At 68.8% G+C, this 56,210-nt stretch carries 54 protein-coding genes (2 of these 54 only partly in view); 25 read left to right on the forward strand and 29 right to left on the reverse strand.

From position 1 onward, the window contains the following. The 3 genes from BLW76_RS06355 to BLW76_RS06365 all read left to right on the forward strand — a co-directional run. Positions 1 to 648, forward strand: partial view of a response regulator transcription factor gene (locus BLW76_RS06355; RefSeq protein WP_091304918.1) — the 3' portion only. Its footprint begins 138 nt before the window's first position; the window shows 648 of its 786 coding nt (coding positions 139–786); its start codon lies off the left edge, out of view; its stop codon occupies positions 646 to 648. 159 nt (positions 649 to 807) lie between these two features. After that, positions 808 to 2,643: an acyl-CoA dehydrogenase gene (locus BLW76_RS06360; protein ID WP_091304919.1), complete on the forward strand. Its 1,836-nt coding sequence runs from the start codon at positions 808 to 810 to the stop codon at positions 2,641 to 2,643. A 139-nt stretch (positions 2,644 to 2,782) separates the two neighbouring features. Then, a complete protein-coding gene (locus tag BLW76_RS06365; RefSeq protein WP_091304920.1) occupies positions 2,783 to 3,058 on the forward strand; it encodes a GlsB/YeaQ/YmgE family stress response membrane protein in 276 nt (91 codons plus the stop codon). A 75-nt stretch (positions 3,059 to 3,133) separates the two neighbouring features. Here BLW76_RS06365 and BLW76_RS06370 read toward each other — a convergent pair whose 3' ends face one another. Next, positions 3,134 to 4,543, reverse strand: coding sequence for an MFS transporter (locus BLW76_RS06370; protein WP_091304921.1), 1,410 nt, complete (start codon positions 4,541 to 4,543; stop codon positions 3,134 to 3,136). Positions 4,544 to 4,654: 111 nt separating this feature from the next. Between BLW76_RS06370 and BLW76_RS06375 the strand changes: the two genes are divergently transcribed. Further along, entirely contained in the window at positions 4,655 to 5,494 is an 840-nt protein-coding gene (locus BLW76_RS06375) for a helix-turn-helix transcriptional regulator (RefSeq protein WP_091305800.1), read from the forward strand. Then, positions 5,491 to 6,198, forward strand: a complete 708-nt coding sequence (locus tag BLW76_RS06380; protein ID WP_091305797.1) for a leucine-rich repeat domain-containing protein — start codon at positions 5,491 to 5,493, stop codon at positions 6,196 to 6,198. The genes BLW76_RS06375 and BLW76_RS06380 overlap by 4 nt, the downstream gene beginning before the upstream one ends. A 4-nt stretch (positions 6,199 to 6,202) precedes the next feature. On the opposite strand, the gene BLW76_RS06385 is transcribed toward BLW76_RS06380, so the two are convergent. The 3 genes from BLW76_RS06385 to BLW76_RS06395 all read right to left on the reverse strand — a co-directional run bounded on the left by BLW76_RS06385 (position 6,203) and on the right by BLW76_RS06395 (position 10,734). Further along, positions 6,203 to 8,362 carry a VanW family protein gene (locus BLW76_RS06385; protein WP_091305802.1) on the reverse strand — a complete coding sequence of 720 codons (2,160 nt, stop codon included), beginning with the start codon at positions 8,360 to 8,362 and terminating at the stop codon, positions 6,203 to 6,205. Between the two features lie 217 nt (positions 8,363 to 8,579). Further along, positions 8,580 to 8,912, reverse strand: coding sequence for a GroES family chaperonin (locus BLW76_RS06390; RefSeq protein ID WP_013230909.1), 333 nt, complete (start codon positions 8,910 to 8,912; stop codon positions 8,580 to 8,582). A gap of 1 nt (position 8,913) precedes the next feature. Beyond that, positions 8,914 to 10,734, reverse strand: a complete 1,821-nt coding sequence (locus tag BLW76_RS06395) for an NHL domain-containing thioredoxin family protein (RefSeq protein WP_091304922.1) — start codon at positions 10,732 to 10,734, stop codon at positions 8,914 to 8,916. A gap of 165 nt (positions 10,735 to 10,899) precedes the next feature. On the opposite strand from BLW76_RS06395, the gene BLW76_RS06400 reads away from it, so the two are divergent. After that, positions 10,900 to 11,475, forward strand: a complete 576-nt coding sequence (locus BLW76_RS06400; protein WP_043787221.1) for a hypothetical protein — start codon at positions 10,900 to 10,902, stop codon at positions 11,473 to 11,475. A gap of 87 nt (positions 11,476 to 11,562) precedes the next feature. Here the strand turns inward: BLW76_RS06400 and BLW76_RS06405 are convergent, their stop codons facing one another. The 4 genes from BLW76_RS06405 to BLW76_RS06420 are packed head-to-tail and all read right to left on the reverse strand — an operon-like array spanning position 11,563 to position 16,579. Further along, positions 11,563 to 13,866 carry an oxidoreductase gene (locus tag BLW76_RS06405; protein ID WP_091304923.1) on the reverse strand — a complete coding sequence of 768 codons (2,304 nt, stop codon included), beginning with the start codon at positions 13,864 to 13,866 and terminating at the stop codon, positions 11,563 to 11,565. Between the two features lie 56 nt (positions 13,867 to 13,922). After that, complete coding sequence (locus tag BLW76_RS06410; RefSeq protein ID WP_091304924.1) at positions 13,923 to 14,696, reverse strand: amino acid ABC transporter ATP-binding protein; 774 nt, start codon at positions 14,694 to 14,696, stop codon at positions 13,923 to 13,925. Next, on the reverse strand, positions 14,693 to 15,625 hold the full coding sequence (locus BLW76_RS06415) for an amino acid ABC transporter permease (protein WP_091304925.1): 933 nt from the start codon (positions 15,623 to 15,625) through the stop codon (positions 14,693 to 14,695). Before BLW76_RS06415 ends, BLW76_RS06410 begins: the two co-directional genes overlap by 4 nt. Before the next feature lie 15 nt (positions 15,626 to 15,640). Continuing rightward, on the reverse strand, positions 15,641 to 16,579 hold the full coding sequence (locus BLW76_RS06420; protein WP_208613229.1) for an ABC transporter substrate-binding protein: 939 nt from the start codon (positions 16,577 to 16,579) through the stop codon (positions 15,641 to 15,643). A 138-nt stretch (positions 16,580 to 16,717) separates the two neighbouring features. Between BLW76_RS06420 and BLW76_RS06425 the strand changes: the two genes are divergently transcribed. From BLW76_RS06425 to BLW76_RS06435, 3 genes are read left to right on the forward strand one after another with little or no spacing between them, the layout of a single operon-like run. Then, on the forward strand, positions 16,718 to 18,376 hold the full coding sequence (locus BLW76_RS06425; RefSeq protein ID WP_091304926.1) for a circularly permuted type 2 ATP-grasp protein: 1,659 nt from the start codon (positions 16,718 to 16,720) through the stop codon (positions 18,374 to 18,376). An 11-nt stretch (positions 18,377 to 18,387) separates the two neighbouring features. Then, on the forward strand, positions 18,388 to 19,335 hold the full coding sequence (locus tag BLW76_RS06430; protein ID WP_091304927.1) for an alpha-E domain-containing protein: 948 nt from the start codon (positions 18,388 to 18,390) through the stop codon (positions 19,333 to 19,335). Further along, positions 19,332 to 20,174: a transglutaminase family protein gene (locus BLW76_RS06435; RefSeq protein WP_091304928.1), complete on the forward strand. Its 843-nt coding sequence runs from the start codon at positions 19,332 to 19,334 to the stop codon at positions 20,172 to 20,174. The genes BLW76_RS06430 and BLW76_RS06435 overlap by 4 nt, the downstream gene beginning before the upstream one ends. Here the strand turns inward: BLW76_RS06435 and BLW76_RS06440 are convergent. The 3 genes from BLW76_RS06440 to BLW76_RS06450 all read right to left on the reverse strand — a co-directional run bounded on the left by BLW76_RS06440 (position 20,171) and on the right by BLW76_RS06450 (position 22,381). Next, a complete protein-coding gene (locus tag BLW76_RS06440) occupies positions 20,171 to 20,470 on the reverse strand; it encodes a hypothetical protein (RefSeq protein ID WP_143060543.1) in 300 nt (99 codons plus the stop codon). The two genes, BLW76_RS06435 and BLW76_RS06440, sit on opposite strands and share 4 nt — an antisense overlap. 26 nt (positions 20,471 to 20,496) lie before the next feature. Next, positions 20,497 to 20,853, reverse strand: coding sequence for a hypothetical protein (locus BLW76_RS06445; protein WP_091304930.1), 357 nt, complete (start codon positions 20,851 to 20,853; stop codon positions 20,497 to 20,499). A gap of 97 nt (positions 20,854 to 20,950) precedes the next feature. After that, complete coding sequence (locus BLW76_RS06450; RefSeq protein ID WP_091304931.1) at positions 20,951 to 22,381, reverse strand: M20/M25/M40 family metallo-hydrolase; 1,431 nt, start codon at positions 22,379 to 22,381, stop codon at positions 20,951 to 20,953. Between the two features lie 351 nt (positions 22,382 to 22,732). On the opposite strand from BLW76_RS06450, the gene pdhA reads away from it, so the two are divergent. The 3 genes from pdhA to BLW76_RS06465 are packed head-to-tail and all read left to right on the forward strand — an operon-like array spanning position 22,733 to position 26,302. After that, on the forward strand, positions 22,733 to 23,938 hold the full coding sequence (gene pdhA, locus BLW76_RS06455) for a pyruvate dehydrogenase (acetyl-transferring) E1 component subunit alpha (protein ID WP_091304932.1): 1,206 nt from the start codon (positions 22,733 to 22,735) through the stop codon (positions 23,936 to 23,938). After that, positions 23,938 to 24,930 (forward strand): alpha-ketoacid dehydrogenase subunit beta, encoded by a 993-nt coding sequence (locus tag BLW76_RS06460; protein ID WP_091304933.1) that lies wholly within the window; start codon positions 23,938 to 23,940, stop codon positions 24,928 to 24,930. Before pdhA ends, BLW76_RS06460 begins: the two co-directional genes overlap by 1 nt. Before the next feature lie 16 nt (positions 24,931 to 24,946). Next, on the forward strand, positions 24,947 to 26,302 hold the full coding sequence (locus tag BLW76_RS06465; RefSeq protein ID WP_091304934.1) for a dihydrolipoamide acetyltransferase family protein: 1,356 nt from the start codon (positions 24,947 to 24,949) through the stop codon (positions 26,300 to 26,302). A 34-nt stretch (positions 26,303 to 26,336) separates the two neighbouring features. On the opposite strand, the gene BLW76_RS06470 is transcribed toward BLW76_RS06465, so the two are convergent. The 5 genes from BLW76_RS06470 to BLW76_RS06490 all read right to left on the reverse strand — a co-directional run bounded on the left by BLW76_RS06470 (position 26,337) and on the right by BLW76_RS06490 (position 28,778). Further along, complete coding sequence (locus tag BLW76_RS06470) at positions 26,337 to 26,723, reverse strand: hypothetical protein (RefSeq protein WP_091304935.1); 387 nt, start codon at positions 26,721 to 26,723, stop codon at positions 26,337 to 26,339. Then, positions 26,720 to 26,920 carry a hypothetical protein gene (locus BLW76_RS06475; protein WP_091304936.1) on the reverse strand — a complete coding sequence of 67 codons (201 nt, stop codon included), beginning with the start codon at positions 26,918 to 26,920 and terminating at the stop codon, positions 26,720 to 26,722. Before BLW76_RS06475 ends, BLW76_RS06470 begins: the two co-directional genes overlap by 4 nt. A gap of 14 nt (positions 26,921 to 26,934) precedes the next feature. After that, a complete protein-coding gene (locus BLW76_RS06480) occupies positions 26,935 to 27,321 on the reverse strand; it encodes a hypothetical protein (protein WP_091304937.1) in 387 nt (128 codons plus the stop codon). A gap of 12 nt (positions 27,322 to 27,333) precedes the next feature. Further along, complete coding sequence (locus BLW76_RS06485) at positions 27,334 to 27,696, reverse strand: hypothetical protein (RefSeq protein WP_091304938.1); 363 nt, start codon at positions 27,694 to 27,696, stop codon at positions 27,334 to 27,336. A 107-nt stretch (positions 27,697 to 27,803) separates the two neighbouring features. Beyond that, positions 27,804 to 28,778 carry a LuxR C-terminal-related transcriptional regulator gene (locus BLW76_RS06490; RefSeq protein ID WP_091304939.1) on the reverse strand — a complete coding sequence of 325 codons (975 nt, stop codon included), beginning with the start codon at positions 28,776 to 28,778 and terminating at the stop codon, positions 27,804 to 27,806. 167 nt (positions 28,779 to 28,945) lie between these two features. Here BLW76_RS06490 and BLW76_RS06495 point away from each other — a divergent pair, with 167 nt between their 5' ends. Genes BLW76_RS06495 through BLW76_RS06505 form a run of 3 tightly spaced genes read left to right on the forward strand, consistent with a single transcriptional unit; the run spans position 28,946 to position 32,124 of the window. Next, positions 28,946 to 29,536: a TetR/AcrR family transcriptional regulator gene (locus BLW76_RS06495; protein ID WP_091304940.1), complete on the forward strand. Its 591-nt coding sequence runs from the start codon at positions 28,946 to 28,948 to the stop codon at positions 29,534 to 29,536. A gap of 20 nt (positions 29,537 to 29,556) precedes the next feature. Beyond that, positions 29,557 to 31,503, forward strand: coding sequence for an ABC transporter ATP-binding protein (locus BLW76_RS06500; protein ID WP_091304941.1), 1,947 nt, complete (start codon positions 29,557 to 29,559; stop codon positions 31,501 to 31,503). A 45-nt stretch (positions 31,504 to 31,548) separates the two neighbouring features. Then, the gene (locus tag BLW76_RS06505) at positions 31,549 to 32,124 is read left to right on the forward strand and encodes a hypothetical protein (RefSeq protein ID WP_091304942.1); all 576 of its coding nucleotides are present in this window, start codon (positions 31,549 to 31,551) and stop codon (positions 32,122 to 32,124) included. Here BLW76_RS06505 and BLW76_RS06510 read toward each other — a convergent pair. Continuing rightward, positions 32,121 to 33,458: a hypothetical protein gene (locus BLW76_RS06510; protein ID WP_091304943.1), complete on the reverse strand. Its 1,338-nt coding sequence runs from the start codon at positions 33,456 to 33,458 to the stop codon at positions 32,121 to 32,123. The two genes, BLW76_RS06505 and BLW76_RS06510, sit on opposite strands and share 4 nt — an antisense overlap. Positions 33,459 to 33,526: 68 nt before the next feature. Between BLW76_RS06510 and BLW76_RS06515 the strand changes: the two genes are divergently transcribed. Beyond that, a complete protein-coding gene (locus tag BLW76_RS06515; RefSeq protein WP_091304944.1) occupies positions 33,527 to 34,003 on the forward strand; it encodes an FxsA family protein in 477 nt (158 codons plus the stop codon). A 79-nt stretch (positions 34,004 to 34,082) separates the two neighbouring features. Here BLW76_RS06515 and BLW76_RS06520 read toward each other — a convergent pair whose 3' ends face one another. Further along, the gene (locus BLW76_RS06520) at positions 34,083 to 34,541 is read right to left on the reverse strand and encodes a very short patch repair endonuclease (protein ID WP_091304945.1); all 459 of its coding nucleotides are present in this window, start codon (positions 34,539 to 34,541) and stop codon (positions 34,083 to 34,085) included. Positions 34,542 to 34,707: 166 nt separating this feature from the next. Between BLW76_RS06520 and BLW76_RS06525 the strand changes: the two genes are divergently transcribed. Next, entirely contained in the window at positions 34,708 to 35,901 is a 1,194-nt protein-coding gene (locus BLW76_RS06525) for a DNA cytosine methyltransferase (protein ID WP_244170121.1), read from the forward strand. Here BLW76_RS06525 and BLW76_RS06530 read toward each other — a convergent pair. From BLW76_RS06530 to BLW76_RS06550, 5 genes are all read right to left on the reverse strand, one after another. Then, the gene (locus BLW76_RS06530) at positions 35,894 to 37,720 is read right to left on the reverse strand and encodes a DEAD/DEAH box helicase (protein WP_091304946.1); all 1,827 of its coding nucleotides are present in this window, start codon (positions 37,718 to 37,720) and stop codon (positions 35,894 to 35,896) included. The two genes, BLW76_RS06525 and BLW76_RS06530, sit on opposite strands and share 8 nt — an antisense overlap. After that, positions 37,721 to 39,130 (reverse strand): transcriptional regulator, encoded by a 1,410-nt coding sequence (locus BLW76_RS06535; RefSeq protein ID WP_091304947.1) that lies wholly within the window; start codon positions 39,128 to 39,130, stop codon positions 37,721 to 37,723. A 62-nt stretch (positions 39,131 to 39,192) separates the two neighbouring features. Further along, a complete protein-coding gene (locus tag BLW76_RS06540; RefSeq protein WP_091305806.1) occupies positions 39,193 to 39,837 on the reverse strand; it encodes a hypothetical protein in 645 nt (214 codons plus the stop codon). Between the two features lie 2,012 nt (positions 39,838 to 41,849). After that, a complete protein-coding gene (locus BLW76_RS06545; protein ID WP_091304948.1) occupies positions 41,850 to 42,404 on the reverse strand; it encodes an SCP2 sterol-binding domain-containing protein in 555 nt (184 codons plus the stop codon). Between the two features lie 61 nt (positions 42,405 to 42,465). After that, a complete protein-coding gene (locus tag BLW76_RS06550) occupies positions 42,466 to 43,122 on the reverse strand; it encodes an SCP2 sterol-binding domain-containing protein (protein WP_208613230.1) in 657 nt (218 codons plus the stop codon). A 127-nt stretch (positions 43,123 to 43,249) separates the two neighbouring features. Here BLW76_RS06550 and BLW76_RS06555 point away from each other — a divergent pair, with 127 nt between their 5' ends. Beyond that, positions 43,250 to 43,906 carry a TetR/AcrR family transcriptional regulator gene (locus BLW76_RS06555; RefSeq protein WP_043787198.1) on the forward strand — a complete coding sequence of 219 codons (657 nt, stop codon included), beginning with the start codon at positions 43,250 to 43,252 and terminating at the stop codon, positions 43,904 to 43,906. Here the strand turns inward: BLW76_RS06555 and BLW76_RS06560 are convergent. Both BLW76_RS06560 and BLW76_RS06565 read right to left on the reverse strand, forming a co-directional pair. Next, positions 43,898 to 44,740 (reverse strand): MaoC/PaaZ C-terminal domain-containing protein, encoded by an 843-nt coding sequence (locus BLW76_RS06560; protein WP_091304950.1) that lies wholly within the window; start codon positions 44,738 to 44,740, stop codon positions 43,898 to 43,900. The genes BLW76_RS06555 and BLW76_RS06560 overlap by 9 nt on opposite strands. A 1-nt stretch (position 44,741) precedes the next feature. Then, positions 44,742 to 46,076 carry a 3-oxoacyl-ACP reductase gene (locus BLW76_RS06565; RefSeq protein ID WP_091304951.1) on the reverse strand — a complete coding sequence of 445 codons (1,335 nt, stop codon included), beginning with the start codon at positions 46,074 to 46,076 and terminating at the stop codon, positions 44,742 to 44,744. A gap of 93 nt (positions 46,077 to 46,169) precedes the next feature. Here BLW76_RS06565 and BLW76_RS06570 point away from each other — a divergent pair, with 93 nt between their 5' ends. Further along, positions 46,170 to 47,459 carry an acetyl-CoA C-acetyltransferase gene (locus BLW76_RS06570; RefSeq protein ID WP_091305808.1) on the forward strand — a complete coding sequence of 430 codons (1,290 nt, stop codon included), beginning with the start codon at positions 46,170 to 46,172 and terminating at the stop codon, positions 47,457 to 47,459. A 53-nt stretch (positions 47,460 to 47,512) separates the two neighbouring features. On the opposite strand, the gene BLW76_RS06575 is transcribed toward BLW76_RS06570, so the two are convergent. Continuing rightward, on the reverse strand, positions 47,513 to 48,058 hold the full coding sequence (locus BLW76_RS06575; protein ID WP_091304952.1) for a DoxX family protein: 546 nt from the start codon (positions 48,056 to 48,058) through the stop codon (positions 47,513 to 47,515). Positions 48,059 to 48,229: 171 nt separating this feature from the next. On the opposite strand from BLW76_RS06575, the gene BLW76_RS06580 reads away from it, so the two are divergent. From BLW76_RS06580 to BLW76_RS06590, 4 genes are all read left to right on the forward strand, one after another. Then, the gene (locus tag BLW76_RS06580; protein ID WP_091304953.1) at positions 48,230 to 48,964 is read left to right on the forward strand and encodes a MerR family transcriptional regulator; all 735 of its coding nucleotides are present in this window, start codon (positions 48,230 to 48,232) and stop codon (positions 48,962 to 48,964) included. Between the two features lie 156 nt (positions 48,965 to 49,120). After that, entirely contained in the window at positions 49,121 to 50,311 is a 1,191-nt protein-coding gene (locus BLW76_RS06585) for an ATP-binding protein (protein ID WP_003058004.1), read from the forward strand. A gap of 260 nt (positions 50,312 to 50,571) precedes the next feature. After that, a complete protein-coding gene (locus tag BLW76_RS48310; protein WP_167344411.1) occupies positions 50,572 to 50,721 on the forward strand; it encodes a hypothetical protein in 150 nt (49 codons plus the stop codon). 224 nt (positions 50,722 to 50,945) lie between these two features. Next, positions 50,946 to 51,863, forward strand: a complete 918-nt coding sequence (locus tag BLW76_RS06590; protein ID WP_091304954.1) for a bifunctional helix-turn-helix transcriptional regulator/GNAT family N-acetyltransferase — start codon at positions 50,946 to 50,948, stop codon at positions 51,861 to 51,863. Here BLW76_RS06590 and BLW76_RS06595 read toward each other — a convergent pair. Further along, on the reverse strand, positions 51,860 to 52,435 hold the full coding sequence (locus BLW76_RS06595) for a peroxidase-related enzyme (RefSeq protein ID WP_091304955.1): 576 nt from the start codon (positions 52,433 to 52,435) through the stop codon (positions 51,860 to 51,862). The genes BLW76_RS06590 and BLW76_RS06595 overlap by 4 nt on opposite strands. Before the next feature lie 32 nt (positions 52,436 to 52,467). Between BLW76_RS06595 and BLW76_RS06600 the strand changes: the two genes are divergently transcribed. Beyond that, positions 52,468 to 53,049 carry a hypothetical protein gene (locus BLW76_RS06600; RefSeq protein WP_091304956.1) on the forward strand — a complete coding sequence of 194 codons (582 nt, stop codon included), beginning with the start codon at positions 52,468 to 52,470 and terminating at the stop codon, positions 53,047 to 53,049. Here the strand turns inward: BLW76_RS06600 and mctP are convergent. Continuing rightward, complete coding sequence (gene mctP, locus BLW76_RS06605) at positions 53,046 to 54,689, reverse strand: monocarboxylate uptake permease MctP (protein WP_091304957.1); 1,644 nt, start codon at positions 54,687 to 54,689, stop codon at positions 53,046 to 53,048. The two genes, BLW76_RS06600 and mctP, sit on opposite strands and share 4 nt — an antisense overlap. After that, complete coding sequence (locus BLW76_RS06610) at positions 54,686 to 54,964, reverse strand: DUF3311 domain-containing protein (protein WP_091304958.1); 279 nt, start codon at positions 54,962 to 54,964, stop codon at positions 54,686 to 54,688. The genes mctP and BLW76_RS06610 overlap by 4 nt, the downstream gene beginning before the upstream one ends. 190 nt (positions 54,965 to 55,154) lie before the next feature. On the opposite strand from BLW76_RS06610, the gene BLW76_RS06615 reads away from it, so the two are divergent. Next, positions 55,155 to 56,210: the 5' portion of an alpha/beta hydrolase gene (locus tag BLW76_RS06615; protein WP_091304959.1), read on the forward strand. The gene runs 564 nt beyond the window's last position; the window shows 1,056 of its 1,620 coding nt (coding positions 1–1,056); it begins with the start codon at positions 55,155 to 55,157; its stop codon lies off the right edge, out of view.

Here is a 56,210-nt window from a genome sequence, read left to right on the forward strand (position 1 = left end):
CACTGGGCCGGGCAGGCCGCCAGCCACCACGCGGCCCTGCAGCTGTGCGAGCAGGTCAAGCCGGACGTCGTCGTGCTCGACTCCGCCCTCGACCCGAACTGCCACCTGACCAAGCTGCTGAACGCCGGCGACCCGGCGCTCGTCCTGGTCACCCTGATCCGTGACGCGAATCGCACGCAGCAGTACCTCGCGGCCGCGATCGCCGCCGGCGCGCACGCGATCGTGCCGCGGTCGATCGATTCACGACGGCTCGCCGAAGCGATCCGGCGGGCGCACAGCGAACGCCGCTACATCGACCCGGCGCTGGCCGCCCTCACCGCGCGGCCGAAGCGGGCGAGCGCGCCGAAGGGCGACCCGGCCCACGACAGCCCGCCGTCGCCACGCGGCGGTATGCCGCTGTCCAGGCGCGAGTACCAGGTGCTGCAGCTGGTCGCCGAAGGCCTCGAGAACTCGGCGATCGCGAAGCTGCTGTTCCTGTCCGTCGAGACCGTCCGGACGCACGTGAAGAGCATCCTGCGCAAGCTTTCCGCCCGGGACCGGACACACGCGGTGACCATCGCCTTCCGCGGCGGGATCCTCATCGCCCGGCCCGAGGACGGCTACACCCCGGTGACGGCCGACACAACGGCGATCCCGGGCAGCCGCTGACCCTCGTTCCCCAGGAAGAACCCCACAATCGCGTGGATTTCCGATACTCGGAAGTGCGGATCTGCTTGCCCTGGTTACCCACAGGTAATATCCTGAAGTTACCGGCGAGTAAGGCGAACATGTGCCCGGCCGGGGAGCCGAACACATTGGAGTGACGACATGGGCCACTACAAGAGCAACGTCCGAGACCTGGAGTTCAACCTCTTCGAGGTACTCGGCGTGCAGGAGCGCCTGGGCAAGGGTGTGCTCGCCGAGTCCGACGAAGAAACCGCCCGCGGCGTGCTGTCCGAGCTGAACAAGCTCGCGACCGGCCCGCTCGCCGAGTCCTTCGCCGACGCCGACCGCAACCCGCCCGTGTACGACCCGAAGACGTTCAGCGTCAAGATCCCCGAGTCCTTCAAGAAGAGCTACAAGCAGCTCCTCGACGGCGAGTGGTGGCGCCTCGGCCTCACCAACGACCTCGGCGGCTTCGGTCTTCCCCCGACCGTGCAGTGGGCGGCCTCCGAGCTCATCCTCGGCGCCAACGCCCCGCTGTTCATGTACATGGCGGGCCCGAACTTCGCCATGATCGTGGACAAGAACGGCACCGAAGAGCAGAAGCACTGGGCCCAGCTCATGATCGACCGGCAGTGGGGCGCCACCATGGTGCTGACCGAGCCGGACGCCGGTTCCGACGTCGGCGCGGGCCGCACCAAGGCCACCCAGCAGGAGGACGGCTCCTGGCACATCGACGGCGTGAAGCGGTTCATCACGTCCGGTGAGCACGACATGAGCGAAAACATCATGCACCTGGTGCTCGCTCGCCCCGAGGGCCCCGGCATCGAGACCAAGCCGGGCACCAAGGGCCTGTCGCTGTTCCTCGTGCCGAAGTTCCACTTCGACACCAAGACCGGTGAGCTGGGCGAGCGCAACGGCGCCTTCGTCACCGGCGTCGAGCACAAGATGGGCATCAAGGCCTCGACGACGTGTGAGCTGACCTTCGGCCAGCACGGCACCCCGGCCAAGGGCTGGCTGCTCGGCGAGGTGCACGACGGCATCGCGCAGATGTTCCAGGTCATCGAGTACGCCCGGATGATGGTCGGCACGAAGGCCATCGCCACGCTGTCGACGGGTTACCTCAACGCGCTCGAGTACGCCAAGGAGCGCGTCCAGGGCGCCGACCTGCCGAACATGCTGAACAAGGCCGCCCCGCGCGTCACCATCACGCACCACCCGGACGTCCGCCGCTCGCTGATGCTGCAGAAGGCGTACGCCGAGGGTCTCCGCGCGGTGTACCTCTACACGGCGTCCTTCCAGGACCAGCTGTGGACCGGCGAGGGCGACCAGAAGCTCGCGCACGGCGTCAACGACCTGCTGCTGCCGATCGTCAAGGGCGTCGGCTCCGAGCGCGCCACCGAGCAGCTCGTGCAGTCGCTGCAGACCCTGGGCGGGTCCGGCTTCCTGCAGGACTACCCGATCGAGCAGTACATCCGCGACGCCAAGATCGACTCGCTGTACGAGGGCACCACGGCGATCCAGTCGCTCGACTTCTTCTTCCGGAAGATCGTCCGCGACAAGGGTGCTTCGCTGGCCTTCGTCGCCGGGGAAATCACCAAGTTCATCGAGTCCGAGGCGGGCAACGGCCGGCTCAAGAACGAGCGTGCGCTGCTCAAGCAGGCCCTCGAGGACACCCAGGGCATGCTCGGCTCGCTGATCGGCTACCTGACCGCGTCCCAGGAGGACCCGCAGAGCATCAACAAGGTCGGCCAGCACACGGTCCGCCTGCTGATGTCGGTCGGCGACCTGCTCATCGGCTGGCAGCTGCTCAAGCACGCCGAGGTCGCCATCGGCAAGCTCGACGCGGGCGCGTCCGCCAAGGACGTCCCGTTCTACGAGGGCAAGATCGCCGTCGCGTCGTTCTTCGCGAAGCAGGTGCTGCCGGAGCTGACCGCCCGCCGCGCCATCGTGGAGGCCGCCGACAACGCCCTCATGGAGGTCGACGAGGCCGCATTCTGATCAATGCGTTCCACCGAAGGGCCCCTTTCCTGACCGGGAAGGGGCCCTTCGGCGTTTCGAGCCGGGATTGCGGGGGAATTCCGTCCTCGAGTTCGCGGGACCGAGTGGCCGGACCCGCGATCATGGAGAGGAGAAATTGATGACTGTCGCCGGCATCATCAGCGCCCTCATCGTGGGGCTGATCATCGGCGTTCTGGGCCGGCTGGTCGCTCCCGGCAAGCAGAACGTTCCGATTTGGCTGACCATCGTGATCGGTATCATCGCCGCCTTCATCGGCACCGCGATCGCGCGTGGCCTCGGCTACGCCGACACGAACGGAATCGACTGGCTGGAAATCCTCACCCAGGTCGTCCTGGCCGCCATCGGAGTCAGCATCGCCGCGGGCGCCTACGGTCGCCGTGGTGTAACCCGGTAACTCTCACGGATTCCCGGCCCGGCCGGTCCACCTTCGGGTGAACCGGCTGGGCTTTTCCGTGCCTGGATTCGGTGCCTACCGCGAGGCCCTCGCGAGCACGACGGCGAACCCGGTGCCGACCAGCATCAGGACCGCGGCCCACGTCATGGTGGTGGCGACGGCGTGCGCGGACGTACCGGCGGCGAGCGTCAGGAACAGGCTCCCGAACGTCGCCACGCCGATGACCTGGCCCAGCTGCAACGTCGTCGTGAGCAGGCCGCTGGCGTCCGCCGCGCGTTCGAGCGGGACGTGGGACAGCGTGTGCGCCGTCAGGGACCCGAACGCCAGGCCCATGGAGAGGCCGAAGAGCACGAGCGCGGCGAAGAAGAGCGCGCCGCCGGTGCCGCCGTCCTTCAGGCTGATGCCCAGCAACGCGTAGGCGATCGCCGACCCCGCGTAGCCGCCCGGCGTCAGTGCCGCGTGGAGGCGTTCGGGCAGTTTGTGCCAGAAGAACCCGCACAGGCCGAAGACGACGCCACCGGGCGCCATGGTGAGCCCGGCCGCGAGCGCCGTCTGCCCGAGACCCGCCTGCAGGTGCAGGGCCACGCAGAACAGGAACCCGCCGTAGGCGGCCACGCCGGTGGCCAGCGCGGCCAGTCCCGGCGCGACGCCGCGGATCTTCAGGACGCCGAGGTCGACCAGCGGGTCGCGCACCCGGCGTTCCACGACCACGAACAGCACGGCCAGCAGGACGCCCGCCGCGAGCGAGCCGAACGTCCACCCCGGCCAGCCGGTTTCGCGGCCGAGGACGAGCGGCAGCACGACGAGCACCACCGCGGGCACGGCGATCGCGAGGCCGGCGAGGTCGAGGCGGCGGCCCGCCTTCGCCGCGCCGCCGGGCACCAGGCGCAGGGCGAGCGCGGCCACGAGCACCCCGATCGGCACGTTCACCAGGAAGACGGGCCGCCAGCCGGCACCGAAGAGGTCGGCGCCGACGAGCACGCCGCCGAGGACCTGGCCGGACACGAACGCGACCGAGATCGTCGCGGTGTACGCGCTGAGCGCCCTGGCCCGCGCGGGGCCGCTGAACTGCGCCTGGATGACGCTGATGACCTGCGGCATCATCAGCGCCGAGCCGGCGCCCTGGGCGATCCGCGCGACGATCAGCGTCGTGGGGTCCGGCGCGAACCCGCAGAGCAGCGAGCAGCCGGTGAAGACGAGGACGCCGGTGACGAACAGCCGTCGCCGCCCGAACAGCTCGCCGAGGCGGGCGCCGGTGATCAGCAGCATCGCGTAGCCCACCGTGTAGCCGGAGACGACGAGCTGCAGCGCGGCGCCGGACGCGTGCAGGTCGGTGCGGATGTCGGTCATGGCGACGTTCACGACGGTGACGTCGAGCAGCGCCATGAACTGGCCGAGCAGCAGGACGGCCAGCATGAACCACGGCCGCCTGCCCGGCCGCGCCGCCCGGTCCGGGTTGGCCGGGCTTTCGGTGGTCAGAGTCATGGCTCCGACCTTGGGGTTCTTTGGCCGGCGTCGGAGAGAGCCTGGCGATGCTGGTACTGGCAGCACCCGGCTCGGCGAAAATTGTCGTACCCCTCGGGCACCATGTTCCGCATGACGTCAACGCAGGTCCACACCAGCCGCCGGGAGGAGCTCGGCCAGTTCCTCAAGGCGTGCCGTGCGCGGATCGGCCCGGAGGAGGTCGGGCTGCCGCCCGGCGTTCGCCGTCGCACGAGCGGGTTGCGGCGGGAGGAGGTCGCGCTGCTCGCCGGCGTCGGCGTCACCTGGTACACGTGGCTCGAACAGGGGCGGCCGATCAACGCGAGCGCGCACGTGCTCGACGCCGTGGCGCGCACGCTGCGGATGGACCACCCGGAGCGGGAGCACCTGTACCGGCTGGCGGAGCTGACCCCGTCGCGGCTGCCGTCGTCGGCCGAGGTGGTGCCGGACGCCGTGCGCGAGGTGCTGCGCGCACTCGATCCGCTGCCCGCCACGGTCGTCAACGGCCGGTACGACGTGCTGGCGTCGAACGCGGCGCAGGAGGAGCTGTTCTGGGAGTGGCACAGCCTGCCGTGCCTGCACAAGAACCTGCTGTGGTGCTGCGTGACCGAGCCGCACGCGCGGCGGTTCCTGCTGAACTACGACGAGGAGGTGCCGCACATGGTCGCCCGGATGCGTGCCGAGTACGGCAGGCACGTCGGCGATCCGGCCTGGGAAGAGGACATCCGGCGGCTGTCCGCGCTGAGTGCGGAGTTCGCCGGGCTGTGGGCCCGGCAGGAGGTGGCCGAACCGCGGCCGCGGCTGCGGCACCTGCAGCACCCGCAGGCCGGGCGGCTGGCCCTGCGGCTCACCGAGCTGGCCATCTCGGAGGCACCGGGCCTGCGGATCCAGGTGTCCACTCCGGACGACGCGGCAACGTGGGCGTTGCTGCCGCGCACCAGGCGGCCGTCATGACGTCACTGGATCTGAGCGATCAGGGCCTGACGTCGGTGCCTTCCCTGCCGGGTTACCTCACGCGGCTCGACCTGTACAAGAACTCGATCTCGGAGGTGCCGGGGTCGCTGTGGTCGCTGACCGGGTTGCGCGTGCTGAACCTCGCGGCGAACCGGATTTCCTCGTTGCCGCCGGGTATCTCGGCGCTGACGTCGTTGCACACGCTGGACCTGGCGCACAACCGGTTCGAGTCCCTGCCGGACGAGCTGGGCGAGCTGGCCGGGCTCACCGAGTACCTGTACGTCAGCGACAACCGGCTCACGAAGTTCCCGGCGGCCTGGTGCCGGCTGGGCAAGCTGCGGTACCTGGGGTGCACGGACAACCGGCTCACTTCGCTGCCGTCGGACCTGTCGGGGTTCGCTTCCCTGCGCGAACTGCGGCTGTACCGCAACGAGCTGACCGCGCTGCCCGAGTCGATCGGCGCGCTGGGTGCGTTGCGAGAGCTGCACTTGCGCGGCAACCGGCTCACTTCGCTGCCGTCGTCGATCGGGTCGCTGGGTGAGCTGCGTCAGCTGGACCTGCGGGAGAACGCCTTGACGACGTTGCCGGCGTCGCTCGCCGGTCTGTCCAAACTGGACAAACTGGATCTGCGGTGGAACAAGCAGCTGCGGGAGCCGGCGTGGCTGCGCGACTTCGAGGAGGCGGGGTGCATGGTCCTTCGCTGACAACTCAACAGAGAACGGTCGGACGCGGACCGTAGGTCGTCGTCTGCGACGTCCGGCGGACTTCTGCGCCGGAGGCGAGGTCGTAGAGCACGCGCGTGTCGGTGACGCTGAAGCCGGGTGAACCGATCGACGGCTGGCACGGCTCGGTTCCGCTGGGGCCGAACTGGATCGGCGGCGGGATTCCGGGTGTCCGGGGTCCGGTCTGGCCTTCGACGCGGAAGTGCCGGGTGCCCCAGATCCGGACCGTCACGGAGTCGCCGGAGACCGTGGCCTGGATGGCGATGCCGGTGGGCGCGTCGTTGGTCAGCTTGAGCTCGACGGGGTTGCCGCCGGCGTCGATGGCCTTGGCGTCGCGGCCGGCGGGGTAGCGGTCGAGGTAGTGGTCGTGTGGCAGGTGGCCGGCGTCTGACAGGCCGGCGAGGTAGGCGGCGTTGTACAAAGTGGACGCCAGCTGGGAGACGCCGCCGCCGACCACGGTCAGGCCGGTGCCGTCCTCGTCGACCGGGGCGGGCACGTAGCCGTTGCCGGCGGTGCGCGGGCCGGAGCGGGCACCGAGGCTGAAGGTCTCGCCGGGCTTGACGATCGCGCCGTTCACGCTGGCGGCGAGCGTCTGGTTGTTCGTCGCGGCCGGGCCGGCCAGACCGCCGGTGGTGAACTCGCCGACGACCTCCTTGATGCCGAGCGCGCTGGCGGCGTCGGTGGTCACGCTGGGTGTCGACGCGCTGTAGACCACGGGGAGATCCCGCCCGTCGGTCTTCTTGAGCACGTCGATCAGGGGGAGGAAGGTCTTCTCCCAGTCCACCTTGCGGGCGTCTTCGGAGGGCTCGACCGTCGGCTGGTCGCCGGTGAAGACGATCTGGGCGTCCTTGCCCTCGGTCTCGGTGCCCGCGAGCTCGTCCTTGAGGGCGGCCTGCAGCTTGCCCTGGTCGACACGGACCTCGACGGCCCCGCCCTCGACGACGGCGAACTGGAAGGAGGAGGCGATCGCCGCGGGCTTCAGCGGCACGTCCTTGCCTTCACCGTGCACGATGACGGGCTTCGCCACGGCGGGCACGACGATCTGCCGGTAGGCGGCCTGCACCCCGGCGGCGGTCGCCCGCACGGGCGTGATCGCCATGGCCAGCTTGACCCCGCCGGGGTCGAGCCAGTGGTCGGTGAGGGTGTGGACGGCGCCGGCCACGTCGAGCAGCTGCTGGCCCTGCCGCGGCAGGATCGGGAAGGCGGTGACACCGCCGTCGCTGCCGGGCAAGGGGCTGAACCCGACCGAGCCTTCGGTGGCGGGGTGGTTCAGCTTGCCCGCGGCGAGCTCGCGCACGGCCTCGTCGAGCCGGTTCTGGTCGGTGCGCGTGGCCACCCCGACCTCCCGGCTGCTGAAGAAGGACATGATCCGCGTGATCGGACTGAGCGGCTGGTGCCCGGCGAGCCCGAGGGTGTTCGGCCAGTCGAGCCCCAGCCCCGACCGCGACGGCACGAGTTCGGCCTGGACATCCCCACCGTGGATGGCAACGGGCCGGATCAGCCGCGGTTCGAGCTCTTTCCGCAGCTTCGCTTCGGCCTCGGCATGACTGAGCCCCCCGACCTCGACCCCGGCAACGGTCACCCCCCGCGGCACATCCCCGGCACTGACAAGGAGATCGACGACATAGAGGATGACAAAGAGCCCCAGCGCAAGCCCGACGGCCATCATGGCCCGAGCAAGCCCCTGACGCAGCTTCCGCGCAGGAGTCTCCGGAGCAGGCGGCGGCGCGGGATTTTCGAGCAGCTCACCGAGCAGATCATCGGAGAACAGATCGGTGGCGGCGTTGTCGGGGGCAGGAGCAGGAACAACGGGCGGCCACTCGGCAACAGCGGGCGAGGCAACAACGGCGGTGGGCGCCTCACCGACGGCGGGCCAGGCGGGAGCACCGGCGTGCACGGGCTCGGCGACCTCGGCAGCCGGCGCAGGCACCTCGTCCGCTGCCGGCGGCTCGTCCGCTGTCGGCGGCTCGTCCGCTGTCGGCGGCTCGTCCGCGGCCGGCAGCTCAGCCGGCGCAGGCACCTCGTCCGCTGCCGGCACCTCGTCCGCTGCCGGCGGCTCAGCCGCTGCCGGCGGCTCAGCCGCTGCCGGCGGCTCAGCCGCTGCCGGCGGCTCAGCCGCTGCCGGCGGCTCAGCCGCTGCCGGCAGCTCAGCCGCGGCCGGCAGTTCAGCCGCAGGCGCAGCCACCGACTCGGCCTCGGCCGGCGCAGGCCGCTCAGGCGCCTCCGAGCTCCCCGCCTCAGCCACCGCCCCCGGCTCGGCCGCCACAGCTTCACCAGGCGTCTCAGCCGTCGCCCCCGCGGTGGCGGGCTTGCCCTCGCGTCCCTCTTCGTCTGCCACGCGCCTGCCTTTCGCGGGACCCGACCTACAGGTAAAGCCCCGTCCCGTGCTCGGTCCGCTCGGTCGCCACCGCGTGGATGTCGCGTTCGCGCATCACCAGGTGCCCCTCGCCCTGGATCTCGACCTCGAGCTGGTCCTCGGGGTTGAAGAGCACGCGGTCCCCGGTCTTGACGTTTCGCACACTGTTGCCCACGCCCAGTACATCACCCCACGCGAGCCGCCGCGCGACCTGCGCCGTTGCGGGGATCACGATGCCGCCGCTGCTGCGGCGCTCTCCCTCTTCCGGCGACAGCCGCACGAGTACCCGGTCGTGCAGCATCTGGATTTCGAGTTTCGGCCCGTCAGACACGGCCTGCATGTTACCCGCCGGTCCGCGGCTCACCGGCCATGACCAGGGTCAATTCGCTCGTGCCGCCGTCCTCGATCCGGATCGGGACGCCCCAGTCCTGCCGGGTGATCCGGCACGCCGGGTGCTCGCCGCCGTCATCGCAGCTCGCGGCCTGCGCCACCACCTGCAGCACGCCCTCCGTGACGCCCTCGGCGAGACGGATCTTGCGGTTCAGGTCCGTGCCGGTCCCGCCGCCGTCGGCCAGCAGGGACGGCGGTGACGCGCTGATCTCGAGCCGCGTCGACGGGCCGAAGCGGTCGTCGAGCTTCTCGCCGGGTGGGGCCGTGAACAGCACCGAAAAGTCGATCTCGCCCGGCGCGAGCACCGTCGGCGGGCGGCGCACGGCGTGCGCGTCGCCGGTGACGACCGTCGGCCCAGAGGACGAGTCGACCGGGGCGATCCGGTTGCCCGCCGACTCGACGACCAGCAGCTCGCCGTCGTGCAGCAGCAGCCCCTGCGGCTCGGCGAGCCCGGTGGCGATCGTGGTCACCTCGCGGGTGAAGACGTCGAAGCTGCGGACCGCGCCGTTGTAGGTGTCGGCGATCGCGATCTTGTCGCCGGGCAGCGCGGCGAGGCCCAGCGGGTGCTGGAGCAGCGCCTCGTCGGCCGGGCCGTCGGTGTGGCCGAAGGAGAACAGGTCGACGCCGATCGCGGTGTGCACGGTGAACGACTCGCCGTCGGGCTCGATCCAGCGCAGCGCCGACGTCTCCGCGTCGACGAGCCACAGCTTGTCGCCGTCGACGGCCAGGCCGGACGTCTGCGCGAAGAACGCTTCGCCGGCGTCGCCGTCGCGAAGGCCTTCGACGGTCGTCCCGGCGAAGCGGCGGATCGTGCCGCCGACCGGGTCGAACACGCTCAGCGTGTGGTTGCCCGCCATGGCGACGACGACCCCACCGGCCGGGCCCCACCAGGCGACGTCCCACGGGCTGGTGAGGTCGACCGCGACGCCCTTGCCCGAGTCCGGGCCGCTGCGCCACTGCGCGCCGGTGCCGGCGACCGTCGTCACCTCGCCGATGATCAGGTCCAGGCCGCGCAGCCGGTGCCCGGCCGTGTCGGCGACGACGGCGTGGTAGCCGACGCGCTCGGCGATGTCGTACGGCAGCAGCGCGATGCCCGACGGCTCGGCGAAGGTGGCGATGTCGAACGGCCCGTCCTGGCCGCCGCGGGCGCCGCTGCCGAAGCGGCGGATGACGGTCTCGCCGTCCGAAGCGAACTCGACGATCGCGTGGTGTCCGGTGTCGGCGACCAGGACGCGTCCCTCGGCGGTGGCGACGGCCTTGCTCGGGAACCGCAGCTCGCCGGGCTGCTCCTCGACCGGCACGTACGGGCTGCCGCCGCGACGCAGCGTGCCCTTGGCTTCGTGCTTCGTCACGAGGTCCGCGATGACGCGGCGAAGCGCCTCTTCGTGCCCTTCGCCCGCGGCGACGTGCACGACGTACCCCTCGGGGTCGACGACGACGAGCGTCGGCCACGCGCGGACCGCGTACTGCGACCACAGCTCCATCTTCGGGTCGTTGACCACGGGGTGGTGCACGTCGTAACGGCGGACGGCGGCTTCGATCGAGGCGCGCTCGCCCTCGTGCAGGAACTTCGGCGAGTGGACGCCGATGGTGACCAGCACGTCGGCGAACTCGGCTTCGAGCGGACGCAGCTCGTCGAGCACGTGCAGGCAGTTGATGCAGCCGCTGGTCCAGAAGTCCAGCAGCACGATGCGCCCGCGCAGCTCGGCGAGGGTCAGGGGGCGGTCGCCGGTGTTCAGCCAGACGTCGCCGCGCAGCTCGGGGGCACGCACGCGGCTCTGCGGTCGTGGAGAAGTCACGGCATGAGTGAACTACACACGCTCACGCTCTGTTCCGCGGTCCGCCCCGATGAGAGAACAAACTCACCCGGCCGTGGGTCCCCAGGTCGGCGCGAAAAAGGACGCGCGAGCGGGTGAGCCGCCGCTTAGGCTCGGGTCATGACCCCAGTCCAGCCGGCCGGCGCCCTCACTCCGGAGGAGGCGCGGCACCTGCAGGAGAACCTCCGGGAACCCGTGCGTCCCGGGCTGAGCGAAACCGAGCTCGACGACGTCGAGCGCCGGTTCGGCTTCCGCTTCGCCGCGGACCACCGGACGTTCCTGTCCGCCGGCGTCCCGATCGGCGACCGCTGGCCCGACTGGCGCTGCGGCAACGCCGAGCAACTGCGCAAACGTTTGGCATGGCCGGTCGACGGCGTGCTGTACGACGTCGAGCACAACGGCTTCTGGTTGCCGGACTGGGGCACGCGCCCGGTCGGCCCGGAGGACGCCGTCCGCGAGGCCCGCCGCCGGCTGGCCGACGTGCCGCAGCTGGTGCCGGTGTGCGGGCACCGGTACCTGCCCGGCCTGCCGGGCACGGTGGGCTACCCGGTGCTGTCGGTGTACCAGACGGACATCATCGTCTACGGCAGTGACCTGCGCGATTACCTGCACCGCGAGTTCGCGACGGGCGGCATCAGCACGGCCCCACCGGACGGCCCCCGCTACATACCGTTCTGGTCCCGCTTCATCGACTAGCCGCCGTTCCCACATGCGTCATGAACGAGTCGTTCATGACGTCTGAGGTCATGAACGACTCGTTCATGACGTCGGCGACCGCCCGGCTCAGTTGTCCCGGCGCAGCATGCGGCTCACACCCGCCGCCACGGTGGTCGCCAATATCCAGCCCGACGCCGTGAAGCCCGCCGCCACCCAGTTGTCCGGGCCGTGCATGTACCACCTCGACTTGTTGCCGAAGTCCACGATCGGGACCAGGAGATCCGCCGTGTAGATCACCGGGTTCCACTGCAGCCCTGTGTCCTGCTGGTTCACCACGCACCGGGGGCCGCTTGCCACGTAGCGGCCTGACTTGTCGTAAATACAGTCGTCCGTGCCCAGGCCGAACCACAGGCTGCCCAGGACCAGCAACGTCAGCAGCCAGCCCAGTGCGCGGACCGGGCGGTAGCCGTAGCCCACCATCGAACGCTGGAGCCAGCTCCACAGCCGCACGCCGGGGCCGAAGAACTTGAAGCCGCGCGCCAGTGCCTCGTACCTGAACTGCTGCTTGCGCAACGCCACCGTCGACGCGTGCTCTTCGTTACCCGCCGCGCGCAGCATCTGCGCCAGCTGGTCGTACGGCCCCGGGCGGTAGCCGCGCATCGCGTTGCGCAACAGCTCGATGCGCTCGTCCAACGCCTTGTCGTCGGCGAGGGGGATTCCCTTCTTCAACGCGTCGTAGCGGAAGTCCTCCAGCTCGATGCCCGCGGACGCCGCCCAGAACTGCTTGTTGTCGCTCAGCGTTCCGCAATGCGCCCGCCGCAGCACGATGCGGCCCGTTGGGGGGCTGCTCGGCGTGAAGATGAACTCGTCCGAGGCGACGTCACCCGCGTCGAGGGCGACGTCGAACGGCGGGAGCGAACCCAGCTGGGATCCGCGGAGGTCCACTCGGCGGGCGACCTGGGCGCCGTCGAGGTTGACGCCGCCTTCGGCCACGAACGGGCGGCCGTTGTTGTCGCGCAGCGTCAGGTCGCGGCCGACGCGGCCGGTGCGGACGTCGAGGGAATAACTGCTGGTCGCGCGGCGGCCCGGGTCCGTCAGCCGGGTGCCCGCGAGGTTGATCGAGCCGCCGACGTCCACGCCCTGCAGGCGCAGCGTGCCGTGGATCGTCGCGTCCGTCAGCTGGAAGTTGCCCGCGATCTTCGAGCGGCGGGCCGAAAACACGTCGCGGCCGGGGTGGCGGAACATCGAGTTCCAGGCCAGGAAGTTGCCGCCGACGGTGACATCGGCCAGGCGCAGCTGGCCCGTCGGCACGCGCAGGCTCGTCGCCTCGATGTCGCCGCCGATCTCGGTGCCGTCCAGGTGCAACGCGCGGTCGTAGTACGGCACGGTCTTGCCGCGCTCGACGCGGATCTCGGCGCCCGCCAGCCGCAGGGAGCCGCCGATGCGGGCGTTGACCATGCGCAACGTGCCCAGTGCCTGCAGGCCGTCCGACAGCTCGACGTTGCCGTCCACGCGCATCCGGTCGGCGACCAGCGCCGGCCGCGGGTCGATGTACGGGTCGTTGGACTTCCACGCGTCGACCGCGATCGGGCCGTGCTGGGACACCGTCAGCTTGGCCTCGCGCAGCGAGATGTCGCTGTCCACCGTCGCGCTCGGCAGGTACATGATCCCGGTCGCGGAGAAGCGTTTCCGCTGGCTGGCCGGCCCGTAGTTGTCGACCTCGCACAGCAGGCTGCCGCCGATGTGCAGACCGTTGCCGTTGAGCGCGAAGCCGTCCGGGTTGTTCAGCGTCGCGCCCGAAAAGTTGACGTTACCGCCGGTCCGCAGGCCGGGGAGCCGGACTTCGCCGTTCGCGACCATCCGGTACGCCAGCAGCGCGCCGGTCAGCACCAGCCGGTCGGCCTGGATCGCCTTGCCGTGCGGGTGCGAGATCACCGTGCGGGTGAGGACCATCGAGCCCTCGATCACCGCGTCGGTCAGGTTGACCGCGGCGTTCGGCATGCCGCGTTCGCGGTCGTCGCCGCGCTGGACGGTCGTCTCCTCGATCTCCCGCCGGTCGCCGTCGACCTGCACGACGCTGCGGATCAGCCGGACGTCGTTGCGGCTGCGCATGTTGCGGGCCTTGAGCCCGGGCAGCCAGCACTTCCGGAACACGAGCCCGAGCAGGTTCGCCTCGCGCACGTCCGGCGGCTGCTCGAACCGGCAGCGCTCGAACCGGAACAGGTACTTCAGGTCCGCGGCCCGCAGGTCGAGCGTCCCGGTGATGTAGGCGTCCTCGACGTAGACGATCGGGGCGTTCGTGGCCTGGCGCCGCCAGCGCAGCAGGCCCGCGTTGCCCGGTTTCAGCAGCTCGGAGGCCTTGACCTCGTACCGGCGGTCGGGGATGCCCGCGAACGGGTCGAGAGGAGGCAGTGCGCTTTCGGTCGTCAAAACGCCCCGCCCCCTCCCTCACCCGCCTTCAAAATAGCGAACCCGAACGGTTTTCGTCAGGCGTTCGGGTTCAGCACCCGGGCGAGGAACTCCTTGGTCCGGTCCTCGCGCGGGCTGCCGATGACCCGCTCGGGCGGCCCCTCTTCGACGACGACGCCGCCGTCCATGAAGAGCACCTTGTCCGCCACCTCGCGCGCGAACTGCATCTCGTGCGTGACGACGACCATGGTCATGCCGTCCTTGGCCAGCTGCTTCATCACGCCGAGGACGTCGCCGACGAGCTCCGGGTCCAGCGCGGACGTCGGCTCGTCGAACAGCATCAGCTTCGGCTGCATCGCCAGCGCCCGGGCGATCGCGACGCGCTGCTGCTGCCCGCCGGACAGCTGCGCCGGGTAGTTCTTCGCCTTGTCCGCGAGGCCGACGCGCTCCAGCAGCTCCAGCGCGCGCTGCCGGACCTGGGCCTTCGGCTCGCGCCGGACCTGGACCGGCGCCTCCATGACGTTCTCGAGCGCCGTCATGTGCGGGAAGAGGTTGAAGCGCTGGAACACCATGCCGATGTCCTTGCGCTGGAACGCCACCTCTTTCTCGCGCAGCTCGTGCAGCTTGTCGCCACGCTGCTTGTAGCCGACGAGGGTGCCGTCGACGTAGAGCCGGCCCGCGTCGATCTTCTCGAGGTGGTTGATGCAGCGCAGCAGCGTCGACTTGCCCGAGCCGGACGGCCCGATCAGGCAGAGCACCTCCCGCTCCTGCACCTCGAGGTTGATGCCCTTGAGGACGTCGACGCTGCCGAAGCTCTTCCAGATCCGCTGCGCGGACACCACGGGGGTCATGTGACGTTCCCTCCACCCCGGCTGAACATCCGCGACGCCCAGCCCTGCCGCTGGACCACGTCTCGCGAGGTCCCGCGCGCGAACCGCTTCTCGATCTGGATCTGGATCAGGGTCAGCACCGACGTCAGGAACAGGTACCAGAGCGCGGCGACGATGAGCAGCGGCACGGTCTTGTAGTTCTGCGAGTAGATGGTCTGCGCCGCGACCACCAGCTCGAAGTACCCGATGACCACGACCAGCGACGTGGTTTTCAGCATCGAGATGGTCTCGTTGCCGGTCGGCGGGATGATCACCCGCATCGCCTGCGGCAGGATGATCCGCCGCAGGGTCTTCGTCTGGCTCATGCCGAGGGCGCTCGCCGCCTCGCGCTGGCCTGAGTCGACCGACTGGATCCCGCTGCGCACGATCTCCGCCATGTAGGCGGCCTCGTTGAGCCCCAGGCCGAGCAGCGAGGCGGTGAACTGCGTGATCAGCTGGTTGGTGTCCCAGCTGACGAACTCGGGCCCGAACGGCACGCCGAGGCCGAGCCTCGGGTAGGCCAGCGCCAGGAAGTTCCAGAACAGCAGCTGCGTGATCAGCGGGGTACCGCGGAACAGCCAGATGTAGATCGACGCCGCGCCCTTCATGAGGGGGTTGGGCGACAGGCGCATCACGGCGAGCAGGATCCCGCCGACGATGCCGATCAGCATCGAGATCACCGTGAGGATCAGCGTGTTCTGCAGGCCGCGCAGGATCCGGGCGTCGAAGAGGTACTCCCCGACGACCGGCCACTGCAGGGCGCTGTTCGTGGCCACGCTGCGGATCATGATGAACGCGAGGAACAGGATGACGACCCCGGCCACCCAGCGCCCGTAGTGGCGCACCGGGACGGCCTTGATGGGCTCGGCTTCGATCGGCGCCTCGTCGGGAGGCGCTTCGTTGGAGCTCACGAACTACGTCCTATCTCAGGAGGCCGGGTTGATCTCCGACTTGGTGACCGCGCCGGCGGCGTTGAGACCCCACTTGTCCAGGATCTTCTTGTACGCACCGCTGTCGATCAGCTTCTGGATCGCGCCCTGGATGGCCTTGCCGTAGTCACCGCTGTTCTTCGGCAGCACGATGCCGTACGGCGCCGTGTCGTACGGCGCGCCGACCGACTCGAGCTGGCCGTTCGTCTGCTTGACCGCGTAGTCGATGACCGGGGAGTCGGCCAGCTCGCCCTGCACGCGCTTGGCGGTGAGGGCCAGGTTGACGTCGGTCTGGGCCTGCAGCTGCGTGACCTCGATGGCGGGCTTGCCCGCGCCGGTGCAGGCGGCGTTCTTCTTGTCGAGGTCCTCGACCTGGGTGGTGCCCTTCTGGACGGCGATCTTCTTGCCGCAGAGGTCGTCGAGCTTCAGGCCGTCCGGGTTGCCCTTCAGCACGGCCAGCGAGGTGCCCGCGCTGTAGTAGGAGATCATGTCGACCGACTGCAGCCGCTCGGCGTTGATGCTGAACGACGACATCGCCAGCTCGTACTTCTTGGCGCCGACGCCGGGGATGATCCCGTCGAACGAAGCGTTCTGGAAGTCCATCTGCACGCCGAGCACCTGGCCGATGGCGGTGCCGAGGTCGACGTCGAAGCCGGCCGGCTTGCCGTTGTCGACGAACTCGTTCGGCGGGTAGCTCTGGTCCTGGCCGACCACGATCTTGCCGTCGGACTTCACGTCGGCGGGCACCATGGCGGCCAGCGCGTCGTCCTTGGCGACCGCACCCACGTCACCCGATCCGGTGCCCGGGGCAGACGAGGAGCTGCTGGTGCCGACGTTGCCCGCACCGCTCCCTCCCGCGCCGCACGCCACGGTCAAGCCGACCAGGGCGAACGCAGGCAGCAGGGCGATCGCCTTGAGCTGGGTTCCTCGGGCCACGTCGTCACTCCTCGTAGTTCTCAGGTTCTGAGAGCACGCATATTGCCACTCATCCATACCAAAGCACAGCACCGTGAAGTTACGGCGATGTTTAGAGCGAAGCGCGAGTGTCGCGTCCCGGCCACGCCGTGCGTAAGGATGTCGACCATGAACGCCACCCCGCCGCGGCTGCCCCCGTCCGGTCGACGCGCGAGGAAGGCGGCGACCAGCCGGATCACCCGTCCGGGCGACCGGTTCGAGGGATACCTCTCGCCGGAGCGGCCGCACGCCGGCGCCTACGACGAGATGTTCGCCGCCGACGGCACGGTCCGCGGCCCGTACCGGGCCCTCTACGAGTCGATCGCGGCCCTCGACGCGCACGACCTGCAGTCCCGCTCCCAGGCCCTCGACCGGGCGATGGTCGACCAGGGCATCACGTTCTCGCTGTCCGGGCAGGAGCGGCCGTTCCCGCTGGACCTGGTGCCGCGGGTGATCCAGGCCGCCGAGTGGACGAAGCTCGAGCGCGGCGTCGCCCAGCGCGTCCGCGCGCTCGAGGCGTTCCTCGCCGACGTCTACGGCGACCGGCAGATCCTGCGCGACGGCGTGCTGCCGCGGCGGCTGATCACCTCGTGCGAGCACTTCCACCGCGAGGCCTTCGGCATCACCCCGCCGAACGGCGTGCGCATCCACGTGTCCGGCGTGGACCTGGTGCGTGACGAGGAGGGCACGTTCCGCGTGCTGGAGGACAACCTCCGCAACCCGTCCGGGGTGTCGTACGTGATGGAGAACCGGCGGACGATGGCCCGGGTCTTCCCGGACCTGTTCGCCCAGCACCGCGTGCGACCGGTCGGCGACTACGCGTCGCACCTGCTCCGGGCGCTGCGCGCGGCGGCCGCGGCGAACGTCGCCGACCCGACGGTCGTCGTGCTGACCCCCGGCGTGCACAACTCGGCGTACTTCGAGCACTCGCTGCTGGCTCGCCTGATGGGCGTCGAGCTCGTCGAAGGCCGCGACATGTTCTGCCGCGACAACGTCGTCTACCTGCGGACCACCGAGGGCGAGCGGCAGGTCGACGTCATCTACCGGCGGATCGACGACGAGTTCCTCGATCCGGTGCACTACCGGCCGGACTCGGTGCTCGGCATCGCCGGCGTCCAGAACGCGGCCCGCGCGGGCAACGTCGTCGTCGCGAACGCGATCGGCAACGGCGTCGGCGACGACAAGCTCGTCTACACCTACGTGCCGGAGATGGTGAAGTACTACCTGAACGAGAAGCCGCTGCTGCCCAACGTGGACACCTTCCGCTGCTGGCTGCCGGACGAGTTCGACCACGTCATGGCCCACCTCGACGAGCTGGTCGTCAAGCCGGTCGAGGGCTCGGGCGGGTACGGGATCGTGTTCGGCCCGGACGCGTCGAAGAAGGAGCTCGACACGCTGCGGCGGAAGGTCCGCGCGAACCGGCGCGGCTGGATCGCGCAGCCGGTGGTCCAGCTCTCGACGGTGCCGGCCAAGGTGGACGACCGGCTCGCGCCGCGGCACGTCGACCTGCGGCCCTTCGCCGTCAACGACGGCAAGGAGATCTTCGTCCTCCCCGGCGGCCTGACCCGGGTGGCGCTGCCGGAGGGCAGCCTGGTCGTCAACTCGTCGCAGGGCGGCGGCTCGAAGGACACCTGGGTGCTCGCGTCCCGGGCGTCGACGGCCGAGCGCGAGCTGGAGCAGCCCGCGCTCGGCGCGATGTCCACTGTGGACGGCCTGGCCGCCGAGCAGGGGCCCGAGCTGACGACGTCCCAGCAACAGCAGCAGCAACAGCAGAGCTAGGGAGGTTTCGCATGCTCGCCCGCAACGCGGAGTCGCTGTACTGGATCGGCCGGTACGTCGAACGCGCCGACGACACCTCCCGGATCCTCAACGTCTCGGTCCACCAGCTGCTCGAAGACGCGACCGTCGACCCGGACCACGCGAGCCGCCAGCTGCTGGCCGTCCTGGGCATCGACACCCCGGACGGCGAGCCCCTCGACGTCTGGAAGCTGACCGAGCTGGTGGCGTACGCGAAGGACAACCCGGCGTCGATCGTCGGCTCGATCAACTCGGCGCGCGAGAACACGCGCGGCGCCCGCGAGGTCGTCTCGACCGAGCTGTGGGAGTGCTTGAACGCGACGTGGAACGCGGTGCCGGACCGGCAGCGCTACGCCCGGCGCGCCGGCCCGCACGCGTTCCTGTCGTTCGTCGAGGAGCGCGCGGCGATGTTCGCCGGCCTCGCCGACTCGACGATGTCGCGCGACGACGGCTGGCTGTTCATGGTGCTGGGCCGTTCGATCGAACGCGCCGACATGGTGGTGCGGCTGCTGCTGTCCCGGGTCGCCGACCGCGCGTCTTCGCCGGGCTGGATCACGGTGCTGCGCTCGGCCGGCGCGCAGGACACCTACCTGCGCACCTACCGGGGCGCGCTGGACGCCGGCCGCGTCGTGCAGTTCCTGTTGCGGGACACGCTGTTCCCGCGCTCGGTGTTCCACGCGCTGCGGCAGGCCGAGGAGTGCCTGCAGCGGCTCGACCCGGGCGGCGGCTCGCGCAGCAACGAGAAGTCGGAGGCCCTGCGCCAGCTCGGCCGGGCCCGCAGCGAGCTGGAGTTCCTGCGGCCGTCGGACCTGCTGACCGACCTGCCGCGGCGGCTCGGCGGGTTGCAGACGACGATCAAGGAGATCGGGGAAGCGGTGTCGTTGCAGTACTTCAGCACGTCGCCGTGGGTGGCGTGGAGCGGTGCGGAGGTTTCGCTGTGACGTGGCAGCTGCGCGTGGCGCACCGGACCGGGTACCGGTACGCGACACCGGCGACGCAGTCGTACAACGAGGCGCGGCTGACCCCGCGCTCGGACCGCCGCCAGACGACGGTGGCGACCCGCATCGAGACGACGCCGGCGACCCGCGCCTACCGGTACACGGACTACTGGGGCACGGTCGTGACGTCGTTCGACCTCCACGCGCCGCACACGGAGTTCACGGTGCTGGCGACGTCGGTGGTCGAGACGGCGGACGAGGCCGAGCCGATCCGCACGGCGTCGTGGAAGGACCTGCGGTCCGAGACGGTGATCGACCACCGCACCGAGTACCTGAGCCCGACCGACTACACCCCGCGGGACGTGACGTTGGCGCGCGAAGCCCGCTCGCTGCGTCGCGGGCTGGACCCGGCGGAGGCGGTGCTGGCGGTGTGCGAGTGGGTGAACAAGCAGCTCAAGTACCAGCCGGGCACGACGGGCGTCCACTCGACGGCAACGGACGCGTGGCAGGCGCGCGAAGGCGTGTGCCAGGACTTCGCGCACGTGACGCTGGTGATGCTGCGGGCGATCGGCGTGCCGGCGCGGTACGTGTCGGGGTACCTGCACACCAAGCCGGACGCGAAGCTCGGCGAGGTGGTCGAGGGCGAGTCCCACGCCTGGGTCGACGTCTGGACCGGCGGCTGGTGGGCGTACGACCCGACGAACGCGATCCCGGTCGGCCCGCGGCACGTGTGGGTGGCGATGGGGCGGGACTACGCGGACGTGGCGCCGTTGAAGGGCATCTTCACCGGGGGTGGGCAGTCCACTTTGGACGTCTCGGTCCACCTGACCCGGCTGGCCTAGGCCGTTCGCTCGTCGAGCAGGCTCCGCAGGTGGTCGATGGTGGCGCGGACGTCGTTTTCCCACTTCCGCGCCTCCTCGTCCCCGCCCTTGGCGGCGTCGAGCTGGGCGAGCACCCAGGTCCGGATCAACGCGGTGGGTTGAACGCCGCGGCCCGCGGCGAGCTGCCGCAGCTCCTCGATCCGATCAACCGGGATGCGCACGCTGTAGACGGCAGTGGGGTTCTTGGCCGGCCGCTGGTGTCGCACCCAGTCGACCTCGGCATCGGCGTCCGGATCGGCCTCAGCCGCCTCTGCCACGCGTGCGAGAAGTTCTTCGTTCGTGATCACGAAACCTCCCAAAGTCCTTGGTAAGCCTGCCGGACCCGCTTGTCCGTGGGCCAAGCCGTCGCGATCTGCCACACACCGTCCGGCGGATGCCGGTCCGGCAGCAGGACCACCGTCAGCAAGCGCCCCATTCCGGCCGAATAGCCGACCACCCGGATCGACTCACCGGTTCTCGACGAGGGGTCGCGACCGACCAACCGGCGGGGATCCAGCGCCGCCTCGACCGCGTGCTCCGGTTCGATGTCCAGAGCACCTCGATAGCGCAGCGACCGGCGCAGATGTGTCGGATCCGGTACTCGCACCTCCTCGAAGAGTAGGAGCTCCAGAGGGATTCCGTCGTAAAACTCGCCACTCACTCCAGCAACGTATTACACCGTAATACGTCAACTCGATCGGGGCAACACCGAAGCCGGCGCGTCCCGAGGTCGGAACGCGCCGGCGTGAAAACCGGGGTCAGCCGCGGGCGTGGGCGTCCAGGATGTGCGCCACCGCCTCGGTGACCTGCTGCGCGTAGTCCAGGTGCAGCCACTCGTCCGGCACGTGGATGTTCGAGTCGGCCCCGCACGCGCCCGTGACCAGGAACTGCGCCTCCGGGAACTTCCGGGAGAGCAGGCCCATGAACGGGATCGAGCCGCCCATGCCGGTTGCGCGGTGGGGGCGGCCGAAGACCTCGTCGCTGACCGTGCGCAGGGCCGTTGTCAGCCACGGCGACTCCGTCGGCGCGTTCCAGCCGTCCTCTGCCTGCGGGTTGTCGCCGAACGTGACCTTCGCGCCGTACGGGACGTCCGTGGTCAGGGTGCGCTTCACCGCTTCGAGCGCCTTCTCGGCGTCGGCCGTCGGGGGAAGGCGGAAGCTCAGCGTCAGCGTTGTGCTCTCGCGCAGGACGTTGCCGGCGTCGGCGGGCTTCGGGAAGCCGTCGGCGCCGATGACCGACAGTGTCGGGCGCCACGCGTTGTTGAGCATCAGCTCCAGCGCGTCTTCGGTGATCACGCGGCCGCCTTCGACCAGCGGGAACGCCTTCGACAGGGCCTCCGGGAAGTCCTGCGAGACGGCCTTGAGCTCGGCCAGCCGGTCGGCCGGGACCTCGACCTTGAGCTCGTCGAGCAGCAGCTCGCCGGTCGCGCTGTCCTCGAGGCGCTCGATCAGGTGACGCAGGATGCGGAACGAGCTCGCGACGACGCCGCTCGCCACGCCGGAGTGCTGCGCCGAGCCCAGCAGCTGCACCTTGACGTCGAGGTGCAGCATCCCGCGCAGGCTCGTGACCAGCCACAACCGCTCGTAGTCGCTGCCGCCGGCGTCGAGGCAGACCACCAGGGAGACGTCGCCGATGCGGTCGGCCAGGTGCTCGACGTAGGCGGGCAGGTCGGGGCTGCCGGACTCCTCGCCGGTCTCCAGCAGCAGCACGATGCGGGCGTGCTCGCCGCCGGCCGCGTGGACCGCCTCGATCGCCGTGGTCGCCGCGTAGCCGGAGTAGCCGTCGTCGACCGAGCCGCGGCCGTACAGGCGGCCGTCGCGGATCACCGGGGTCCACGGGCCGAGGCCCTCGGACCAGCCGCCGACCGGGGGCTGCTTGTCGAGGTGGCCGTACATCAGGACGGTGCCCTCGGCCGCCGCGCCCGGGGTCGCCGGGACGTCGACGAGCAGGACGGGGGTCCGGTCTTCGAGCTGCACGACCTCGATGGTGGCGCCGGGCAGGTCGCGCCCGGCGATCCACGCGCGGACGTGCTCGACAGCGGCGGCGAGGTGGCCGCTCTTCGCCCACTCGGCGTCGAAGGCCGGGGACAGGGCGGGGATCGCCACCAGCCCGGACAGGCTCGGGATGACGTCGCCGGTCCACGACGTCACGACGGATTCACGAACGGATTTCTGCTCCACCCGGCCCATCGTGCCACGGGGGTCCGACAGTGCGGCACGTCACAACGTCGCGACCAACGCGCGTGATCACGTGATCACCCGAAGGCGCCACGCCTGGTGAGCGCGCGCGTCGATTCCCTACTCTCGTAGGTCCGATGCTCGGGCTTCCTAACGTTTTCCCTGTTCAGGGCCCCTTTCTCAGCAACAAATCAGTATCCGTGACTCACCAAAGCGCGGACCTTCGTGCCAGGATGTCCGCGAGAACCGTCAACGCCGACGGTGACCGAGCGCTTCGGACCCGATGCGCTGGTCCCCGCCGGTGCAGTCGCTGTGGTCGCCACAAGCGGCCGCCAGAGGCACCGACACCAAGGAGTACAGCGCATGCCGTCCGAACAGTGGACGCACCCGGAGCCGGGAGACGGCCCCGCCGCGGTCGCGGCCCAGCCCTCCCCCGAACAGGTGATCGCCGGATTGCGGGCAACCAGCGAAGGTGGCGCTGAGCTGACTCAGCTGCTCACCCCCGAAGGCGAACGGGTCCCCTCGCCGCAGTTCGACAAGTACGTCGAGGACGTCGACGCCGAAGCCCTGCGCGGCCTGTACCGCGACATGGTGCTGGTCCGGCGGGCCGACCGCGAGGCGAACGCCATGCAGCGCCAGGGCCAGCTCGGCATCTGGGTCCCGCTGCTCGGCCAGGAAGCCGCGCAGATCGGCTCCGGCCGCGCGCTGAAGGCGCACGACATGGCGTTCCCCAGCTACCGCGAGCACGGCGTCGCATACGCGCGCGGGGTCGACATGAAGGACCTGCTGGGCATCTTCCGGTGCACGGACCACAGCGGCTGGGACTACCAGCGCCACGGGTTCCACCCGTACACCATCGTGATCGGCAACCAGGTGCTCAACGCCGCCGGCTACGCGATGGGCCAGAAGTTCGAGGGCAAGGTCGGTGACGACGACGGCGAAGCGACGATCGTCTACTTCGGAGACGGCGCGACTTCGCAGGGTGACGTCCACGAAGGATTCGTCTGGGCCGCCGTCTACGACGCGCCGCTGGTGTTCTTCTGCCAGAACAACCAGTGGGCGATCTCCGAGCCGACCGAGCGCCAGTCGCGCCTGCCGCTGTACCAGCGCGCCCGCGGCTACGGCTTCCCCGGCATCCGCGTCGACGGCAACGACGTCCTCGCCTGCCTGGCGGTGTCGCGCTGGGCGCTCGACGAGTGCCGCCACGGCAACGGCCCAGTGCTGATCGAGGCGTTCACCTACCGGATGGACGCGCACACGACGACCGACGACCCCACCCGCTACCGGCTCTCCGACGAGCTGGAGGAGTGGAAGCTCAAGGACCCGATCGAGCGCGTCCGCGCGTACCTGGCCCGCGGCGGCTACGCCGACCAGGCGTTCTTCGACAGCGTCCAGGCCGACGCCGACGCCTTCGCCGCCGACCTGCGCGACTACACGTTCAACATGCCGGAGCCACCGCCGGACCGGATCTTCAGCAACGTCTACGCCGAGGGCAACCCCCTGCTGGAGGCGCAGCGCGAAGAGTTCCTGTCCTACCTCGACGGCTTCGTCTCGGCGGGTGAGCACTGATGACCGACCTCCAGAAACTCACCATCGGCAAGGCCCTCAACCTCGGCCTGCGCCGCGCCATGGAAGAAGACCCGAAGGTCCTGATCATGGGTGAGGACGTCGGCAAGCTCGGCGGCGTCTTCCGGATCACCGACGGCCTGCAGAAGGACTTCGGCGAGCAGCGCGTGCTCGACACGCCGCTGGCGGAGTCCGGCATCATCGGCACCGCGGTCGGCCTGGCCGTGCGCGGCTTCCGGCCGGTGTGCGAGATCCAGTTCGAGGGCTTCATCTTCCCCGGCTTCGACCAGATCTCCTCGCAGCTGGCGAAGCTGCACTACCGGACGCAGGGCAAGATCAAGATGCCGGTCGTGATCCGGGTGCCGTTCGGCGGCGGGATCGGCGCGGTCGAGCACCACTCGGAGTCGCCGGAGTCGCTGTTCGCGCACATTCCCGGCCTCAAGGTCGTGTCCATTTCGAACGCCGTCGACGCCTACTGGGGCATCCAGCAGGCGATCAAGTCGGACGACCCGGTGCTGTTCTTCGAGCCGAAGCGGCTGTACCACTCGGGTGCGCTGCGCGCGGAGATCGACGTCACGGGCACGCCGGCGCAGGTGTTCTCGTCGCAGGTCGTCCGCGAAGGCACGACGGCGACGGTCGTCGCGTACGGCCCGTCGGTGAAGGTCGCCCTCGACGCGGCCGCCGCGGCCGAGGACGAAGGCAAGTCCCTCGAGGTCATCGACCTGCGCACGCTCTCGCCACTGGACCTCGGCCCGGTGTTCGAGTCGGTGCGCAAGACCGGACGGCTGATCGCGCTGTCGGAGGCGCCGTCGGAGTCGTCGCTGACGTCGGAGATCGCCGCGCGCGTCCAGCAGGAGTGCTTCTACTCGCTGGAAGCGCCCGTCCTCCGGGTGACCGGGTTCGACACGCCGTACCCGCCGGCCAAGCTCGAGGAGCACTACCTCCCCGACCTGGACCGGGTGCTGCACGCCGTCGACCGCTCGCTCGCCTGGTAAGGGGGATTTCCGCGCAATGCCCACGTACAAGCAATTCCCCCTCGCCGACACGGCGGAGGGGCTGACCGAAGCCGACATCCTGTCCTGGCACGTGAAGCCGGGCGACACGGTGACGGTGAACCAGATCGTGGTCGAGATCGAGACCGCGAAGGCCGCCGTCGAGCTGCCGATCCCGTGGGCCGGGGTCGTCACGGAGCTGCACGTCGAGCCGGGCCAGACGGTGGAGGTCGGCACGCCGATCCTCACCATCGACGTCGACCCCGGCGGGGCGGCCGCGCCCGCGCCCGCCGCCGCTCCGGCTCCCGCTCCGGCCGAGGAAGAAGAGATGAAGCCGCTGGTCGGCTACGGCTCCAAGGCCGTGGTCACGCAGCGCCGGGCTCGCAAGAGCCCCAATGTGGCGTTGGTTGCGTCCAACGCACCGAACGCCACATTGGGTGCGTCCAACGCACCCAACGCCACATTGGGGCGCTCGCCCCAGCCGGCCCCGAAGCCGGTTGCGCCTCGCGGCGGGTACGTCCCGCTCGCGAAGCCGCCGGTGCGGAAGCTCGCGAAGGATCTCGGCGTCGATCTGCACACGCTGACCGGAAGCGCCGAGGGTGGCGTGATCACCCGCGACGACGTCGAGCGCGCCGCCAACGGAACTCCGGTCGTCACGTCCACTGTGGACAGCGGCGCGCGTGAGCGGCGGGTGCCGATCAAGGGCGTCCGGAAGATGACCGCGGCCGCGATGGTGCAGAGCGCGTACACCGCTCCGCACGTCACGGAGTTCCTGACCATCGACGTCACGCCGATGATGGAGTTCCGCGAGAAGCTGAAGAAGTCGCGGGAGTTCGCCGGGGTCAAGGTCACGCCGCTGACGTTTGCCGCGAAGGCCGTGTGCCTGGCGGCGAAGCGGACGCCGGACGTCAACGCGGTCTGGGACGAAGCGGCGCAGGAGATCGTCTACAAGGACTACGTGCACCTCGGGATCGCCGCGGCCACCCCGCGCGGCCTGATCGTGCCAAAGGTCCGCGACGCCGACTCGATGTCGCTGAAGGAGCTGGCGAACGCGCTGACCCAGCTCACCGAGACGGCCCGCGAGGGCAAGACGTCGCCGGCGGACATGGCGAACGGCACGATCACGATCACCAACGTGGGCGTGTTCGGCGTCGACACCGGCACGCCGATCATCAACCCGGGCGAGTCCGCGATCCTGTGCCTCGGCGCGATCAAGGACCAGCCGTGGGTCGTGGACGGCGAGATCAAGGTCCGCAAGGTGCTCCAGCTGTCGCTGAGCTTCGACCACCGCGTGGTCGACGGCCAGCAGGGCTCGGAGTTCCTGGCCGACGTCGGCGCGTTGCTGGCCGACCCGGCGATGGCCATGACGTACTGAGATTCCCCTGGTGAGGGCCGCCTTCGGGCGGCCCTCACTGCTTTCGGGCCCGGCGCAGGCCCTGGACGGCGTCGCGCAGGAACCGCCGCGGTCCCGAATCCCGCTCGGGCGCGGGCTCGGCAGGCTGCGCCGTGATCGGCGGCGGCGCGGGCTGCCGGGCGGCGATCTCCTGCAGCAACCTGGCCACTTCGCGTTCGTAGTCGGCGAGCAGGGCCTGAACCAGCTGCGAACGCACGTCGGGATCGAACCCGGCGTACTGCGCGAACGCCGCCTCCTTGTACCGCTGGGCCGAAGCGCGGAAGACCTCGCTGTCCGCTTCGGTGATCAGCCCCGCGGCCTGCATCTCGAGGAGCCGCCGCGCGGCCGGCTCCTCGATGTGGGTGCGCACCAGCGCTTCGAGGTCGTGCGGGTGGTCGGTCACCGGCGTCCCCGGTCCCGGCGGTCCTGCTCGATTTCGGCTTCCGCGCGCAGCTCGGCGATCGACAGGGCGACCCGCGCCCCCTGCTTCGCCGTGGCCACCTTGCGCTCGGCGTCTGCGACGAGGTCCGCGGCCTTCGCCGCGAGGCTCTTGCCGGTTCGGGCCGGGGGGTTCCCGGTCCTTCGGATGAGTTCGGACATGGTCTCCGTCCCGGTCAGTTCCGGCGCAGCTTGGCGATTTCCTTGCGCAGCTCTTCCCGCAGCGCCTGGTCCAGCAGCTGCTTCACCTCCGGGTCCCAGTGCGGATCCGCGGCGAGCTGCAGGAGGTGCTGGTTGAACCGCTGGGCGGTCACGGTGAACAGCTTGATGCGGGTGTCCGCCCGCGCGCCCTGCATTTCGATCCGAATCTCGGAATAGGCCCGGTTGACCGTCAGCACCACCGCGCGCGCCAACGCGATCGTGGGCTGCCCGAGCGCTTGGACCAGGGCGCCGACGACCACGTCACCCAGGTCGGAACCGCCGTTCGCGGCCAGCTCACCGCTGGTGTCGCGCACTTCGAACGGCAACCGCATGCCGCTTTGTTCGACCTCGAAAGCCACCACGCACTCACCTGTTCAGTCGATCCACCACAAACCGATCGCCGCCAGGACGCCGACGACGAACACCGTCAAGATCGTGGTTCCGAGCCCCTGCACCACCGAACTGACCACGATGCTCAGCAGCACCTCGACGACGAAGATGTCGAATTTGCTGTCCGCGTCGCCGCGCCGGGCCTTCCGCTGCCTGCTGAGCAGGGCGGCCACCGGAAAACCGAGTCCCTGCCGAATTGTTTTCTGGTAACCGGATGCGCCCTCCAACGCGGAAAAAGCCGACAGCAGGAGCCACTTCACCAGCGGCAACAGCACGAATTTGGCGATACCGAAAGAAAACAACAGCCACATGAACGCCAGCAGGCACGCACCAAGGAAAGACCACACAGTGCACCCCTCTCGCGCTCCCGGAACAAGTTTAACCGCGCCACTGGCGCAAGTCCGTCCTAAATGGTCTGAAAAAGAACCGGCCGGGCCGTCATACTTGGTATCAGTCACCCCGGCGGGCGGACGCTGCCGAGATAGGCGGAGATTTCCGCGGCGGCCGCCGAACGCTGCCGCACGCCGTACTTGCGCAGGATCTTGCCGACGTGGGTCTTGACCGTGGGCAGCTCGATGTGCAGCCGTTCCCGGATCTCGTCGTTCGTGAGGCCCTCGGCGAGCAGGGCCGCGACCTCGCGCTCGCGGGCGCTCAGGGACTCGAACCGCTCGGCGGCCTGCCGGTAGGAGTCGAACTCCATTTCGGCGGTGTCGACCTGGAGCCGTTCGCACTCCCGCACCAGCTCGCGCGCGGACTCCAGCAGGGGGTGACCGTCCCGCTCGAGCGCGTCCCGCAGTTCGGCGGCCGCCGCCCGCACGACGGAGACCCGCTCGACCACGAGGTCGGCCATCGACCGCGAGAGCACGCGCGTCACCGCCGGCCGCTCGCCGTCGTCGAGCGTCTCCAGGAACCGGCGGTTCTCCTCCTCGGTGGACAGCATCCGGGCCAGCACCTCGGCGAGCCATTCCAGCGCGGCCAGCTCGGCGTCCCCGTAGCAGTCCGACGTGTAGGCCTGGGCGGAGACGACGCCGATGACCTCGTCGGTCCCCGTCCGGCGCATCGGCACGACGAGCGCGTCCGCCGACCGGCGGCCCCGGTCACCCCACGGGATGCCGCGGTCGAGCACCGCGCCGCCGTCGTCGCGGTAGCGGTAGGACCGGCGGTTGCGGAACACCCAGCCGGTCGGCCCGTCCGGGTTCAGTTCGCGCAGGCCGGGCAGGGCGTAGACCGAGCCGTCGTACTGGTAGGCGTAGAGGACGTGCCCGGGGTCGCGGAACAGCGCCACGTAGAAGGCGTCGACCTTCATCGCCGAGGCCACGACCTCGCGGAGGTGGTCGTAGAGGGCGTGGTGCCCGCGGACGGCGAGCGCGGAGAGCGACCGCTGCCCGTCCCGCAGGAGCCGGACCAGGCGTTCGTCGAACAGCGTCACCGGCACTCTCCTCGGTCGCTTGCCACCCCTAAGTCGAGGGGATGACCAGGTCCGTTACGACTTCTCACGGACCGTGACCACGAGCAATCCAGTTGACGGAGTGAGCACTCACTCCGCACACTGGTGGCATGACACCAGCACCCGAAACCCGGCGGCGAGCGCCGGGCATGAGCGTCGAAGCCCGGCGCGCCATGATCGTGCACGCGGTGCTGCCGCTCCTGGTGGAGCACGGCGCGAACGTCACGACCAGCCAGATCGCCCGCGCGGCCGGCATCGGCGAAGGCACGATCTTCCGCGCGTTCAAGGACAAGGACGAGCTCTTCGACGCCTGCACCGCGGAGGCGCTGCGGCCCGACCACGCGCTCGACGCGATCGCCGACATCCCCCTGGACCAGCCCCTGGCCGACCGGCTCGTCGAGGCCGCCGAAGCACTCGGCGCCCACCTCGAGCGGATGGGGGCGCTGATGGGCGCCCTGCACGCGTCCGGGCGGCACAAGCTGCGCGACCCCGAACAGCGCCTCAAGGACCGGCGCGCCAGCTGGAAGGGCAACCGGCGCGAGTCGATGGTCGCCATGCGCGGCGCGATCGTCGAGCTGTTCACGCCCGAGAAGGACCGGCTGCGGCTGCCGCCCGAGCAGCTGGCCACGCTCTACCTGGCCCTGCTGTTCGGCGGCCGCCCGATGGCCGCGGACGGCGACGCGCCCACCACGCGCCAGGTGGTCGACGTCTTCCTGCACGGCGCCGTGGGGGCCGAGTGATCCCGGGCGGTGGGGGTGGCATGGAGTTCATGCTGGCCCGGCGCGGCCGGCGGCGGCACGCCGTGACGGTGCCGGAAAGCGGGCTCACCGGGCCCGTCGACATTCCCGAACCGAAGCAGGACGACCAGCCGAAGGACCTGCGCTCCCGGCTCAAGCGCGCGAAGACGTCCGTGGCGGGCACGGTGCGCGGCCTGCCCAAGGTCGTCAAGCTGACCTGGCAGGCCAGCCCGGTCCTGACCATCCTCCTGGCGCTGATCACGCTGCTGTCGGGCCTGCTGCCGACCGTGACCGCGTACGTCGCGAAGCTGCTGCTCGACGCCGTCGTCGCGGCGATCCAGGGCAAGGGCACCACCGGCGACATCGTCAACGTCGCGCTGTTCCAGTTCGGCGTGCTCGCCGCGACCGCGATCAGCAGCGCGCTGACGTCGATCGCGCAGTCGCTGCTGCAGGAACGGATGACGCTGACCATCCGCCACCAGGTCATGGCCCACGCGAGCGAGCTGCACCTGGCGTACTTCGAGGGATCGGCGTCCTACGACATGCTGCGCCAGGCCGCGCAGGAGGCGCCGACGCGGCCGCTGTCGATGATGAACTCGGCGCTGGGGCTGGTGCGGACGCTGATCACGTTCGGCAGCATGATCGCGCTGCTCGTCGCGATCAGCCCGCTGCTGGCCCTGGTCGCGCTGGTGGCGCCGATCCCGGCGTTCATCTCGCAGTCCAAGTACGGCTCGCGCGCGTTCTGGCTGACGTTCCTGATGTCGCCGATCAAGCGGCGGATGGACTACCTGTCGTCGCTGGTCACCACGGACACGTACGCGAAGGAGACGAAGCTGTTCGGGCTCGGCCCGTACTTCGTCGACCGCTTCCGCCGGCTGGGCCTGGTTTCGTACGAGCGGCAGCGGAAGCTGACGATCAACCGCAACATCAGCTCGACGGCCTGGGGACTCCTGAGCACGCTCGCGGGCTCGGCGATCGCGTTGTACATCGCGCTGGAGGCGGTCGGCGGCCGGCTCACGCTCGGCGACCTGGCGCTGTACACGGCCGCGGCGACGTCCGTGCAGACGTCGGTGTCCGGGCTGTTCACGGCGTTTTCGGGGATGTACGAGAACAACCTGTACCTCGACACGCTGTACCGGTTCCTGGACACGAAGCCGGAGATCACGGCGCCCCCGGCGCCCCGGCCGTTTCCGTCCGTTGTGGACGGTCACATCGAGTTCGACTCGGTGACGTTCGCGTACCCGGGCTCGGACGAGCCGGCGCTGGAGAACGTCAGCTTCGAGATCCGGCCGGGCGAGACGGTGGCGGTGGTGGGCCGCAACGGCGCGGGCAAGTCGACGCTGTTCAAGCTGCTCTGCCGGCTGTACGACCCGACTGGCGGGGTTATTCGCCTCGACGGCGTGGACATCCGCGAGTACGACCCGGTCGAGCTGCGCACCCGGATCAGCGCGATGTTCCAGGACTACGTGACGTACCAGGGCACGGCGGCGGAGAACATCGGCTTGGGGGACCTCGCGCGGCTGGAGGACCGGCCGCACATCGAGGAGTCGGCCCGCAGGGCGGGCGCGGACGAGCGCATCGAGCGGCTGCCGTCGGGCTACGACAGCCCGTTGGGCCGCTGGTTCGACCAGGGTGTCTCGCTGTCCGGCGGCGAGTGGCAGAAGATCGCGTTGGCCCGGGCTTTCCAGCGCGAGGCACCGCTGTTGATCCTCGACGAGCCGACGTCGGCGCTGGACGCGCAGGCCGAGCACGACCTGTTCTCGCGGCTGCGGTCGTTGTCCGAGGGCCGGACGACGTTGTACATCTCGCACCGGTTCTCGACGGTCCGGCAGGCTGAGCGGATCCTGCTGCTGGACCACGGGAAGGTGGCGGAGTACGGGACGCACGAGGAGCTGATGGCGGCGAAGGCGGGGTACGCGGAGCTGTTCACGCTGCAGGCGCGGGCGTACCTGGACGAGGTGCCGAGCTAGCGTGTTTTGCCTCCGCGGCGGGCCCCACGGGGCTAGGGTCCGGCCATGGGGGAGTTCGAACCGGCACCACCGGTGGTGCTGCCGCCGCTGCGTCCGAGGTTCTGGACGCGGCGGCGGCTGCTGGTCGCCGCACTCGTGGTCGTGGCACTCGCGGCCACCGTCGTCGTATTGACGTGGGAGCCGGGGCCGGGTGAGCCGGGCTGGCAGCCGCTGACCGGGGAGACCGAGAACCATTCGAGCACCGGCAAGGCCGGGCTGCAGTTCGCGCAAGTCCTTTCGAACGACGAGGACGCCGACGTGGTGATCGAGTCGGTGCGGGCGGAGGTGCCGGCCGGGCTGAGCGTCAAGGAGTCCGGCCAGCTGCCGCTGGGGTGGCTGACGGAGTTCTACTGGCTGACGCCGCCGAAGCTGATCCCGCTGCCGGTCACCGCCCCGGCCGGCCACAAGATCAAGTTCGTGGTCCGGTTCCACGTGAGCTGCCCACCCGCGAAGCCGGCCACCCGCATCCCGTGGCGGCTGTTCCTGACGGTCCGCTCCGGCCCGGTGCGACAGGAGGTCGAGGTGGGCTCGCTTCGCGCGATCGAGCTGGCGGACAGCGCGCTGCCGGAGTTCTGCGGCTAGGTGCGCACGCGGTGCGGCGGCAGTGTGGTGCCGCCGCGGAGCTCGAGCTTTTCGGTGATCAGCCGCTGCGGGCCGGCGTCCTCGGAGGTGTCGACGGCGATCGCGACGGTGTCGAGGACCGCGTTCTGGATGGTGATCACCCGGTGCCGGTCGCCCGACCAGCTCAGGTCCAGGCGGCAGCGCACCATTCGCACGTCGGAGAGGGCCACTCTCGACCACCCGCCGCCACCGCCGGACCATTCGTAGCTCCGGCCCGAGAGGTCGAGTTCGAGATCGGCGAAATCGCACCGTTCGAACCGCAGGGTGCCCGCGGCGATCGAGAAGTCGCCGAAGTTGATCCGCTGCACCCGGAAGCGGCAGGCGTAGAAGCCGACGGGCCGCCCGGACAGCTCGCCGTCGCCGAAGTCCAGCACCTCGCCGTCGAACTCGGCCCCGACGAAGTGCACGGCGGCCCGTTCGAACACGACGTTGGTGAAGACGGTGGTCTTGGCGGTGAACCGGGTGTCCAGGCAGCTCAGGCGGCCGCGGAACGTCGTCCGGGCGAAGGACGTCAGGAGGCCGCGGAACTCGGCGTTGTCGAAGACGACCGCGCCTTCGAAGCTCAACCCGGCGAAGTCCGCGTTGTCGAAGACGAGGCCGGTGAAGTCGAAGTCGAGGGCCCGCCAGGAGGGTTCCGCGGTCTCCACGACCCGGTCGCGGATGGCGCGCAGCACGGCGTTCCGGATCTCGGTCTCGCCGGGTTTGTCCGAGTTGCGGCCCAGCCGGAGGTAGCCGCACAGGACGTCGACACAGACCTGGCGCTTGTCCGCCCAGTCGTCAGCCAGCCCGGCCAGCGCGTAGACGCCGGTGAGCCGGACCGCGGGACTTTCGTGCGCAAGCTGTTCGGCGGCGGACGAGAGCCGCTCGTTGAACCGCTGTTCGACCTCCCGCTGAGCCCGATCGACGTCGAGATCGTGCTCGTCCTCGGCCACCCGCTGCCGCCGGTAGTTGACGGCAAGCAGCACGACACCCCCGAAGCCGGCGACGACCGAGAGCGCGATCTTGAGCAGGTCCAGCATTTGCGGGACGCCGAAGGAGCCGGCCTTCGGGAACCGCGGCCACCCGAGGAACCACAGCAGCCCGACGGCGGCGGTGCTGACGACCACCATGGCCAGGACGAGCCAGCCGAGCACCGAGGCGGCCATCCGCCGCCGCCGCCGCGTCACGTCTTCCGCCTCGACGACGTCGTCGCGGGTCCGGGCGGCGCCGCTCTTCCGGCTTCGGCCGTATGCGACGACGATCACCGCCATGAGCAGCAGGATCGCTATCAGGAGATAGCGCAGCCAGTCGGACACGAGGGGTGACCCTAGTCGCCGTCACGGGGGCCCGGGAGCAAAACGGACAGGTCGTTCGTTGACCGGGTATGGCTGTCGCGTTCCTGCTTTACGTCTTCGCCGAGATCGCCGCGATCTGGGCGGTGGGCTCGGCCGTGGGTGTGTTCGGCACGCTGGGCCTCCTCCTGGCGGGAGCGATCCTGGGCTCGTGGCTGGCCCGCCGCGAGGGAGCCAAGGCGATGCGGGCGTTCACGTCAGCGGCCCGCTCGGGCCGGCCGGCGGAGAAGGAACTGACGGACGGAATGCTGGTCGGGCTCGGCGGTGTGCTGATCCTGGTGCCCGGGTTCGTTTCGGACGTCTTGGGGTTGCTGTTGATCCTGCCGCCTTCGCGCGCGGTGGCTCGGCGGCTGTGGTTGCGGCGGATGGAGAAGCGGGCGGTGCGGTTCGCCAACCAGCGGCGGGGGCCGGTGATGGTGGTGGACAGCGAGGTGGTGCCACCGTCGGAGGAGCGCCGGCGCGAAGGAACCCAGCCGACGGTGATCGAGGGACGGGTCATCGAGGGCTGACCTGCAGCAGCGACGACACGCAAGCTGATGTTGCTAGGCGTTTGCACGTGCAGTCTCTAAGATCGAACGCGTGTTCGTGCTACGAGATCGCGGCCTCGACAGCCGAGACGGCATCACGCAGCGGCACGTGTTCCCAGATGCGGACCACTCGCCAGCCCGCTTCCACGAGCGCTTCCGTAACCAGCTGATCACGGCTCATGTTGCGCCGGAGCTTCGGCGTCCAGTACCACTCGTTGCTGGTCGGGTGGCGCCCGTGTTCCGGGCAGACGTGCCAGAAGCAACCGTCGACGAAGATCGCGACCTTTCGCTTCGTGAAGACGATGTCCGGACGAACACGCACCCCTTCGAGCACTATCGGCAGGTCCTTGCGGTACCGATAACCAAGGCGATGCAGCTCCTTGCGAAGAGTCACCTCTGGCTTGGTGTCCGTGCGCCTATTGGCTCGCATGTTGCGGGAACGCCCCTCGCTGGCAGCGGCAGGGTAGGGCTTCGGCTTGGCTTCTTGATCAGTTGGCGGGTGTCTCTCGCGGCGCGCCATGCGCCAGATAGTCTCAGGCGCTACCTCGCCACGCCACCCTGGAAAGGAACCCGATGACCGGCGCACCCGACGACAGCTCCTTCGAGGTCGTTGAACTCTGCGCTGGCGCAGTGGCCAGGCCCTTGGCCTCGAGCGAGCCGGGTTCAAGCACCGGCTTGCCGTCGAGCTGGACTCCAATGCCTTCGAGACCCTGCGGACCAATATCCCGGGATCAATCGAGATTGACGACGAAAAGCGCGACATCGTCCAGCAGGGCGATGTCGCCAATCCGGCCATCTTCAACCCCGAAGATCACCGTGAGGTCGCGTTGCTCGCCGGCGGGGTCCCGTGCCCGCCCTTCACGATCGCCGGGAAGCAGCTCGGCGCAAACGACGAACGTGATCTCTTCGCTTGGGCCGTGGAGCAGGTGGACAAGGTGCGGCCGCGTGCCCTGATGCTGGAGAACGTCCGAGGGCTCAGCCTGCCTCGGTTCTCGGGTTACCGGCAGTACGTCTTGGACAGGCTTGCCGAGTTCAAGTACGTCGCTGAATGGCGATTGCTCAACGCATGTGACTTCGGAGTGCCGCAGCTCCGGCCCCGGTTCGTGCTGGTCGCCATGCAGGAGGACGACGCCAAGTACTTCAAGTGGCCCGAACCTGTCGCCGAGCAGCTCACCGTCAGTGCCGCCATTCACGACCTCATGGGCGCCAACGGCTGGGAGGGGCTCGACCAATGGATCGAGGACGCTGACAAGATCGGGCCCACGATCGTCGGTGGTTCCAAGAAGCACGGCGGCGCAGACCTGGGGCCGACCAGGGCCAAGCGCGCATGGGCTGAGCTGAGCGTCGATGCGATGGGCGTGGCGGACGCCCCGCCCGCGCGGGATGCCAAGTTCAAGACCGAGACGAACCAAGCTCCTGGCCCGAAGCTGACCACCGAAATGGTCGCCCGTATCCAAGGCTGGCTCCCTGGATATGAGTGGACCTTCACCGGGCGGAAGACGACTCGCTACCGGCAGATTGGCAATGCATTCCCGCCTCCAGTTGCTGAAGCAGTGGGCTCTGCGATCTTAAAGGCACTCAAGCACGAAGGCGCGGTCGTCTCACGTGAGACCTCGAACCATGACCCCGTTTACAAAGTTCTCCGGGAACTCGGCGGGCTCGTACCCGCCAGTGAGATTCTGAAACGCGCTGACCTTCGCAACGGGCTCGCCGAGATCGAGGAACGCATCACTCAGCTCGATCGCGACTTCATCATCGAACGCGAGCTCACGTCTGACGGGAGCCTTGCCTACCGGCTTGGCGAGTTCAAAGCATTCATCGGTCAGGCCAACCACGAACGCCACGAAAAGTTCAGCCAGAACCGGTCCAAGATCAGCTAGAACCTGGTTTCCTGACGTGGGCGAGCAGGGCCTTCACGTCCGCGGCGTCCATGCCGGCGATCACGGATGGCTCTTCGAACGGATCGCCTAGCTGCTGAACAGACGCGTCATCGAGGAGCTTGCCCATGAATTCGAGCTTCTCGTTGAGCCGCATCGCCACGATCTCATCGACCGTGTGACGAGTCGTCAGGACAGTCACCCGGGTCTCCGTGTCGGGCGCGAGGCCGAGCCGGTGGATCCGATCGAGGCTCTGCAGGAACCGGCCCGCCTGGAAGTCGCGATCGACGTATACCGCGTCATGGCATACCTGATGCAAACTGATTCCCTCACCCAAGGTAGCCGGGTTGGAGATGAGCACCAAGCAGTCTGGATCACTGCGGAAGAAATCGATCTGCTCTTCGCGATCCGCGGTCCCTCCGTGCACAACAGCGGGGCGGAAGTCAGCTAGGAGCGTTTCCAGAGTGCTGATACTGCGGACGAAGCTCGCCCACACCAGAGTTTTCCGCCCCTGCGCAGCGTTGTCCTTCACGATCGCGAGTACCTCTTGGTATTTCGGCGGCATCTCGTATTCCGAGAGTGAACCGAGCAGGCTGTAAAGCGGATCGCTAGGCGGAATCTCCAGTGGTGGCACCTGGAGGGACAGGGGCTCATACCTCGTGGCGCCTTGCGCGAGAAGCGCGGGGCTGGTCGCCGCCATGATCAACCGGAGGACGGTCCTGCCGAGCGAGTCGAAGTCCGACCTGCTTCGCTCGGCACGCTGTGTGTACCGCCCGATAATGGCGTCGTAGATTTCCCGGTGCAAGGGCGGAAGGTCGACCGTGCGCGTCTTCAGCGAGACTGGCGGCAGGCCGAGCTCCTGCTTGGTAGTCCTCGTGTAAAGAGGCTTGAGGACCCGGCTGGCATGGATCAGGTTTCCGCCGTCTATCGCCTCGTTGACCACACGCTTCCCGCGTCCCGGCCAGACGAAGGCGAACAGGCTCTCCAGGTCTTTGGGGCCGTTCGGAGCAGGAGTCCCGGTCAGGATCATCCTGATGGTGCTCAGTGGTCCGAGAGCCATGCAGGCAGCTCCGTAGACTCCGGCACTCCCGAGCTTCATACGATGCGCTTCGTCAAGGATCATCATCGTCGGCGCAGAGCCGACCCATTCGGTTATCACGCCGAGCGATCGATCGAGCCGTTCGTAGTTCACCAGCAATACGTCTGCCGAGAGCGTGCTCCGGCCATCGAAGACCTGGACATCCAACCCGCCAGCGAAGCACTTTTGGCTCTCTTCCCGCCAGGCTTCATAGGCGGATTTTGGACAGACGACCAGCATGCGCGTCACATGGCCGCGCCTGCGCATGATCGAAAATCCCGCAAGAGCCACCCGTGTCTTGCCAGCACCAGGAACCGAGAAGTTCGCTCCGTGACCGAGCGAGACGAGCTTCGCCACGTCTCGGCGCTGGAACGACGTGAGGTCTCCGGACCACGCTGGTTCCAGAACGTCTGCGAGCTCGCTGTCGTGGACGACCAGCTCGTCTTCTTCACCAGAGAGGAGCCGCTCGGAGCGTTCGGCGTCTCTGATCATATCCATGGCAAGCGCCTGGAAAGAATCTTCCCAGACAACCGAGTCCGGCTCGGGCCATGCGGCCAAGGCTTCAATGTTCCCGAGGAACTCGTCAATGGGAACGGCGGCCGCGAGCCGTTCCGTCATCTGGCCACCGGGAAAACCCGCCAGAAGACTAGCGAGGTTTTCCCGGTGCCGGCCTGTCGTCTGCAGCCGCGCCTGAGTCCTTGTCAGGTCGAAGCCGATAACCAGGCTCGGCCCGTTTCGATCCACTTACGTCTCCAGTTCGAGAACTCGACGCAGCCAGTCGACACCTTCGCTCTGCTCTTCAACGGTACGGGCTGCTTCAACAGCCAAGCTACGCAAGCTACGGCGGAAGCTCAGTACTGAGTCATTGAAGGCCTCTTCGTCTAGCGCGCGAGACGCCCGTGACATGACCAGCTCCGTCACACACTGATCGATCTCGGCCTTTGCGGTGTTCAGGCGATCCGGGGCCGCCTGCTTCCGCTTCTGGAGCTGCGCCTGACGGCCGGCCAGCCGGATCGCATCGCTCACTGCGTTCTTCAGCTCGTTGATCGGTTCGGTCTGCCCGTTTGCCTCCACTCCGACCGAGTTGATCTCCACAGCGCGCGCCTTGAGCACCGTGTTGGTCAGCTCCTGGGCCTTCGCAACATCGTTCGAAGAACCCTTCACGGAAACACCTAGTCCCGGAATCGTGACCTTCTGCGAAGAGGGCAGCTCCGGCTTGAGCTTGCCGGGCAAAGTGTCCTTCAGGTAGCGGGACTGGAAGTCTGCCTCGATGAACCTGACATCGGTTTTCGAGAAGCCGAGCATGATCGCAGCCAGCCGCGACTCCTTGGTCAGCTCGGCACGTTCGCCGCTAGTCGCTCGATCCTTCTGGTAGCGGCGGTGCAGCTCCTTGAGCTTCTCCTGATGATCTTCGAACGCGATCAGCGGGATGCGGCGGCCGTCCACCTCGCTGCGGTCGATCATCGACTTGATACACGAGAAGACCCACTGATCCTGCTTGCAAGCCGCGACAGTGCTCCGGAAGATCGCAGCGATCTTCGCCAACGGCAGTCCCTGGCTCACTAGTTCATCGATCGCCAGCAGGCGGTTGATGTACGAGTAGTCGCGGCGATGTTCCTTTCTGAGCTGCAGAGACAGCTCGACATCCCGGATGTCGGACCAGTCGCACGAGTCTGGCAGCACCGCGACACGGATCGGCTGCTGCGGACCTCCTAGCTTCAGCAGGGCAGCCCGCCGGGTGTTGCCGTTCACCAGGATGCCTTCGCGGGTGATCAGGCCCGGCTCGGTCTGCTCATAGTCGGAGAGGCTCTCAAGAAGCTCGGTGAACGCCGGGTCGATCCTGCTGGGGTCCGACGGCAGTGCCTGCAGCAGGTAGCCGAGGTACTCCTGGCTCTCGGTGCTCCAGGGGTCATCGTCGATGAGCTGGTCACGTTGTGGGTCATGACTGCGCTGAGCACGAACCCGATGAGTGGCTGGGTTGTAGTAGAGGTCCCCGACCGGCATCTGGATCACGTCCAGGTGCACCTGGTTTCCGCGCCATTCGATGCTCTGCGTTTCCCGGGCGCCGCCCCGGGCACTGATCTCCTCGAGGCGGCGCTGGACAACAGCGCGGTTCTCATCGGCCCGAGGCGGTCGGCCGTAGTCCTTGATCATCTGCTCTCCTGTACCACCAACGCGCCACCGACGAAGAACGATAGCCGGAGCCGGCACACCGCTCAGGCCAAGCCCAGAAACTCACGCAAGGAGGCACGGGCGTCCGCAGGCAGAGCCCGGTATTCGGCCCACACCCGCTCGGCCGCGCTGAACGGCCGCTCGTCCGCGTCCACCCAGCCGGCAAGGAGCTCCCGATCGTCCGGGCTCAGTGCGCCGGCTCGATCGATGACAGCGGACAAGTCAGCGGTGAGTTCCTTCGCGCCAACCCGGCAACGATTACATTCAGTAACCAGCTGCTTTTCGGTGACGCCGCCGGGGAGCACGACTTCGCGGCGGGCAATATCAAGCTGCGCTCCCTCAAAAGTGCCGGCGTAGAACTGGCCGGGCGTAATGCCACACGACCGGCACATATTGCTGTCTCCGGAGATCACTTCACGCCGGCGCACCGCACCAATAGCCGGGGCCGACTTCGACCTCGAAGGCATTCCCTTCTCCCAGACAGGCTGGCCGCGCGTCACGAAACGCTGCTGCGCCGAGGTGAGCAGCGGATCCTCCCGATTCGTGTCAATGCGCCAGCCAAAACTCCGGAGGTCTCGCATACGGCGATCGATCTGCGAAACCCCGGGGAACGCGGCGCGCATCTGCTCCTTGGTGAACTCGTTTCCTTCACCAACCTCGGCGATGAGCCACAAAGCGACACGCTTCATGGTTCCCAGGTTCGGGTCCTCCCATGACGGCAACATTTACTGGACCTCACTTTCAGTGCGCACACGATCGCCGGGAGCCTGCTCACCCCCGACGGTGTACACGCAGCGGGACACGGTTAATCCTTTGTAGCACGAGAACAGGCTCATGCCACCCCATCGGTGTTTACAGAACAGCACCCCGCGAGACAGCCTGACCACTACTTGCTTTGGCAAGTTATTTACATAAGCAAACACAAGCGACCAGTTCTGATGCCACTTGGCGCCTTTATTAGATTGATTGAAAGCTCAACAAATCATCTGTCCCTTCAGGTGACACGCGCCGCCACCTGCGCATATTCGACTTCTGACTCGACTTCCTGAAGTCCGCATCTTAATTGTAGATTGTTGACAATCTACAATTAAGCCCACTGATCCGGCAGGACGCCTCGCCGGAGCACCCCTTCGCGCCTCGAAGAGGCAACACGCCGCGAAGGACTCGAAGGCGCGAAGCGCGGACTCCTGCGGTAGGCTGCCTCAGTCTCAGCCGTTCTAGAAGTTAAGCGCTGACACGAAAGGATCACCCACGAGGACACGCACCCCTTCCCGTAGGCGGGCGAACACCAGGCGAGCAGAGCACGCTCCTCGCCTCTGTTTAAACGCGCCAGAAACGCGCCAGAAACCCAAATCTAGAAATAAGCCACGCTCGATCTATCGCAGAGGAAGAGGTGACGCACGATGAAGGCAAGTCACGTCGGAGAGCGAATCCCTTCGAGTGCAACGGCAGCGCAGCGCCAATTAGCGAAGACGCTTCTCTCGCTGTGCCGGTGCATGGAAGCACGTACACAGGCGGAGAGGGCTGCGAGGATCTGGATCTCCACGCCAGCCCTCTCCCTTTACGTCAACGCACACAGGATCCCGTCCATTTCGATCTTGCAGTCGATGCACGCACTGGCAAAGGAAGGAGGACGGGAACGGCTTCCTTGCACATTGAAGGAACTCATCGCGCTGCGCGCGCTCGCCAAGTCAAGTTCGCGCAACGCACGTCTGCGGGGCGAGCAGGTTCACGTCAACCGAGGCCACGCCGCCGGGAGTAGCGCGGACAGCATGTGCCGCGAGGAGGTGAGCTCGTGACTGTTTTATCCAGGCTGCATCAGATGACGTACAAGAAGGCGATGCAGCGGAAGACGGCACCTGCAGGCTGGTATCTGCCGTGGATCTCCTCGGCCTTCCTTCCCTTGCCCTTCGTCCGGTCGGGGACCGGCGCAACGCGATGCGGCAACTCCAGGTGGACCGGCGCAACGTAAAAGGCACATTGCCGTCTCCGTCGCCGCGAACTACTCGAAGAAGGCGTGCCGACTTCTCGCCGCAGCCCACCATCGCCACAGGTGACGCGATCGCGGCTAGAACACTAGGAGTCTCCACGAGAAGTGGCGCACCACTACCTATCTGCACACAGAGGCAACGACAGAGGTAATGGAGGTACTGATGCGACCAACGGCACGTTCGCTGGGCGCACTCGCCACCGAAGAATTTGGCAGGAGCCTCAGCCTCTGTCACACAAAGTAACCGCGTTCGGTGACCATACGGTGACCCCACACACATAGTGACCCGACACATAGTGACGAGGTGAGCATGCGCAAAGCCAGGCGAGCTGGTTCTCATCGTGCTAGTTCGCGGAAGCTGTCCCCCCGGGACGCACTCAGGGAAAGCCAGCCGGTATGCCGGCCAGCAGTCACCGGCAGGCCTTCCCCTTCCAGAAACCCCTCCACCTGCGGAAACAAGTAAGGAGTCCTGTTGGCTAAGTCTACGGGGCGAGAGCGGAGCCTGCGTCTCCATGCGGCGAGCTTCACGCGTTCTGGTAAGCGGACACGCCTCACCGGAACAGTGCCCCAGGAGCAGAGCTGGCCGAAGACCCTCCTGCGCGGCGCCCTCTTCGGACTGGGGAAGGTCGCGGTCGAACGGTTGATCGAGGTACTGACGTCCCTCGGGAGCTGACCAGGGACAGGTAGGGGTTTGCGGCAGCCAGCAAACCCCTACCTGTCCACAGACGGCTTGGGGATGTCGAAGTAGCTGGAGAACCGCACAGCCGGCGCGTACTCGCCCTTCACCTTCACCCGGCCGGTCACGAACATCGCTGCCACCGCCGCGTTGCCTGTAGCCATCCGAATGAAGTCGTCCACCGACAAGGTGATCGTCGTGTCCGGCGTTCGCGAAAGGTCCGTCGACGAGACGCACACCCCGTCCTCGATCACCGTCTGGAAACGGTCGTAACCGTCCTCGCCCGCGCCCTCTGAAAACCGCCAAGAAACCACGAAATCCACGTGACGGGCCCGGGCCGGCGAGAAATGCTCCGACATTCGACGAAAGATCTCGTCCAAAAACACCGATCGCAGCTCCGGATGGGACGCGATCGCCTTCAGCTGGTCGCGGGAGGCTCTGCGGACCACGTCCACCAGGACGTCCGTCGACAGCGAACTCAGCTCGATGCCGGCTCCCGTCGAGCCCAGCATGTGCAGGGTTTCCAGCACCTGGACGAACTGCGCAGGCGTCAGGCGGCCGATGACCAGCTTCTCCGCGAACGCGTTCACCACGTGGCCCCCGCGATGCGTGCGGGGGCGGCGCCATCTTGCGTTTCGGGGCACGGGCGGACTATACGGGGTGCGGTAAGTCGAAGAAACCGATCAAGCCCGCCGCGAAGGCCAGGTCGCCTTTTACCTTTATCCGCCCCGTGACGAACAACACCGCCGGGGTTGCCTGGTGGGTTATCAGCCTGAAGAAGTCGGTCGGGGCGATCGTGATCGTCACTCGGGGAGGGGCGTGCATCTCGCGGCTCACCGTGCACGATCCGTGGGCGATCGCCGTCTCGTAGCGGTCGTAGCCGCCTTCTCCCACCCCTCCTGACAGGCGCCAGTGGACCACCGCCTGCAGGTCGCGGGCTCGGTCCGGCCTGATGTGCGCGCCCATGCGGGCGAAGATCTCGTCCAAGACGCGCTCGCGCAGCGCGGGATCGGCGACGACGCTCTCCAGCTGGGCGCGCGACGCCGAGGCCACCAAGGACGCGAAGCGGGCCGGCTCGAGCTTGCTCAGGTCGAACGCCGGAGCACGCGAAGCCAGGGTGAGCAGGGCCTTCAGGAAACGGCGGAAGTCGTCCTTGCGGAGCTCGCCGGGGTCGAGAGCCAGCGTGTTGACGTCGAGGGTGCCGGCCTCCGGGCCCAGCGGGTCGAGGCGTTCCAGCGCATCGAGCAGCGCCGCGCCGCGGAGGTCCGCGATCCGATCGGCGCTGGTCATCCCGGCGTTTTCGGCCATGGTCACCCCTCTCCCGGTTACTCATGCGTAAGGCTACCCGCCAGTAGGTAGGCGGGCAAGCGTGCCGAAATCACCCTGACGGGTCCGCTGCCGGTACCGTCTCCGGGCAGCAACAAGGAGGTCCAGCGTGTCAGAGGAAGATCAGCGTCCGCCCGAACGGGCCAGGCGGCTGCCGCGTGCGGTGCGCGAGCGGCAGATCCTGGACGCGGCCGTCCAGGTCTTCTCGCGCCACGGCTACCACGCCGCGTCGATGGACGAGATCTCCGACGTCGCCGGCGTCTCGAAGCCGATGATCTACACCTACCTCGGCTCCAAGGAGGACCTCTTCGGCGCGTGCATCCGCCGCGAGGCGACGCGCCTGCTCGAGGCCATCCAGGCCGGCGTCCAGCCCGACCTGCCGCCGGACATGCAGCTCTGGCACGGCCTGCGGTCCTTCTACCGCTTCGTCGCCGAGTACCGCGAGTCCTGGACCGTCCTGCACCGCCAGGCCCTCACCGTCGGCGGGGCCTTCGCCGCCGAGATCACCGACATGCGGGCGCGCGCGATCCAGCTCGTCGCCGCGCTCGTCGTCTCGGCCGGCACCCGCAAGGGCGTCGGCGAGCAGGCCGAGTTCTCCGGCGAAGGGCTGGCCGCGTCGCTGGTCGGCGGGGCCGAGTCGCTGGCCGACTGGGCCCTCGACCACCCCGACATCTCGGACGGCGTGCTGGCTTCCTGGCTGATGAACCTCGTCTGGCTCGGCTTCAACGACCTCATCGAGGGCGCCGTCTGGAAGCCGTCAGAGTGAGCTGATCGTGCCCTCCAGGTGCGGCTTCGACTTACTCCACAGCTCGAACGCCCACCCGTCGCCGACGGCCCACGACGTGAAGCCCGCCTTGGCCGGCAGCAGCACCGGCTGCTTGAACCGGACGTCCACCGTGAACGCCTCCGGCAGCCGGCCTTCGAACGCCGCCAGCGCGTGGGCCTTCGTCCACATGCCGTGGGCGATCGCGCGGGGGAAGCCGAACAGGCGCGCGGTCAGCGGGTGCAGGTGGATCGGGTTGCGGTCGCCCGACACCTCCGCGTAGCGCCGGCCGATGTCGCCAGGGACGCGCCAGAGCGCGTCGGGCGTCGGCGGGGCCAGCTGGTCCCGGCGGCCGGCGGGGCCCGACGAAGAGCCGCGGCGCAGGTACGTGCTGACGTCGGACCACACGAGGTGATCACCGACCCAGGCCTCGCTGATGACGTCGAACTGGCGGCCCTTCTCGTGCGGGCGCAGGTTCTCCGCCCGGACGCGCACGGTCAGCGGCTCGCCCACGCGCAGCGGGCGGTGCTGGGTGATCCGGTTCGCCACGTGCACCATGCCGAGCAGCGGGAACGGGAAGCCCGGTTCGGTCATCAACGCCATCTGCAGCGGGAACGCCAGCATGTGCGGGTACGTCGCCGGCAGCTCGTCGCTCAGCCGGAAGCCGCACACCGTGTTGTACGCCGCCAGGTGCGCCGGGTCGACGACCACGCCTGTCCGGACCAGCTCGGTGTCGGGTAACGAGGAGCCGGACGGCTTGCGCAGGACACCGCCGAGCAGCGCTTTCGGGTACAGCGTGGAGAGGCTGGGCGTGCTGTCGAGTTCGCGGATCGCCACGTCACGCCCCCAGCAGGGCCTGGCCGCAGACGCGGACCACGTTGCCGTTCACCGCGGCCGACGCCGGGTTCGCGTACCAGGCGATCGTCTCGGCGACGTCGACCGGCAGCCCGCCCTGGCCGAGGCTGGACAGCCGCCGCCCGGCTTCGCGGATGAACAGCGGGACCGCGGCCGTCATCTCGGTCTCGATGAACCCGGGCGCGACGGCGTTGATCGTGCCGCCGTACGCCGCCAGCTGCGGCGCGCCGACGTTCACCATGCCGATCACGCCGGCCTTCGACGTCGCGTAGTTCGTCTGGCCGACGTTGCCGGCGATGCCCGCGATCGACGAGACGCCGATGATGCGGCCGTTCTCGTTCAGGACGCGATCGCCGAGGAGCTTGTCGTTCACCGCCAGCTGCGAGGCCAGGTTCACCGCGATCACCGAGTCCCACGCGCTTTCGCTCATGTTGCCCAGCGTCTTGTCGCGCGTGATGCCCGCGTTGTGCACGACGATGTCGACGCCGCCGTGCCGCTCCTTCAGGTACTCCGCGAGCTTCGCGGGCGCGCTCGGCGAGGTGATGTCGAGCTGCAGCGACGACCCGCCGACCTTGTTGGCCACCTTCGAGAGGTCGCCGCCCTGGGCGGGGATGTCGAGCGCGACGACGTGCGCGCCGTCGCGGGCCAGTACTTCGGCGATCGCCGCGCCGATGCCGCGGGACGCGCCGGTGACCAGCGCGACCTTGCCGGCCAGGGGCTTCTCCCAGTCGGCCGGCGCGGTGGCCGTCTTGGTCTCGGTGCCGATCCGGATCACCTGCGCGTCGACGAACGCCGACTTCGCCGAGAGCAGGAAGCGCAGCGTCGAGTCCGTGGCCTCTTCGGCGCCGTCGGCGACGTACACGAGCTGGGCGGTCGCGCCGCGCTTCAGCTCCTTGCCCACCGAACGGATGAACCCTTCGAGCGCGCGCTGGGCGATCCGCTCGCGGCCCTCGACCTGCTCCGGCGGCGTGCCGAGGACGACGACCCGGCCGGACGGCCCGACGCTGCGGATCACCGGGTGGAAGAAGTCGTAGACCTCGCGCAGGCGCGCGGGGTCGGTGACGCCGGTGGCGTCGAAGACCAGCGCCGCGTGCCTGTCGGCGGCCGTGGTGACGACCTCGATGCCGGCGTCGGCCAGCTGGTCGCGGACGGCCTTCTCGAGCCGTCCGCCGGGCGCGGCGCCGAGGAGTGCGGGACCCTCGAGGGCGGGCTGGCCGGGCTTGTACCGGCGCAGCGTCGCGGGGTTCGGCAGGCCGAGCTTCGGCACCACGAACTTCCCCAGCGGGGTTTTCGTGAACTGCTGGTACCTGTCAGCCATCGGTTGCCTCCCGTGCCGGTTGCGTCACGCCGCAGTCTAACCTACTCCTCAGTAGGTTACAGTGTGCAAGAGCCGACCAGAGAGGTGAAGTTCATGCCACCGAAGAAGACGCCCGCCGTGCGCAAGGTCGCGATCATCGGGGGCAACCGGATCCCCTTCGCGCGGTCCAACGGGCCGTACGCGAAGGCGTCGAACCAGGACATGTTCACCGCCGCGCTCGACGGCCTGGTCAGCCGCTTCTCGCTGCAGGGCGAGGTGATCGGCGAGGTCGCCGCCGGCGCGGTGCTCAAGCACTCGAAGGACTTCAACCTGGCCCGCGAGAGCGTACTGGGCAGCAAGCTCTCGCCCGCGACGCCCGCGTCCGACGTCCAGATGGCGTGCGGCACCGGCCTGCAGGCGATCGTCAACGTCGCCAACAAGATCGCGCTCGGCCAGCTCGACTCGGCCATCGCCGGCGGCGTCGACACCACCAGCGACGCGCCGCTCGCCGTCAACGAGGACCTGCGCCAGATCCTCATCCAGCTCAACGCCGCGAAAACGCTCGGCGACCGCCTCAAGCTCGTCGCGAAGATCCGGCCCGGCCACATCGTGCCGGCGATTCCGCGCAACGAGGAGCCGCGCACCGGCCTGTCGATGGGCGAGCACGCGGCGCTGACGGCGAAGGTCTGGGAGATCACCCGCGAGGCGCAGGACGAGCTGGCCGCGAGCAGCCACCAGAAGCTCGCCGCCGCCTACGACCGCGGGTTCTTCGACGACCTCGTGACGCCGTTCCTCAAGCTCACGCGCGACCAGAACCTGCGCCCGGACTCGACGGCGGAGAAGCTCGCCAAGCTCAAGCCGGCCTTCGGCGGTCCCCAGGGCACGATGACGGCGGGCAACTCGACGCCGCTGACCGACGGCGCGTCGACGGTCCTGCTCGCCACCGACGAGTGGGCGAAGGCGCACAAGCTGCCGGTGCTGGCGTACCTGACGTTCTCGCAGACCGCGGCCGTCGACTACGTCCACGGGGACGAAGGCTTGCTCATGGCGCCCGCGTACGCCGTGCCGCGGATGCTCGCGCGCGCCGGGCTTTCCCTGCAGGACTTCGACTTCTACGAGATCCACGAGGCGTTCGCGTCGCAGGTGCTGGCCACGCTCAAGGCGTGGGAGGACCCGGCGTTCGCCAAGGAGAAGCTGGACCTGGACGCGCCGCTGGGCGCGATCGACCGGGCGAAGCTGAACGTCAACGGCTCGTCGCTGGCGGCCGGGCACCCGTTCGCCGCGACCGGCGGCCGGATCGTCGCGACGCTGGCGAAGCTGCTGCATGAGAAGGGGTCCGGCCGCGGCCTGATCTCGATCTGCGCGGCCGGCGGCCAGGGCGTCACAGCGATCCTGGAGAAGTAGTTCGTAGCTCCCTATGCGTAAGTGCCACCCGAGGGTGGCACTTACGCATAGGCTCAGTTGGGGAGCGCCTTCTGGGCCCGCTTCGCGAGCTTGTTCGCGCGCTTCTCGGCCTTGCGGCTCAGCTTCCCGGCCGCGGCGCCGACGTCTTTCGCGGCGTGCTTCGCGCGCCAAGCCGCCGACGGCTTCCCGTGCGTGTCGGCGACCGCGAGCAGCAGGCCACCGGCCAGGCTCGCGTTCTTGAAGAACTGGATCTGCTGCTGCTGACGCTCGCCCGGGTCCTTGATGGCCCAGAAGCTGTGCGTCGCCAGCGTCGTCGGCACCAGGCTGCCGAGCAGCAGCCCGGCCGCGAGCCGCGGCGCCTTGCCGGAGGCGAGCGCGAGACCGGCGCCGACCTTCACCGCGGCGTCGATCCGGACGAGCGTCACCGGGTCCCGCGGGATCTGCTCCGGGAGTTTGTCGCCGAACTTGTCGAGCGCGTTGTTGAGGAACGGTTCCGCCGCCTTGGCGTGGCCCTCGGCCTGCCTCAGCGCATTGATCCCGCCCGTCACGAAGATCGTGGCGAGCAGGGGACGTGCCACTCGACGGAGTATCACGGTCATAGCCTTCCTCGTACGGGCCGCTGCCTGGTCGAACCTACTCCGTGGATGCCCGCTCGGCCCGTGCTCGAATCCTCATCGGGCTTTCTGGCTCTTTATAGCGCTCTTCCTATATAGGGTTATAAAGACTTAGCGGTTGACCTTGACGTCGCGTCAACTTCTATCGTCGTCGGCATGGAGTGGTCGATCCAGGACATCGCCCGCTCGGCGGGGACCACGAGCCGGACGTTGCGCCACTACGGCGCGGTCGGCCTGCTCGAGCCCAGCCGGATCGGCAGCAACGGCTACCGCTACTACGACGAGCAGGCGCTCGTCCGGCTGCAGCGGATCCTGCTGCTGCGCGAGCTCGGCCTCGGGCTGCCGGCGATCGCCGAGGTCCTCGACGGGCAGCGCGACAGCGCCGCGGCGCTGGAGACGCACCTGGAGCTGCTCGAAGGCGAGCAGCGGCGGATCGGACGGCAGATCGAGTCGGTCCGCACGACCCTCCGGAAACTGAAGGGAGGTGAACGACTGATGGCAGAAGAGGTGTTCGACGGCTTCGACCACACGCAGTACGAGGAGGAGGTCACACGCCGCTGGGGCGCCGACGCGTACCAGCGCGGCGACCAGTGGTGGTCGTCGTTGTCGGCTTCCGAACGGGAGGCCCACCAGCAGGAACAGCGCGACATCGCGGCCGCGTTCGGCGCGGCTCTCGCTTCGGGCCTGGCTGCGGGTTCGGACGAGGTCCAGGCGATCACGCGACGGCTGCACGAGTGGCTGCGCCCGGCGGTCTCGTCGGTGTCGGCGGGGTACTTCGCGGGCCTCGGGCAGCTGTACGTCGACGACTCGCGCTACGGGCTCGAGGGTGCGACCGCGGAATTCGTCCGGGACGCGATGAAGATCTACGCGGAACGGAACCTGACCGACTAGTGGTGCGTCGTAAGGGCGCACTGGGGGTAGGGACGAGCAGGGCTGCAGACCTGTTCGTCTCTATGTACGGCCATCCGGTCGAACTAGCGCGACACGCCGCTAGCCGTCTATGGCGGAATATCGGGCTCACCCTAGAAACGCCGATAGCTTGGCAGAGTGGACCCCATCCGCAACCCCTTCGCGCCGGGCGCCGGGCAACGGCCGCCCGAGCTTGCTGGGCGGGAGCGTGAGCTCAAGGCCTTCGAAGTTGTTCTCGAACGCGTTGCGCGGGGGAGACCCGAACGCAGTCTCGTCCTCACCGGACTCCGAGGTGTCGGGAAGACCGTGCTGCTCGGGGAACTGCGGGCGATGGCCGTCCGGCACAAGTGGGGGGCCGGGAAGATCGAAGCGCGGCCGGACGCCGAACTGCGGCGGCCGCTCTCCGCCGCGCTGCACCGGGCCATCCGGGACCTCGCCGTGCGGCACCGGGCGCCGGATCGGGTCGAAGAGGTACTCGGCGTCCTCAAGGCTTTTGCGCTGCGGGCCAACAAGCCGGACGCCAAGCTGCGGGACCGGTGGCAGCCGGGCATCGACGTGCCCGCCGCGCAGGGGCGCGCCGACTCCGGGGACATCGAAATCGACCTCGTCGAGCTGTTCACCGACGTCGCCGAGCTGGCCGCGGACGTCGGGACCGGGGTTGCGCTGCTCATCGACGAGATCCAGGACCTGCAGCCGGACGACGTCTCGGCGTTGTGCGCCGCCTGTCACGAACTCTCGCAGTCCGGGGCGCCACTCGTCGTCGTCGGGGCCGGGCTGCCGCACGTGCCCGCCGTGCTTTCCGCGTCGAAGTCCTACTCCGAACGCCTCTTCCGGTACGCGCGGATCGACCGGCTCAGCCGCGAGGACGCCGACTTCGCCGTGATGGCGCCGATCGAACGCGAGGACGCCGGCATCGAGCCGGAAGCGCTCGACGCGCTCTTCGACGCCTCCGGCGGCTACCCCTACTTCATCCAGGCCTACGGCAAGGCGGCCTGGGACGCGGCGCCGTCCGACCCGATCACCGTCAAGGACGTCCAGGTCGCCGCGCCCGAGGCCGAGTCGGAGCTCGCCGTCGGCTTCTTCGGCTCGCGCTACGAGCGCGCGACGCCGGCCGAACGGGAGTACCTGCAGGCGATGGCCTCGCTCACCCAGGGCCGCGACGAGCCCGCCGGCACCGCCGACGTCGCCGTGTTCCTCGGGCGGAAGCCGTCGTCGCTCTCACCCGCGCGCGACAGCCTGATGAAGAAGGGCCTCGTGTACTCCGCCGAGCGGGGGCAGATCGCCTTCACCGTGCCGCACTTCGGCCACTACCTGCTCGGCCGCGACTGACCTGGGCTTTTCCGGCTCTCTCGCCGTCTATGCGCGTCGCTACCGTTGTATTGCGTATTTGCTATATGGAGCTATAGGACAGTAGCCGGTTGCTTCATCGTGACCGCCGCCACCCCGAATCTCTCCGGCCTCTACCCAAGTTTGCCGATGATTCATCGGCAAGTGCGCCAAGTCACCGGATATTCGTTGGCATCCTTGTGAAAAAAGGCGCATACTAGACCTACAAGCCACCAAGACCCTCGAAGGGGATGCAGAAACCGATGAACAACATCGCCGCCAAGCTCCGTGCCCGTCGCGCCGAGGCTCGCACTCGCCGGGCGCTGAACCGGGCGATCGACACCGCCGCCACCGCGACGGTCCGTCAGGAACTCATCGCGATCGCGCAGGCTCGCTCGGGCTACATGCGCTGACCTCTCACCCCGTGGCCGGTCGCCCATTCGAGTGACGTAGGCCACAATGTGCTCATGGTGTAACGCCGCCCGGAGGGGCGTCGATACCCAGTACGACCCCGTGATGCTGGCGGACCCCCGACCTGGCAGCATCGCGGGGTTTCCCATTTCCCCGGAAACCCGCTTGCCGTCGGCGCATTCCGCAGTAATCTTTGACTTCGTCAACGAACTTGTTGAGGTGGTCAATGAACGACGATCGCGTGGCCGCGGTCCGCTCCTTCAACCGGCTCTACACCGCGGTCATCGGCGTGCTCGACGAAGGGCCGGCGGACGCCGAGTACTCGCTGCCGGAAGCCCGGGTGCTCTTCGAGCTCGCCCACCAGGACCCGCTCCCCGTCACGGACCTGCGGAAACGCCTCGACCTCGACGCCGGTTACGCCAGCAGGCTGCTCGCGCGCCTCGAGTCACGCGGGCTGATCGTGCGTGAACGGTCCGAGGAGGACGCCCGCCGCCAGTTCGTGCGGCCGACCGACGCGGGCCGGGACGCCTTCGCGGTGCTGAACCGCCGGTCCGCCGACCGGATCGGCGGACTGCTGCGCCGCTTCGCCGACGAGGATCAGCAGCGGCTGCTCGCCGCGATGCGCACGATCGGCGACCTGGTCGGCGGCCGCCGTCGCGACCCGGCCCTCGTGCTCCGGCCGCCACGACCGGGTGACCTCGGTTGGGTGGTGGAACGGCACGGCGCGCTCTACGCCCGCGAGTACGGCTTCGACGCCCGGTTCGAGGCGCTCGTCGCCCGGATCGCCGCCGACTTCCTGGCCGCCCACGACGACCCGCGGCAGGCGTTCTGGATCGCCGAGCTCGACGGCGAACGGGTGGGCGGTATCGGCTGCGGCCGCGGGCCGGACGCGGACACGGCGAAAATCCGGCTGCTGCTGCTCGAGCCGTCGGCGCGGGGGCACGGCGTGGGCAGGCGGCTGGTCACCGAATGCGTCGAGTTCGCCAGGGCGCACGGCTACCGCGCGATGGAGCTGTCGACGATCTCCATCCTCACCGCGGCGCGCTCGATCTACCGCGCGGCCGGCTTCGAGCTCGTCGCCGAGCACGACTTCGACGACTGGGGGCCGGAGCTGACCGACGAGACCTGGCGCCTGGAGTTCTAGCGGGGCGTCCGGCCGAGCAGGAAGAACTCCGGGTTGGGGCGGAGCGCCGTCAGGTGGGCGAGCCGGTTCGACATCGCGAACAGCGCCGTGATCGCGCCGATGTCCCAGATCTCGTCCTCGGTCAGGCCCGCGTCGCGTGCGGCTTCGAGGTCGCCCTCGCCGAACAGAGCCGAGTCCCGGGCGAGGGCCAGCGCCAGGTCGACGATCGCGCGGCCGCGCTCGTCCAGCTCGACCTGCCACGGATTGCTCGACACGCGGTCGGCCAGCTCGGGGTCCTTGGCGCGGATGCGCAGGATCGCGCCGTGGGCGACGACGCAGTAGGTGCAGTGGTTGGCGCCGGACGTCGCGACGACGACCAGCTCGCGCTCGGCCTTGGTGAGTCCGTCGGCGCGTTCCATCAGGGCGTCGTGGTAGTCGAGGAAGGCGCGAAGCTCGGCGGGGCGGTGGCCGAGCGCGCGGAAGATGTTCGGCACGAACCCGGACTTCTCCGCGATCGCGCCGATCCGCTCGCGCAGGTCTTCGGGCAGGTCTTCGAGTTCCGTGACGGGGAACCGGCTCACTGCATCGCTCATGGGCTTCACGCTAGACGTGGTTGGCTGGTCCCGTGACGGACTACGTCGACGGGTACTGCGAACGCGTCGCGCCCGGGCTCTGGGGTGAGCCGTTCAACGATCTCGGCAATCTCGCCTTCCTCGTTGCCGCGGTGCTCGTGTGGCGGCTGGCCAACGGGGACCGGACCGGGCGGGTGCTCGCCGGGCTGATCGGGCTCGTCTTCGTCGCGAGCACCGTTTTCCACCTGCTTGCGACGCGGTGGGCGGCCGTCGCGGATTCGGTGGCGATCCTCGGGTTCATGGTGGTGTGCGCCGTGGTGTTCGCGCGCGGGCGCTGGAAGTGGGTTGCCGCGCCGGCTTTTCTCGCGCTCACCGCCGGCGCCGCGTTGCTGGGTGGCGGGCTCTACTTCGGCACCCTCATCACCCTGGGGGTCTTCGCCGCCGTGGCGGCCGCAAAGCGCGACGGCTCCTGGACGCACTTCGCCGTGGCGGGCGCCATTTTCGCGCTCTCGCTGAGCCTGCGTGCGCTCGACCGGGACGTGTGTGACTACGTCCCGGTCGGCACGCACTTCCTCTGGCACCTGCTCACCGGACTGGTGCTCTACCTCGTTTCCCGTGCCCTGCTACGTCCTTAGTGGACGCCGATCGGGCGCAGGTTCTTGTCGTGCTCGTCGGCGTGGTAGTCCTCGGGCTCGGTGTCGTCGGTGCCGTTGAACACCTTCAGCTGCCGGGCGATCACCGTGACGATGGCCGCGATCACCAGGTTGCCGATCAGGGCCACGAAACCGACGTAGATCTGGACCTGCGAACCGGCGAACGGGTGCCAGCCGAACAGGGACAGGTTGCCCAGCGGGAGTGCCGAGCCACCGAAGTGGAGCTTGCCGTTGGCCGGGTTGGGGATGCCGTACAGCATGATCATGCCCCAGCCGATGCCGACGACCCAGCCCGCGATCAGGCCCCAGCGGTGGAACCAGCGCGTGTACAGCGCCAGCGCCACGGCCGGCAGCGTCTGCAGGATCAGCACGCCGCCGATGAGCTGGAGGTCGATCGAGAACTGCGGGTCGATCAGGATGATCACCGCGACCGCACCGAGCTTCACGACCAGCGAGGCGAGCTTCGCCTGCTTCGCCTCTTCCTGCGGTGTCGCGTTCTTGCGGATGTACTCCTTGTAAATGTTCCTGGTCCACAGGTTGGCCGCGGCGATCGACATGATCGCGGCCGGCACCAGGGCGCCGATGCCGATCGCGGCGAACGCGATGCCCGCGAACCAGGACGCGAACGTGCTGTCGAACAGCACCGGGACGATCGTGTTGCCGTCCGGCTTGCCGGTCGCCGCGTTCGTCAGCGGCTTGACGCCCGCCGTGATCGCGACGTAGCCGAGCAGGGCCAGCAGGCCGAGCACCAGGGAGTACGCCGGCAGGGCGACCATGTTCCGCTTGATGACGCTGCGGCCGCGCGAGGCCAGCACGCTGGTCAGCGAGTGCGGGTACAGGAACAGCGCGAGCGCCGAACCCAGGGCCAGCGTGGCGTACTGCAGCTGGTTGTTGGCGTTCAGCAGGACACCGTCGGCCTTCGACGGCGTCTTGTCGAACTTCGCCACCGCGGTGTCGAAGATGTGCGACCAGCCGCCCAGCTTCGAGGGCAGGTAGATGATCGCGACCAGGATGACCAGGTAGATCAGGATGTCCTTGACGAACGCGATCAGCGCGGGCGCCCGCAGACCGGACTGGTAGGTGTAGAAGGCCAGGATGACGAAGGCGACCAGCAGCGGCAGGTGCCCGACGATGCCCGAGCCGTTGATGCCCATCGTCCGCAGCACGGCTTCGAGGCCGACCAGCTGCAGCGCGATGTACGGCATGGTCGCGACGATGCCGGTGATCGCGACCAGCAGCGCGAGGATCGGCGAGCCGAAGCGGCCGCGCACGAAGTCGGCCGGGGTGACGTAGCCGCGCACCCGCGAAACCGACCACATCCGCAGCGCCGGGAGCAGCACGATCGGGTAGACCACGATCGTGTAGGGGAGCGCGTAGAGGCCGAGCGCGCCGGCGCTGAACACCAGCGCGGGCACCGCCACGAACGTGTAAGCCGTGTAGAGGTCGCCGCCGAGCAGGAACCAGGTGATCCACGAGCCGAACTTGCGGCCGCCGAGGCCCCACTCGTCCAGGTGGTCGAGCGTGCTGCCGCGCTGCCAGCGCGACGCCATGAAGCCGAGCACGGTGACCAGGGCGAACAGGAGCGTGAAGATGATCAGCTCGGGCCACTGCAGGTTGCTCATCGAGCGTCCCCCTCGTCCAGGTCCTCGACGCTCAGCTTGTCCGGCGCGTCAACGGTCGGCTTGTCCCGCGTCATCAGGTAGACGATCCAGGTGCTCAGCACCCCGACGCCGACCATGAGGAACTGGAACCAGTAGAAGAACGGCATCCCGAACAACCGTGGACCGTCCATGTTGAACAATGGCGTGACCAGGACCAGCAGCGGAACGATCAGGAGCAGGTTCCACGGGCTGAACTGAAACCCGCGCACCTTTCCGTCGTGCTTCGCAGTCGACATCGGACCTCACCTAACACTCCCGTAACCGACTGCCTGACCTTAAGACCTCAGTGACAGCGAGTCACGCTTGTCCGGTATCGATTTGATCGCCCCGCGGACAGCTCTCCGACGAACGTGGGTTGCCCCACCCGTACGGGCCCTATATCAATAGCCCGACTCCGCACGCGCAAAACCCAAAAGGGGCAACCGTATGACACGACTCCGCTACGCGGTGGTGATCCCGGCCATTGCCGGCACCCTGCTGGCCGGGTTCACGCCTGCGTTCGCAGGCCAGGAGGTCGCGGCCGGTAAGCAGCCGCTGAACTCCACGAACATCCCGGCGCAGTACGCGAACCAGAAGCTCGACTGGCACAAGTGCGCTGTCCCCTCCGAGCTGCCGACGGCCCCGCCCGCGGGCGCCGAGGACATGGAGTGCGCGACCTACAAGACCCCGCGCAACTGGTACCAGGCCGGCGCCCAGATCGACCTGACCATCGCGGTCAGCCGGCTGAAGGCCAAGTCGGACGCCACCGCCAGCGTCGTCACCAACCCCGGTGGCCCGGGCGCGCCCGGCCGCAACTTCCCGGCCCGCCTGCGCAACCAGACCAAGCTGCGCGAGCACCAGGAGATCGTCGGCTTCGACCCGCGCGGCACCGGCAAGAGCACCAACATCACCTGCGGCGGCGCGATCGGGACCGGCTCGGACCTGGACCCGCGTGACCGCGACCGCGGCAACCTCAACCTGATCCTGCAGGCGACGAAGTACGCGGCGCTGTCCTGCCAGCAGAAGTCCGGCGAGCTGGGCCCGCTGATCAACACCGACCAGACGGTCAAGGACATCGACCTGCTGCGCGTGCTGCTCGGCCGCGACAAGATCAACTGGGTCGGCTACTCGGCGGGCACCTGGATGGGCGCGCACTACGCGCAGGCCTACCCGACGCGCACCGGCAAGTTCGTCCTCGACTCGGCCACCGAGTTCACCACGACCTGGCAGAAGTCGTTCGACTGGCAGCCGCTCGGCTTCGAGCGCCGCTGGCGCTCGGACTTCCTCCCGTGGATGGCGAAGTACGACAAGCTCTACCACTTCGGCACCACCGGCGAGGCGGCCCGCCAGACCTACGAACAGGTCCGCTACGCCCTGACCCAGGGCGCGGTCACCCTGCCCGACGGTTCGACCGTCTCGGCCAACGGCCTCGACTCGTTCATCGCGTCGCAGATCTACTCGAAGCGCGCCTTCCCCGGCCTGGCCGACTACCTGGTCAGCGTC

The sequence above is a fragment of the Amycolatopsis tolypomycina genome, assembly GCF_900105945.1.
Classification (GTDB): domain Bacteria; phylum Actinomycetota; class Actinomycetes; order Mycobacteriales; family Pseudonocardiaceae; genus Amycolatopsis; species Amycolatopsis tolypomycina.

Bases quoted from the DNA above. Each gene is read 5' to 3' on its own strand.
- BLW76_RS06360 (WP_091304919.1), top strand. From the start codon at position 808: ATGGGCCACTACAAGAGCAACGTCCGAGACCTGGAGTTCAACCTCTTC.
- BLW76_RS06365 (WP_091304920.1), top strand. From the start codon at position 2,783: ATGACTGTCGCCGGCATCATCAGCGCCCTCATCGTGGGGCTGATCATC.
- BLW76_RS06370 (WP_091304921.1), bottom strand. From the start codon at position 4,543: ATGACTCTGACCACCGAAAGCCCGGCCAACCCGGACCGGGCGGCGCGG.
- BLW76_RS06375 (WP_091305800.1), top strand. From the start codon at position 4,655: ATGACGTCAACGCAGGTCCACACCAGCCGCCGGGAGGAGCTCGGCCAG.
- BLW76_RS06380 (WP_091305797.1), top strand. From the start codon at position 5,491: ATGACGTCACTGGATCTGAGCGATCAGGGCCTGACGTCGGTGCCTTCC.
- BLW76_RS06390 (WP_013230909.1), bottom strand. From the start codon at position 8,912: ATGCAGGCCGTGTCTGACGGGCCGAAACTCGAAATCCAGATGCTGCAC.
- BLW76_RS06400 (WP_043787221.1), top strand. From the start codon at position 10,900: ATGACCCCAGTCCAGCCGGCCGGCGCCCTCACTCCGGAGGAGGCGCGG.
- BLW76_RS06410 (WP_091304924.1), bottom strand. From the start codon at position 14,696: ATGACCCCCGTGGTGTCCGCGCAGCGGATCTGGAAGAGCTTCGGCAGC.
- BLW76_RS06425 (WP_091304926.1), top strand. From the start codon at position 16,718: ATGTCGACCATGAACGCCACCCCGCCGCGGCTGCCCCCGTCCGGTCGA.
- BLW76_RS06430 (WP_091304927.1), top strand. From the start codon at position 18,388: ATGCTCGCCCGCAACGCGGAGTCGCTGTACTGGATCGGCCGGTACGTC.
- BLW76_RS06450 (WP_091304931.1), bottom strand. From the start codon at position 22,381: ATGGGCCGGGTGGAGCAGAAATCCGTTCGTGAATCCGTCGTGACGTCG.
- pdhA (WP_091304932.1), top strand. From the start codon at position 22,733: ATGCCGTCCGAACAGTGGACGCACCCGGAGCCGGGAGACGGCCCCGCC.
- BLW76_RS06460 (WP_091304933.1), top strand. From the start codon at position 23,938: ATGACCGACCTCCAGAAACTCACCATCGGCAAGGCCCTCAACCTCGGC.
- BLW76_RS06465 (WP_091304934.1), top strand. From the start codon at position 24,947: ATGCCCACGTACAAGCAATTCCCCCTCGCCGACACGGCGGAGGGGCTG.
- BLW76_RS06475 (WP_091304936.1), bottom strand. From the start codon at position 26,920: ATGTCCGAACTCATCCGAAGGACCGGGAACCCCCCGGCCCGAACCGGC.
- BLW76_RS06495 (WP_091304940.1), top strand. From the start codon at position 28,946: ATGAGCGTCGAAGCCCGGCGCGCCATGATCGTGCACGCGGTGCTGCCG.
- BLW76_RS06500 (WP_091304941.1), top strand. From the start codon at position 29,557: ATGGAGTTCATGCTGGCCCGGCGCGGCCGGCGGCGGCACGCCGTGACG.
- BLW76_RS06505 (WP_091304942.1), top strand. From the start codon at position 31,549: ATGGGGGAGTTCGAACCGGCACCACCGGTGGTGCTGCCGCCGCTGCGT.
- BLW76_RS06515 (WP_091304944.1), top strand. From the start codon at position 33,527: ATGGCTGTCGCGTTCCTGCTTTACGTCTTCGCCGAGATCGCCGCGATC.
- BLW76_RS06520 (WP_091304945.1), bottom strand. From the start codon at position 34,541: ATGGCGCGCCGCGAGAGACACCCGCCAACTGATCAAGAAGCCAAGCCG.
- BLW76_RS06535 (WP_091304947.1), bottom strand. From the start codon at position 39,130: ATGATCAAGGACTACGGCCGACCGCCTCGGGCCGATGAGAACCGCGCT.
- BLW76_RS06540 (WP_091305806.1), bottom strand. From the start codon at position 39,837: ATGAAGCGTGTCGCTTTGTGGCTCATCGCCGAGGTTGGTGAAGGAAAC.
- BLW76_RS06550 (WP_208613230.1), bottom strand. From the start codon at position 43,122: ATGGCCGAAAACGCCGGGATGACCAGCGCCGATCGGATCGCGGACCTC.
- BLW76_RS06565 (WP_091304951.1), bottom strand. From the start codon at position 46,076: ATGGCTGACAGGTACCAGCAGTTCACGAAAACCCCGCTGGGGAAGTTC.
- BLW76_RS06570 (WP_091305808.1), top strand. From the start codon at position 46,170: ATGCCACCGAAGAAGACGCCCGCCGTGCGCAAGGTCGCGATCATCGGG.
- BLW76_RS06575 (WP_091304952.1), bottom strand. From the start codon at position 48,058: ATGACCGTGATACTCCGTCGAGTGGCACGTCCCCTGCTCGCCACGATC.
- BLW76_RS06580 (WP_091304953.1), top strand. From the start codon at position 48,230: ATGGAGTGGTCGATCCAGGACATCGCCCGCTCGGCGGGGACCACGAGC.
- BLW76_RS48310 (WP_167344411.1), top strand. From the start codon at position 50,572: ATGAACAACATCGCCGCCAAGCTCCGTGCCCGTCGCGCCGAGGCTCGC.
- BLW76_RS06590 (WP_091304954.1), top strand. From the start codon at position 50,946: ATGAACGACGATCGCGTGGCCGCGGTCCGCTCCTTCAACCGGCTCTAC.
- BLW76_RS06595 (WP_091304955.1), bottom strand. From the start codon at position 52,435: ATGAGCGATGCAGTGAGCCGGTTCCCCGTCACGGAACTCGAAGACCTG.
- mctP (WP_091304957.1), bottom strand. From the start codon at position 54,689: ATGAGCAACCTGCAGTGGCCCGAGCTGATCATCTTCACGCTCCTGTTC.
- BLW76_RS06610 (WP_091304958.1), bottom strand. From the start codon at position 54,964: ATGTCGACTGCGAAGCACGACGGAAAGGTGCGCGGGTTTCAGTTCAGC.